Origin of the sequence: Microcoleus sp. B9-D4, assembly GCF_036705105.1 — a bacterium.
Classification (GTDB): domain Bacteria; phylum Cyanobacteriota; class Cyanobacteriia; order Cyanobacteriales; family Microcoleaceae; genus Microcoleus.
The window spans coordinates 1-57,671 of record NZ_JAUBTS010000003.1 but is presented as its reverse complement, the minus strand read 5'-3'; the positions used below and the strand labels follow the sequence as shown (position 1 = coordinate 57,671).

Genomic DNA, 57,671 nt, shown 5'->3' with positions numbered 1-57,671 from the left:
GAGGCAGGAGGCAGAAAGCAGGAGGCAAAAAGGAAGAAAGCTTGTACAGTAAGCTTTTTGAGCTGGTGTTATTTCCGCCGTGATGTACTAGCAAATTGTTTTTTGAATGAAAAATCTTGAAGAACTTGTTGAATTTGCGATCGAGTTAGTTGCTACAGAAACAGGGTTTTCTCTTAACTTTATTCAAAAGGTAATCTTGCGAGAATCTCTACTTGAATACAAAAAAACTTACGCTCAAATTGCTGAAGAAAATAATTATTCGGAAAGCTATATTAAGTTTTCAGTTGCCCCTAAACTATGGCAGTTGCTTTCACAAGCGATCGGTGAAAAAGTTAATAAAACGAATCTCCCGGCGCTGCTAGAACAGCATTTGGTAAATCAGAATAATCGTCAGGAGACTGATACAACAACAGCAATGTCTGGGGTGGGCTTGACTGCGGAACACTACGTTTTAGAATCTCCTGAAGGACAGGTTCCCCTCGCTTCGGGCCTGTACATTGAGCGATCGACCATTGAACAAACCTGTTATCAAGAAATTCTCCAACCCCGTGCATTCATTCGTATTAAAGCACCCCGAAAAATGGGGAAGACTTCCCTAATCGCACGCATTTTGGATTATGGGAGCAGTCAGAATTACCACACAGTAAGACTTAGCTTACATTGCGCTGGCACACAGGTGTTTGCTTCGAGCGATCGCTTCTTACGCTGGTTGTGTACCAATGTCACTCAGCAGTTGGGTTTGGTATCTAGATTAAATGACTACTGGGATGAGGATATGGGAGCCTTGATGAACAGCACGATTTATTTTCAAGGTTATATCCTCAAGGAAATCTCTCACCCTATTATTTTAGCACTAGATGGCATCGACCAATTATTTCAGTATCCAGAACTCGCTGGTGATTTTTTCGTTTTGTTGCGTTCCTGGTATGAGGAAACAAAGGATACTTCGGTTTGGCAGAAGTTACGAGTCGTGATGGCTCATTCCGTTGAAGTTTACATTCACTTACCCACTAATCGCTCTCCGTTTAATGTAGGATTGGCGATCGAACTGCCGACATTTAGCCCAGAACAGGTGCAGGATTTAGCCAAACGTCACGGATTTCAACTCACGAAACTTGAGCTCGATCGGTTAATGAAGCTGACTGGTGGCTTTCCGTATTTAATTCGTCTAGCGTTGAATCAAAGTAGCCGCTTGAATATTCCTATGAAAATGTTACTTCAAGATGCTACAAGTGATAGGGGAATTTATCAAAAACATCTTCAGTATCAGTTGGGTAATTTCCAGCAATATCCTAAATTAGCTGACGCTTTTGCTCCGGTTTTAACGGCTCCAGTTGAGTTAGAGAGAGAGGTGGCGTTTAAATTAAAAAGTTTAGGTTTGGTGCATATTACCGACAATCAATCAACTGTTAGCTGTGAGCTGTATCGAGACTACTTTTGCAATTATTTTTCTTAATTGTTGAATAGAGAAGTTGGGTTTTCTGAAAGCTATCGCACGATAGCATGAACTCTCTTGGCAAAGTAGTTCCTTGACATTGAAGCTACCCTACCTTTAAGGTATTTATTTGAAAATATAGCAGTCCTAAATCAGTCGCAAAATCGATCCCAATCAGAATCCTTGTAGTGCGAGCATCTTGCTCGCGTACTATTTTTAAAATCATTTAGGATTGCTATAGCGTTTTCTTAGCTGAGCAGGTACAACCAATCCTTATCCCTTAAGGGTTTTAGCTCTAAAAATGTACCTCACTTGACTGAGAAACGCTATAATCAAGTTTTTATGCCCCAAGATAGCTATCAACTCGGTGGCAGTTTAACCATTGATGCACCTAGTTACGTACAGCGCCAAGCCGACTCCCAACTGTATGAAGCCTTGAAGCAAGGAGAATTCTGCTATGTACTCAACTCCCGGCAAATGGGCAAATCCTCACTGCTGGTGCGAACCAAGCATCGCCTTCAAAAAGATGGCTTTCGCTGCGCCGCCGTCGATTTGAGTGTCGTGGGAAGCGAACAAATTACTCCAGTGCAATGGTACAAGGGATTCGTAGGTGACTTATGGCTACAGTTGGGGCTACTGGAAACCTTGAACCTGAAAACTTGGTGGCAAGAACGCAACGATCTCGGTTTACTGCAACGGCTGCGGTGGTTTATTGAGGAATTGCTACTGGTGCAGTTTCCCCAACAACGATTGTTTATATTTGTCGATGAAATCGACTCTCTGCTGGGGCTTAACTTTTCGATTGATGACTTTTTTGCCTTAATTCGCTTCTGCTATAACCAACGGGCAATCAACCCAGAATATCAACGTATTACCTTTGCCATTTTTGGGGTAGCAACTCCCTCGGATCTAATTCGAGACAGAACAAAGACACCGTTCAATATTGGCCAAGCTGTAGAACTAAAAGGGTTTGAGTGGGAGGAAGTGACTCCCTTAATTCAAGGTTTGGAAAAGACGGTGGAACAGTCTGCCTCGGTTGTGAAGGCAATTTTAGATTGGACGGCTGGACAACCGTTTTTGACTCAGAAGTTGTGTCATTTAGTCGTGCAATTGAGTCAGGGGACAATGGGGGACGGTGGCAAAATGAGTATTCCACTGGGTACGGAATCCTTCTGGATTGAGAACTTGGTCAAAACTCGCATCATTGAGCGTTGGGAATCGCAGGATGAACCGGAACACCTGAGAACTATTCGCGATCGCATTGAACGTAACGGTCAGCGGGCTGGTAGAATTCTAGGCATTTATCAAAAAGTTTTGCAAGGAATTGAAATAAAAAGTGATGATAGTCAAGAACAGATGGAATTGTTACTCAGTGGCTTGGTAGTTAGACACGAGGGAATATTAAATGTAAAAAATCGCATTTATCAACAATTATTTAATCTCCAATGGGTTGAAAAAAAATTAGTTGCATTGCGTCCTTACTCGCAGGCGTTTGATGCTTGGATAGCTTCAGGGGAGCAGGATAAATCTCGCCTCTTACGCGGACAAGCCTTAAAAGATGCTCAAACCTGGGCGCAGGGCAAAAGTTTAAGTGATTTGGACTATCAGTTTTTAGCTGCTAGCCAAGAAGTAGACAGACAAGAATTGCAATTATTTTTAGAAGCAGAACGTCTTAAAGAAGTAGAAGCTAGGCTGGCGCTAAAGAAAAAAAGTGCCAAACGCCAAACTTATTTGATTGCAGGACTTTCGTTCGCTTTAGCGATCGCGGTCGCAGCCGGAATATTCGCTTTCTTCCAGTACCAAAAAGCGAGCGTCAGCCAACGCAGTGAAGAAATTGAAAAAATTCAAGGAAGGGCCAGATATTCGGCAGCTCTCTTTGCCTTAGATCGAAGGTTAGATGCTTTAATTGAAGCGCTTAAGGCAAGAAGAGAACTAAAACATTTGGCATCAACCGACCAGCAGACAGAAACAATGGTGGAATTAGCTTTGCGGCGGTCAATTTATGGAGCCGTTGAATTTAACCGCTTTTCGGGTTTTGCTTCCGTAAATAGCAGATTAAACGTAAGTTCGGATGGCAAGATTATTGCTGTGGCAACAATCGGAGATGGCGTCCAAATTTGGCAGCGCGATGGCAGGTTGCTGGGCACCCTCAAAGGACATCAAGGCCCAGTTCTAGGAGTGAACATCAGCCCCAACGCTCAGCTCATTGCTTCAGCAAGCGGAGATACAACCGTCAAACTCTGGCGGCGTGACGGCATTCTGCTGAAAACGTTGAAAGGGTTTAAAGCTCCAGCTACCGACGTAAAGTTTAGTCCTGACGGAGAACTGATTGTTGCGGCCAGTGCGGACGGTACGCTGAAACTCTGGCGACAAGATGGCAGATTGCTAAAGACCTTGACAGGGCATGGCGCGATTGTTATGCAAGTAATTTTTAGCCCCGATGGAGAGCTGATTGCCTCGGCTTCTGACAATGGCACTGTCAAACTCTGGCATCGGGATGGCACATTGCTGAAAACACTTTCAGATATTCAATCTCCTGTTTTCTCAATTGCTTTTAGTCCTGACGGCAAAACCTTGGCAACAGGCAATGGAGACGGCAAGCTGCAACTGTGGCAGCGTGACGGCAGTTTGTTAAGGAGTTTTACCGCACACGATGCTGCAATTAACGCACTAGCTTTCAGCCGGAATGGGCAGACGATCGTCTCTGGCTCTGACGACAAGATGCTAAAATTCTGGAGTCTCGATGGTACTTCTTTGAATGCCGTTAAAGGCCATGACAGTACCATTAAAGATATTGCATTTAGCCCCAGCGGTGACACACTATTCTCTGCATCTTGGGATGGCACTGTAAAACTCTGGAAATTACGCAGTCCAATGCTTACAATTCTGCGGGGACATACGGCTGGAGTTTGGGGAGTCGCTTTGAGCAACGACGGACTGTTAGTGGCTTCATCAAGTCCGAAGGAGGTTATCCTCTGGCGCAAGGACGGGATTAGCAATAGGCGCTTAAAAGGGTCAAACGCTCAGTATAGCTCAGTTGCTATCAGTCCAGATGGTAAAACGATTGCTACTGTTGGTACAGACCAATCGGTCAAGCTGAGGAGTCCGAACGTTACATTGCTTCATAGTCTCAAAGGGCATCAGGGTAGTATTAGGAGAGTCGCTTTTAGCCCTGACAATAATATTGTTGCATCGAGCAGTAGCGATCGCACAGTCAGACTTTGGCGCGTTGATGGCAGCGAAATCGCTACTTTTAGAGGGCACAAGGCTGGGGTTTGGGGGCTGGCTTTTAGTCCCGATGGTTCGACACTTGCATCCAGCAGTGGCGACAAGACAGTAAAGCTTTGGCGTTTGGCTTCGGTTTTGAATAACAAAGGCGAGCTAGATTCTAAATCAGAGGTCAAAAGTGAGGACAGCTTATTCAAGACTCTTTCAGGTCATAATAGTTTAGTCACTGATGTAGCTTTCAGCCCTAATGGTGAATTGATTGCTTCAGTGAGTGAAGACAGGACGGCTAAACTTTGGAGTCGTGACGGTAAGTTACTGCATACTCTTCAGGGACATGATTCTGGGATTTGGAGTGTAGCGTTTAGCCCTGATAGTCAGACAATCGCTACAGGGAGTAATGATGGTACGATCAAACTCTGGAAGTCTGACGGTACATTGCTGACTAATCTAATTGGACATAATGCTGGGGTTAAGGGATTAGCTTTTGCTGCTGACGGCAAAACTCTGGCTTCGGCTTCTGAGGACAAGACGGTAATTTTGTGGAATTTAGAGCAGTCTGTAGAGCTAGATAAGGTAGTTGCAGTGGGTTGCGATTGGGTGCGAGATTATCTGCGGACAAATGCGGAACTGAAGGAAGAGGATAGATATTTGTGCGATCGATCTCCCCAATAAACATCAACAATATGAAGCTGGACGAACTTTAAGGTTAGAAGAGTAATATTCGTTCCCTCAAGGATTTTTGATGAATTAGAAAGGCTTTGGGAGTTTTTGGAGAGGTCTATTCATAAAAACCGTAAAGCTGACGGGGTGACAACCCCGTCAGCGATTGCACTCTTAGCGTGGTAGAAAAAAATTGGAAGCATATATTTGCCCTGGGGGGGTGACGACCCGCCCCAAACCCATAGTTAGTAAGGATTGAGCCAACTTGTGGTAAAAAAAGATAGGCAGCAGAATTATTACACGCTTGCCTATCCAAAAAATAATGATACTAAGATTCTACCAGAGTCCTGCGACAAAAATACCTGACGCCATCTCAGTTTTTGGTGATGACAGTTTTGCTATCCTTGATGCAGTCAGAAAAACAAGTGAGATTAGAGCGGCTATCCCGAGTATTTCCCTGTCTAATTACAGCCGAAAGTCGGCGACGTAAATTACAAAGATTTTTGGATTTACCGAACTTAACGATCGAATTAATTTGGTTCCCATTAATTACTTATTGGTTGACAACTTATTGCCGTGTTGGTACTCGCTTATCAATTGCAATCGATCGCAGCCAATGGGGCTGTATTAATTTGTTCATGGTTAGCTTAATCTGGGAGCGAAGAGCAATTCCATTATACTGGTCATTGTTACCCAAATTGGGCAGCAGCAACTTCGAGGAAAAAACGACAAATCTACAGCAAGTTTTACCGCTGTTTTCAGAATATAAAGTTATCGTTTTAGGAGACCGTGAATTTTGTTCGATCGACGCAAGGATTCTGGCTCAAGGAAAAGGGTGTGTCTTTTTGCTTAAGACTGAAGAAGAATCATCTTAATCGAAACAGAGGATTTAGTTTGGCAGCGATTAGATGAATTAGGAATAGTGCCGGGAACCTCTTTATATTTTCAAGGTAAAAGAGTGAGAAAAACTCAGCCTGCTACTGGATTTTATGTTGCTTGTAAGTGGAAAAGAAACTATGGGGCATGGAAGGTTGATGAAGCGTGGTTTATTCTCACAAATTTAGGTTCATTGCAGGCAGCGATCGATGCTTATAAGCAACGGATGGGTATCGAAGAAATGTTTCGAGATTGTAAAACAGGAGGCTACGATCTGGAAGGAACTAGCTTAAAAGGCAACCGACTGATTAACATAATTCTGCTGATGACACTCGCCTATAGTTTGGCAATATTTGAAGGTACTGAACTTCAGAAAAAGCAGGTAGTAAAATATGTATGTCGGCGTCAAGAACCTAAAAAAAGATATCGAAGACGGAGTACATTTGGTGTCGGCTTAGATGGAGAAAAGTGGGTTAATTATCTCGAACAATATTCTGATGAAGTGGAACAGTTAATGAAGTTAACTCGAAATAAACGTCGCTTTTATCAACAAGGTATGCGGGCTGCAACCCTGATTCGGTCTATCTCCTAGGCCTCTTTGTCACCCCCCCAGCGATATACCACCTTTTGTGTTTGAGTTCAAGGGGAAGGGTTGTCAAGTCAGTATATAGCAATCCGATCAGAGTCTCACACCACAACGCCCTCTTGTCTTCCTAGACTTCTTGTATAGCAAGACTTTCAGATTTTACAGATCTAGAAAATCACTTAGGATTGCTATAGTCTTGGGAGTACACAGGCAGTCTTTCGATAATTTGATTAAAATCAGCAAATTTCGTGCAGGAAAAATCAGCAAGTTTTCCTTCCTGGTTTAGAAAACCAACTTCATGCTCGATACCAAAATAAAACATAATTTAACCTTAAGTAAGAGAAGGGATTTGGGTAAAAATTCATTAACGCTCTTAATCGAGCCAAGCCTGTAGATAATTGTGGAATCGGAAAAACTTTTAGCCACTGTTGTATCAAGTTAAGGCTAATTAAAGATTGTAGTATTAATCTCAAGTTATTGAGATTGCTCTTCCAGCTTTTTTTTTCATCCCAGTCTTGATGTTGCTCAAAGCGGTGGAGAATTGGGCAGTTTTTTTCGGATGAAGTGCTGGGTGATGAAGTCCGGGAGTTGACGGCTGTATTAGACCTAGTATAGAGACCGATCATCAGGTAAGCACTACAAACGATTTCCCACCATTTTTCAATCTGTGAATATTGGGTGACTCGGAAATCTGCCCATCCTAATTCACTCTTACTTTGTCGAAAACCATATTCAATCCAAGTCCTATGTCCATACAAATTCCCAACTTCTTTAGCTAAGACTCCCGGCATTTGTGTCATCACATACCAGGTTTAATTTTCGGAAAGCATCTCTATATCCGTTGTGATCTCCCAGTAACGCAATGCTCTCTTCTTTCCATAAATAATTTCTCGAATATAGCGCTCTTGGAGGCTCCCATCGGAAAATATCCGCTCAAATTTACGCCATTTATTAGCTCTAACCCTTTGCTCTGAAGGCAACCGCACACTGTGGTTACTCCGAATGGCTACTGCGAATTGAAGGTTTAATCCTTGTAAACAGCGAATGAATGTACTCGTACTTTCTCCATACAAGCTATCAGCCATAACACAGTCTATTTCAAATCCCATTGCTTTAATTTCTCTAATCATTTGGCTGGCTATCTGGGGTTTGCTTCGGTAACTATCATTGAGTTTCAGTCGTTCTTTAGGTGTATAAATTTCAAACATTAATGGGAAAGTTAACCCATCTATTAGACCATAGCTCACTACAGCCACTATGCCATTGTCAACTTTTCCAAGTCGCCCTAAATATTGTCTAGCTACATAATCTGTGGCTTTTCCCTTCTTTGGATCTCCTGTGCAAGTCAATGATGATAACGATTTTTCGATCTTTAATAATTTTTTAAATTAATTATAGCCTTGTTTCTAGGGACTTTTTTTAGTAGAATGTCTAACAAATGCCTCTGCAATAATTTCTGACATGAGTTGTGCAAAGGGTATACCAGCAAGGTGCAAAATAGTGCCGATGGAACTTTGAGACTTTTCAAATAACGGAGAGAAAGGCTGAGAAGAGATACTACAATTTGCATTCACCTCAAGTACAAAAAGTTCTTGAGATGTTTTATCCATTCGTATATCCACTCTTCCATATCCATTACCACCTACCGCACAGTAAGCACGCTTACCTAGTTCCGAAACTTGGTCAGATAAGGAAGAAATAACTAGGTGACCAGACATATGGTCTTCCACTTCACTGCGAAATTTACGAGACTTAAATTTCTTGAATTCATTTAATTTGGATTGAAAGATAAATTCCAGAGATGGATAAGTTTTGAGGTGATCGGGCTGTTGAGCAGACCCTATGACCAGTACAGTAAATTCACGTCCATTGATAAAGCGTTCGATAAAAATATTGCCTAGCGTAAATTGAGCTGCTTGTTGTTCTTGTAGTAAGTATTGTATTTGTTGATATATTTCCTCATCACTGTGAACAATTGACCGCTCAGACATTCCTATTCCACCATAGTAATCAGATGGCTTAACAAACAAGGGAGGGTTAAGACGTTGGCAAATTCCCTGAATATCATTGAGATCCGAAATAACTTCATATGGCGCAGTCAATACACCTGATCTAAGGAAAGCATATTTCATTAAAATTTTGGATGAAGTGAGAGTATAAAAGTTATAATCTGCTCCCGTAAAAATAATACCTTTGGCTTCTAGCAGTTTGATAACTGAAACACCAGGGTAGCCATCTAGTTCATCACACCCATCACAGTAGTTCAATACCACTGGAACAAACTCATTACTATAATCAACTATCTCTTCTACAATTGAGTACATATTTGACAACGTGATCGGTTGCCACTTCCACGCTATATTCATCTCTTTAAAGACATCTGCTAGTTCCTGACGAATAGTAGGACTGTCGTAGTGTTCGCTTATTAATCCTTTCTCTGTCATCCGGTAGGGAATAAATATCCATACAAATAATTTGCTACTAGGTACAGGAAATTTCTGGAACATCATTGTTTTCGCTTTATATCACGTAATTAATACAATATTTTCAACTTCAGACTAGCTCTTATTAATCAAAATGATTCGTCTTTTGCTGATGAAGAGCGGGAAGGTACAGGTTGGCTAGTCGCTCCATCCAAGGAGATTGAAAGCGATAGGCAATATAAAGTGGCACTATTTCACAGCCGCGAGAGCGCTTAGCTTCGTGAGTACCTGAACCGTAGTCGATCTCTCGGACACCTAACTCTAAAGCTAACTCAATGAGCTTGTAGTATACCAAATTGAAGTAGACGTAGCTTAGACGGTTAGTCGGTGTATCATCAAAGCCGACATGCTTTAGATATAACACATCACCATAAACAAAGACGGTGGCGAAACCCACTAGGTTTCCGTCTAACCACGCGGTTAGATGGATAGCCCGATCCCCAAGGGATGTTAAAATACGTTGGTAGCGGTTGGCTAGTTCGGTATACGTTGGTTGGAGGTTATGTCGCTGTTGTAAGGCAATAGCTAGACTGATGGCTTGTTCTTCAATATCAGACCAACAGTCATGGTAGCGGATATGCCCACCTGCGTCTTGGAAGCACTTGATTTCACGCTTAATGTGCCAACGGTGCTTGGAACGAAAGCACGCAGCAAGGTAATCGTCGAAGGATGACCATTTGATTTGTAAACGAGCTGTCGCATCAATTCTAATGAGGTGGTAGTCCTTACGTTTCAAAGCTGATAGAAGTCGGTGCTGAGTAGCCTCAATCCAGAGGAATGCAGTACAACCCAGACCTTGGGTATGACTATATTGTTCGATGCTATTAAGAATTGTGTTTAGCACATCTTCTGGCTCTGGTTCATCAGGCCGTATTAGAGTTTCGCTAACGTAGGCGAATGGTGAGGTGAATACTAAATTAGGGAACAGAAAGGAATCAAGAAGGGGACGTAGACCTAAGATAGCTGTTTTAGCCATCCAAAAAGCAGTGTGTGGCTGCTGTGGAAACAAAAAACTAGTCACCTCTGCAAGCTGAGTAGGTTCCAACACTGCCTCACGAACGTTATGGTAGACGAATTCAGTTGGCTTGGACACCTTGAACGCAGGAATTACCCCTACTGGGATTCCTGACCTGTATGCGGTAAACAGTAGAACTTGTTCCCCTATGTCGGGTGCCACTGCTTGCAACCAGTCGCGTGTGTAGTAAAGTGAAGCATTGGCAGTCAGTTCCTGCCAATCAGTAGTGCTTAATGAGTCCAAAGACGATAGAACTCTTACCTCCATTGAACACTCTCCTATATAAAAAGAACAGACCTCTTGCAAAATAATTTTATGCTATAATGGAAAGTTTTGCTTTACTGGATTGAATCCCAACTCTTAACTTATTTTTACTCTTGCCTTGCTAGAAACAGGATAAGATACTAGAAACTTATATTGGTTGTTGCACAATCAGTAAATCATGAAAAATCAATCTTATCTAAATTTGACATCTCATCAATTTAAACGTAGATTTGGTGTCAAAATTGAAACTTTAAAAGTAATGGTTAAAGCCTTGGAAGAATTCAGGTCAGAAAATCATAAAGACAGAAGAGGGCGTGGGACCATCCTAACTCTTGAAGAACAGGTCTTAGTTGCATTGGAATATTGGCGAGAATATCGAACATATTTTCATATTGCGACAAATTGGGGAGTATCTGAATCAACCCAGCAGCCGAATTGTAATTGACATCGAATCAACTTTAATGAAAACGGGAAAATTCCGTCTTCCTGGGAAAAAAGCATTACTCAAAAACTCTGATTATCCAGCAGTCGTGGCGATCGATGTCACAGAAACAGCTATTGAACGACCCAAAAAAAAACAGAAAAAATATTATTCAGGCAAGAAGAAATGTCATACCCTCAAAACTCAATTGGTCATTAATCAAGAGACAGGAGCAATTATTTGCACTGCTTTTGGGCAAGGACATTGCCACGATTTTAGCTTATTTAAAAAAAGTAAAATCCATTTTCATCCCGAAACAGATAGCTTACAAGATAGTGGGTATCAAGGCATAAAAGATTATCATTCCAATAGTTATATTCCTAGAAAGAAACCTAAAAATGGGAAACTTTCTCTCTTAGAAAAAGACTACAATCGAGCTCTAGCACAAGAAAGAATTGTTATTGAACACGTTAACCGGAGTCTGAAAATTTTTAAAATCTTGTCGAGTCGTTATCGGAATCGTCGCCGCCGTTATGGTCTGCGTTGTAATTTGTTATCAGCAATTTATAATTATGAGTTAGCTCTAGGGGGATTAAATTGAAAACTTTCTATTATAGCATAGATTTTTTTTGCAAGAGGTCTAACCTTTCTCCTCAAAGTCTCTCCAGCTTTTGTTTTATATAATCACTTAGCTGATATGCTTGCAAAATAGCTGGGTGTAAATGTAATGCTCCCTGAATACGTCCCAAGCATTTCTGAGTTTTGCAGTCACAATCAAACGTTTGAGCCATACACCATTCAGTAGAAGGGTAGAAGAAGGTCATTTCTTCACCCACCTCTATCTGACTCAGACACCGAAGAACCCTATGTGTGGTGTCAAAAAACACATTTGGGTTGCAACTATGATTTATGTATTGCAAAAATTCTGGAGCGAGCATAATATGTTCCTGCTCATTCAATTGCACTGTCAAATAATTCGGCTCAGTCAATCTTTCTTTCGCTCTGAAAATGGAAATAATATCACCTGGAGCAAAAGAAACAGTTGCTTGAAGCGATTTATTACCTGTTGTGGGACACTCCCATACCTCTGCAAAAGATGAAACTTTGGTGACTTTATGTTGAATCTCAGTTAGCTTTTTCTGGTGTGAAAACACTATATGTGTCATGAAATCTTATCAAGTAAGTTTGACTTTTTTAAGTTCTGTTCGCGCACAGTTATAGAATTCAAAGGGATTCCGCGAATAATTTTTCGGCACTTAGGCGACTGACATTGGCACTGAAATTCCAACATATTTTCACTGTACATTGTGGAGTAATCAAAAGTCAGTTCCTCACCGACGGCAATATCCCGGATCGCATAAATATTGAGTCCTTGAAAAGCAGTGTTGGGGTCACAAGAGTGGTTGATCGGTGCCCATTCAGTTGGGTTGCTGTCCCACAACATAAAAATCTCTTCACTTAGAGGATAAGCGTAACGCTGAAAAACTTCTTGCTCCGTTGCACTCCAGTGAGATTGGACGTAAGAATGTGTCACAATCTTTATTGCTTTTTCCTCTTTTTGTAATACAATTTCGCTTTTTTTCAAATTCTTTGCCGCGTAGATCCCATAGCCATAAATTGGGCTTCCCAACATTTTATACTTCTTCTGTTTGCCTTGATATCGGGCAATTCCTTCAGTAATAATGTGTTTGAAAAATCCAGCGTGACCTCCATCATCAAACTTGAGAATATAGTCAACGGCATCTTCTGAACCTTCAGGGGAAAAAACCGAGCAGGGAAAGTTAATTTCTAAAAAGAATATCTCTCCTTTTTCGTTCACTCGGCAGTCAAGACGAGCATAACCAACCCTCTCAAATCCTAAGAAAAAATGTTTAGCAACATCTCTCAAATGTAAATTAAGCTGCTTGTCCGAACAGAGCATGTAGCGTCCTGAGTGATGTTGCCGTACCTTGAGGTCATAAGTTTTAAAGCGCTCTTCCTCAGAAAACACAAACTCAATCGGTCTATAGACTATAGGCGATCGCGCATCATCCGGGTTAGCTACCACAAGCACAGTGAACTCTCGCCCAGCCACGTACTCCTCAATCAGAGCTGAATCAAAGTTAGTGATGATGTCAGCCGCTTTACTCAAAAGCTCTTGTTTTGTCGTCACATAAGATTGCTTGTCAGTTAACAGATTGTCCCCTGTTGCAGTCGGTCGGACAAACAGGGGAAATCTTAAATCATCACAAGCCTTCTCCACATCAGCTAAAGTTTCGGCAATCACAAATGCTGGTGTGCGGACGCCTTGGCAATAGGCAACATATTTCATTAACTTCTTGGGAAGGTCGTACAGGGTTGATGTAGGACCTGTATACGGTAGGTTAAGTTCTTCCAAGGCTGTAGTCACATCATGAATAGAACTCACATCCCAGTCTCGATAGCCTTCACACAGGTTAACAAAGACATCGTAACGTTGTTTTTTTAACTCTTTTAGCTGACGATAAGTTGTGGCGTTTTTAAGAAATACATGGTCTATTTGGTCTGACGGTAATAGATGAGAGAGGTTACGAGGCGGAGCGTAGTTTCTGTAGTCTAGTGTCGATTGAGAATAATCAGGTTGTAGAACGCACACTTTCATATCGATTCCTTAGAGCATTGATAGAGAATTGATTCAGTTTATATTTTTTTTACTTTAGACTTGTTGGGTTATCAGCTCAAAAAATTTTGAACCCCAGTTATGGTAAGGCTTACGGGTATTTCTATTAAATGCTTTAAACCTAGTATAGGCAAGGGTCTCAGCCGTTTTTGTTTCTATTCTCCAACAGGTCTTTTAGAAATTCTGATGAATCGGGTTCCCAATTACGCAGCTTAGCAATATTGCTGGCACAACGTTCTAAATCGGCTAATTATACAAATCCACTTCCATCTAAATCGTATACCTGAAAATTTTTAGTGTGTTTTTTTTGCAATAGTTGACTTAACATTGATGATTTTTCTGCGATTAGTACATAACAGATTAAACTTTATCATAGTTTGAAAATAAAGCCACTTTTTTTGATAGGAACCATACTTTTCCTACTTTTCCGATTAATTGGGTTTGAGGGGAAGGGGGTGTGATCGCTCATAGCAGTAGATCGCGCCAACAGAGGTTAAACCGCTGCTGACGCGAGTATCTGTAATTTGTTATCGCGCCTCTTGGAACCAAACTGAGCTTCTAGTTGGAGAATTAATTGACCAATTTAGTATATTGACAAAAGCAACCAATTATGTAAGTTGCAGATCGCAGCAATATAACTTTACACAAACATACCAACTTTATCTATTGCTCCTTGAGCGAAAAAACCGAATAATACATTCAAATATTCAAATACAATTAATTTTGCCCCTTATGACCACTTTCCTCCCCCAAGAAAAGCTCCAGAACCTAAACAGCATTGCCCATGAAGGTAAAATAGTCGTCTTCGCTACCGATACCGATGGGAAGATTTTCTACACCGTCAAGCAGGATGGCTTTGAAGATAGTTATCTGAATACACCTGAAGCTCAGAGAACTGGGTGGGAAACCTGGCAAACATTGGAATTCCCCAATGAAGAGAAAAATGACGAGTCGGTAATCGCTCAAGAAACAGCCGAACTCACCTACCAGAACGACACCAGCAAATTTATTCTCAGGTCGCTCTACCAAACCCAGAATAAATCTGCTGCTGCTCCGGTGCAACTAATTTCTGCACTAGGACACATTTACGTTTTCCGCCAGTCTAAGTCCAATACTTTGTTGGTAGACCGCTTTGTTTTAGATGGGATGACCAATAAGCTGAACCGCAAGCTAGAAGTGCGGTTTAAGCGCAGCAAGCAGAAGCACACACCCACGAGAAACATGAACAAGGGTGACAATGGACTCACCAATATTGACACCTTGGACTTTCGAGATGTGGATGGTAACTTTTTCTACGAACCCACAACGGAATTGTGTATAGTAAGAAATCTGGACAGAGGCTGGTTTTCTGTTGTTTTAGTTCCCACCATCGAAAATGATGTCTATCGCTGGCACATTTTCGCCTACAACAATGATCCTTCAACCAAGAAAGTCGAATTAACGACAATTCGCGCCTCCGCCGAAGGGCTGTTTGATGTCAAAGATTACACAGTTTTTGATGAATCTAACGATACTCTCGTTCCCCGCCGCATTCCGGGGGTAATTAAACGGACTTTAGATATTAGGTGTGTAACTATCAACAATGATGTAACCGTCATAAATGGTTTATCCGCCACCAAATACGATTTACAACAGGAGCAGCAAACCCAATCAGGGGAAATGCAACTGATTAGAACGGCAACTCGGTTGATGTTAGCAGTTCCCACAAACCAAGGCACGGCTGCATTAAGTTTTGCCATTGCTGGAGATGGGACATTAGCACAAATCGACGAAACACCCGATAGTACAATCATCCGCAGTAAACAGCGAGAAGTGCTGTTACCGTTGAATACTTTAGATGAAATCAAAGTCTTTGGCGACAGAACCCCACCCCCCAAAGGACAAATTACTGGTTTAGAAGTCGGTACAGACGAGGAAGACGCCGAAGATTTGGTGAAAATATCGACTAATGGCAAAGCCTCTGAATTAAAAAATGGCGACCTCGTAAAAATCACTGACACCAAAGATTATCAGGGGCTTTATAGCATAACAAAGGTAGAAAAGGATACGTTTGAAATTGACCTGCCAGTTATTGACCTGCCAGGTGTTGACCTGCCAGTTGGCACATTAATTTTTGATGGCATGATTGCCACCTACAAACAAGACGATTACGGACAAGAGCAGGTAACTGTCACCTATAACAATCATGGGTTAGAGACTTGGGATGCTGTAGAGATTATTGGCGTAGTCGTGGACGATTATTACACCTACACCCGAGTAGATAAAATTAGCGATAGCCAGTTTACGGTTCGCTGCGATTTGAGAGAAGCCACCAGTGTGAGAATGGTATCCCGAAAGCGGCGAGGGATAGTATTTGATGGGGTGAATGATTATATTTCCCTACCAAATCTCAATTACGACTTCTCCCAAGGCTTCACTGTAGAAGCTTGGGTGTCGTATGACAGTTTTCAAGAGTTGTCAAACATTATTCAATTTACGGGGAAATTGGGATCTACGGAAATGGTAATTGCATTTGGCAAGATGCCAAAAACTAACAAGCTGACTTTATTTGTATCTAAGGATAGAACAGGAAAACCAACGAGCGGTTTTGCTTCTAATGATATCAAGCCCAAGCCAGGCGAGTGGATTCATCTAGCAGCAACATTTGATTCGTCTGGAAATATCCGACTATACAAACACGGCAGCACTTTGCTTATGCCTAACGCACAGTCCAACGAATCTCAATCCTTCGACAGTACCACGAACTATATCGGCAAAAGCAACTCGTTGTTTAAAGGTAAAATTAGCGATCTCCGTATCTGGAATGTAGTCCGCACTGAAGAAGACATCCGTAAGAATATGTATATGCAACTGACTGACCAAGAAGTCGGTTTAGTGGGTTACTGGCCTTTAGATGCTATTACCGAAGGCAAAGTTAGTGACTTATCGCTTAATCGCAAACATGGCACGGTCTTCGGGGATGCCTATGTGAGTGCGGCAACACCGGAGCGCAAACTACCAGTGGGTTCTTGGGAAAAGCAAGAACAAGAATCAGGCGGTTTAATTTTTGACGGGATGATTACCGCCTACGAAAAAAGAGCCAATGGGAAGTTAAAAGTGACTTGTCCAGATCATGGGTTAAACAATGGGGAGCAAGTACAGATTGTTGGCACAGAAGCTTATAACGACACTTACCCAGTCCAGAAAATTGACGATACCAACTTTGTCATTCAACGCAAGTGGGCAACTGGAGAAGCCCTCAAAGTGACAGGGGTAGACGAGAAGCGGCGAGGGATAGTATTGGATGGAGCCGGTGATTATATCTCCCTACCTGACATGAATCACGACTACTCCAAAGGATTCACTGTAGAAGCTTGGGTGTGGTATGACAGTTTTAACACAAACTCAACAATTCTCTTCTTTTCCGACGAGCATGATGATTATATCCATTTACGCAGTAACCTAAAGAAAGATCTGTTATTAGATGTAAGCGTCGACGCTCTCACTCAGGAAGGAGAGGTGAAACTGATACAAGCGGTTACTATACACGCACCACAAGTAAAACTAGAGACAAAACAGTGGATACACCTAGCAATAACAATGGATGTTTATCATTCAGGAAAAGATTCTTGCAAAGTGTATAAAAACGGCAGGCAGATTTATTCAGGTAATATAAAATGTCCCACTACCCTCAAACGTACCAAAAACTATATCGGCAAAAGCGACTTGCTTACGGACTACTTTAATGGCAAAATTAGCGATCTCCGAATCTGGACGCAAGCCCGCACCGTTGAAGACATCAAAAACAATATGTATCTGCAACTGACTGGCAAAGAAGTCGGTTTAGTGGGTTACTGGCGTTTGGGAGCAATTAGCGAAGGCAAAGTTATTGACTTTTCGGTTAATGGCAATAATGGCACTGTTTTTGGGGATGCCTATGTAAGTGCGGTAACACTAGACCGCAAACTAGCAGAAGGAACTGATGCAGTTCAGTATAGCAATCCTGAACTATTTGCTGTTAGTGAACGGGCTAATTATGAAGAAAGCTTTGAGTTTAAGGTTACTCCCTCAACTACCGTTAATCCTACCTATTTAAATAATGCTGATGGCAAGGGCAACAAGATATTTACCCTATCGTATTGGGGTAAAACCAGCCGTAGTGCTGAAGAGAAAACGATCATTGCCGCCGAACAGATTACACAGAAGGAATTTGAAGACTTGAAGAACGGCTGGTATCGAGCATCTTGCAACGTTACCATTCCTGAAAGGGTGAGTCTGTTGCGTTCCTTTGAGATTGCCAATATCAAAGGTAACTGGACAACCCTGGAAATTCGTAAACATCGAATTCGCTTGTTGTCTGACAGCATTACCGAGTGTAAGTACACCGACACGGTGACTTTGGCAACTTTGGCTGATCGTCAGGCAACACTGCCAGCAAAATTGCAACCATTGGAATTAAAAGAGAAGCTAGAATTAGTTCTGCTCAAACAAAAACAAGAGTTAGATATCAAAATTCATGCTTATGATACTCAAGCACCAACCACAATAAAGATTCAGGAATTAGACAAAAAAATTATAACACTGGAATCTGAAGAGAAACGGTTGTCAGATAAGTACAATGCAGAGAATAACAGCCCCTTTAATTACTATTGCCATCTTTCCGTTAAACATGAGGGAGATAACAAACGAGTTCAAGTTGTTAAGCGCAACAATATTTATGCTCTAGAACTTCACGTAGAAAACAATGTAGATTGGCAGAAATTTAAGTTTATTCCACTGGGAAGTAATTTCTATGCTATGTCCGTTAAACATGAGGGAGATAGCAAACGAGTTCAAATTGTTAATCGCAGCTATGCTTATACTTTAGAACTCCACGCAGTAAATAGTGAAGATTGGCAGAAATTCAAGGTTATTTCAACGGAAAGTGGTTTCTATGCTATGTCCGTTAAAGCTGAGGGAGATAGCAAACGAGTTCAAGTTGTTAATCGCCACAATATTTATGCTCTAGAACTTCACGTAGTAAATAATGTAGATTGGCAGAGATTCAAGATTATTCGAACGGTTGAACAAAGTAATAACATTATTACTACAGCCTATAAAGATTGGTCTGAAAAACTTCAGCAGCTTAACACAGCCAAAAAGGAAAGAGATGAGCTTAGGTTAGCATTGGCTGCAACTGCTGCTGATAAAACTAGGTGGGACAATGAACGAAGAGCAGTCATTAATAAAATCAATGATCTTCAATCTGAGATAACCAGTTTGAACAATGAATTCATCGGCGAAGTAAATAAGATCCAACAAACGCCGCAAACTATGCACCTCGTTTCTAAAAACGTCAAGGGACTGGTAACTCAAGGGGCTTTACTCGGCTTTGTGCAGCCCGCCAGCCGCTTGAATGCCATTGAAACCAGCGAAGGTAACGTGCAACTGAGCTACTTCGACACCGAAGGGCGGATGCGACAAACGAAATATGATGCTATTGCGGACGAAAACAATGCCGCCTATGAACAGTGGATTCCCGATGCTAACCGAGTCTGCTTAAAATTTAGCAACAGCGGTAACGTCGTTCTGTTAAAAAATGATCGGGATCAACCCAATCCCTGCTATCTAAACGAAGACTGGAGTATTGAAGCTTGGTTCGTCTATCCTTTACCACCAACAACAGAATGGAATACATTAACCAGAGGGGAAAATGGTGGACATCACATTCGGGTCAAAAATGGTAAAAATTTGGGTATTTATCTGGAAAATGTGCCGCCAGGACTGGAGCAAAATTTCTGCGATACCGGCTACAATCTGGAGGTATTAAGCCAAGGATGGCATCATCTTACTGCCGTAGGTCGAGGTGATACAACCCTGTTCTACATTGATGGTAAGAAGGTTGGCGATACTAAAGCTAAACCTCTAGCTGATGCCGACAAAGCCTTTGCTGATGCCGACAAAGCTTTGAAAGCTATCACTGATGGGCCTAACACCGAAAAATACAAACAAGCCAAGAAAACCGTTGACGATAGCAAGAAAAAGGTTGACGACATCAAAAAAGCAGTTCTGAAAGTCACCAGCGACGTTTACTCTATCGGTAACAATAAGAATGGTTCGGAGCAATTCGGGAAACTGGCAGAAGTCCGCATTTGGGGAGTTGCCCTGAGTGATGAAGAGATTGCGGTCAACAGTCAAACTCTACTGAGTGGCAATGAACCCGGTTTATTGGCTTACTATCCGATGAATGAAGCCACAGGAGTTAAAGTGCGCGATCATTCAGGGAATGGACATAATGGCAACGTGTCTGGTGCAATCTGGTGGGGTTGTAGTGCGCCCATTGGCAAACCTGAAAGTAACAATATCAGCGATGCCCTCATCTCTAACGAGTACAGCAGCGTTACCATCGAAAATAACCGCAAGGTTGCAATCATGCGACGGTTCTTTGCCTATCCGGATACCAAGGGGGCAAGGCTGCTGCCCGATAAGCGCGTTGAAGCCTTAGAACTCAAATGGATTGGTAATGCCCAGTTTGCTCCTACTCTGTTGGGTTACATTGAAGGAGCGCCTCCCGTACCCAGTGAAAACCTAACCTTGTCAGACGACTATAACAGTGCGACTTCTGTAGAATTAACCATGTCTGAAGATGTGGTCTTTAGCTGGAAACGAGTGCAAGATTCTGGTTTGGGTGCAAATGCAGATACATTTATCGGGTCTGATCTTGAAGCTGACGCAGGTTTTGGATTTACGACAAAGATAGCCAAAGTTAGAGCGGGATTCAAAGGTAGCTTTGAATCTAGCTACCAATTCCAGAATGATAGTAGCATTGGCTCCAGTTCATCCCTGAGCATGACGGATAAACTAGAACTGCGGGGTACTTCAGAAGAAACCGCGAAATTCCATCATCTCGGTACAAGATTTATTCCCAAAAACGTAGGCTATGCCTTGGTTATCTCGGCCTTAGCAGATGTGTTTGTTACCCGACTTGCCCGTAGCGGGAAAATGGTCGGCTACCAAGTCCAACCCGTTGACGGCATTCCCCCCGATGTCAACACTATTACCTTTTTGATCAATCCAACATATACCATGAACGGTAGTTTGGATGGGTTAACAGGTAGTATTCCGACGAGCGAGCGCTTCTTCAAGCACGTTCCCGAAATGCGATCGCAGTATGGTTCCCTCTATCCCGCTAGTTACTATCGCTTGCAAGAAGCTTATGACCTCAAAAAACAAATTGAAGCAGAGGATAAGCGACGGGAATCTTACTTTTCTAATTATGACGTGGGTACGGTCGATGAACTCTCTTTGGATCGGAATATAGACAGTGGTGATGCACCGACAACTATTGGGGTACTACCGGAAGAAAACAAACCCGACACCACCCCAATGACTGAAGAGGATAAGAAAAAAGCCGAAGAGGAAAAACTTAAAAAGGCTCAGGCGGATGCTTTGGCGACTGTCAATGAGAAAAACGCCGCCACAATGCAAAAACAAGCCGAAATCGACAGCAAAATTAGCGATATGGAGAAACGAGCGCAAGCCACTGACAGTTTTGCTGGTTGGCAAAAACGGATGGAAAGTTTGCAAATCCGGGCTGGTAAGCGCAACATCGTCAATACCTACGTCTGGGATGCTGATGGTGGACTACGAACCGAGGCACAAAGTTTTGCCAACACGGTAGAACATACCATTGGTGGCTCCTTTACGATGAATGCAGGTTTGGGTTTTGAAGGAAAATTTGCTGGAGGTGGTTTTGGGACAGAACTCACTACCCAAGCTACTGTCAACCTGACTCAAACCATGAGCAAAACCGAAAATCGCAGTAAAGGCTTCCAGTTGAACGTAGATTTGGGAGGTCTGGAACATAAAGGCATCACCGACCACAACGACAAACCGATTATGCCAGGGGAAAAAGTTGATCGCTATCGGTTTATGAGTTTCTACCTCGAAGGTAGCACGCAAAATTTCCACGACTTCTTTAACTATGTCGTTGACCCCGAATGGTTAGCTAGTAATGATGAAGAAGCGCGGGCTTTGCGAGAAACTCAAGCAGGTAAACCCAACAAAGCTTGGCGAGTGCTGCACCGTGTCACCTACGTGGAACGTCCGGCACTGATGGGCTTTGGTCGGGATGTCCGCAAATTGCGGGCTGCGGCTGTGGTTTCTGAAAATCAACAACTGCTAGATAAAATAGCCAACTTGGAGAAAAAGAACCAAAAACTAGAGGAGAAACTTGATAAAATCCTCGATTTGCTGAAAGCGCAGAAATAATTGATGATTCAGGGAGGGGCTATCTTCTCCCTGTTTTCCAGTTTTTGCGATCGCACTTCAGCATGATTGGATTCACGAATCAAGAGAGCGATCGTATTTGGATTGGGTTTGAGGGTGAGGGGTGCGATCGGGACTGTGTTTGATGATACGGCTGGAAAATCAAGGGAGCGAGCGCTTGTGCTTTTGCACGGATAGCGTCGCTATGTAGCTGGTCAACAGGCATTTGGCATAAGTCTTCATATACTTCCGCACTACGAGCCACAATGCGCTGATATGCTGAGTGCGATCGCCGCCGTCGCACCTCGCGGCCGATCACTTCCACAGCCATCTCGTCAAAAGATTCACTGCCTCCTCGAAACTGCCTTGCTTGCTCAAGGCGATCGGCCCGAATGCGGATAGTTACAGCTTCTCGCTTTTCTTGCTTTATCGTTGCAGCCTATGCAATCAAAAAATTATATCAGATGGGGAATTAGTTAACCAATTTAGATAATTGACTAAAGCAACTAATTGTGTATTGTGTGACTTACAGCAATATAACTATACACGAACATACCAACTTTATCTATTTCTATTGGAGCTAAAAAGCTGAACAATACATAAGTGAAAGCTAATAAGCTTATCTTGCCTACTAACTACTGAAAATTCAGAAAAATAAGCCAATGTGTACTAGAGTTGTTTATCTTGGACAAGAAGACACCATCATCACTGCACGCAGCATGGACTGGAAGAATGACATGGGGACAAACCTCTGGGCATTTCCACGAGGCATGAAGCGCGATGGAGCGGCTGGATCTAACTCCATTGAATGGACTTCTAAGTATGGCAGTGTTGTGGCGACTTGCTTCGATAATGGTTCAGCCGATGGCATGAATGAGGAAGGACTGGTCGCCAATATGCTCTATCTCACTGAGACAAAGTATCCGACCCCCACCGACAACGACCCGCGCAAACCCCTAGCTCTTTCTGCTTGGGTGCAATATGTGTTGGATAACTACGCCACCGTTGACGAGGCAGTTAAAGAATTAAAAAAAGAACCGTTCTACCCCATACCCAGCAGGTCACCCGACTATGAGGTGACGAAAGCGGAAGGAACTACCCATCTGTCGATTTCTGACCCTACAGGTGACTCCGCCATCTTCCAGTACATCGACGGCAAGTTGAACATTCACCACGATCGGGAGTATCAGGTAATGACCAACTCACCGACTTACGACCAGCAACTTGCGCTGAATCGTTATTGGGAGGAGATTGGGGGAACCACAATGCTACCTGGCACCAATCGAGCAGCCGATCGATTTGTTCGAGCTTCGTTCTACATCAAAGCGATTCCGCAAAAGTCTGAGATCAATGAAGCGATCGCCAGTGTATTTTCGGTTATTCGCAATGTGTCAGTACCTCTGGGCATAAGTACAAAAGACCAACCCAACATCTCCTCCACTCTTTGGCGCGTCGTAGCGGATCACAAGAACAAGCGTTATTACTATGAATCTACCCGCCAACCGAATGTATTCTGGGTCAACTTATCAGATATGAATTTCACAGCAGGAGAACCGACGAAAAAGCTGACGCTGACGGATAATACCGTTTTTGCTGGCAATGTGGCCGAGAAGTTTGTAGTCACCGAGCCGTTTTCGTTTGTTCCAAAAGTCGAGAGAGATTCCTGAAGCCATAATCAGGAGAGCGATTCCTTACGGGATAGCGAGAGCTTCACGAATTTTCGATGAAGCTAAAGAGCAATCCCGTATGAATTGGGTTTGAGGGTGAGAAGGTGCGATCTTAACAGCAGCAGCGCGAGGCTAAGGCATATTTCTGTAGGGGTATATTCCCCGTGTCACTTTATCCTTGGAAGCAAAGCTAGATTTTTTCCTCATAGGATTTATTAACCATATGGATGTAGTCAAGCGTCGTATCGGTCTTGAGCAAGAGTTTTTTCTGGTAGATGAGGCTGGTTATTTGAGCGATCGCGCTGATGAGTTTTTGCAGGGTTGTCACTTAATGGCGCAAGCGCAAGGCTTAAACCCCAATTACTTTGTGGCGGAGTTCGTCAAAAGTATAGTGGAGATTAACACACCACCTGCCTACACGGGTACAGAACTAGCCAGAAAATACCTCAACAATCTCAAATTGGCGCTGGCTGTGGCGCGACAGATGAATTTACGCCTCTATCCTCTGTCTAGCTATCCCTTGCATATTAGGCCAGTGATGCGCGATCGCCCCAATTACCATATCCAAGCCCGGACTGTCGGCTATGATAAATTTTTGCACGCCGGAAAATGTACGGGTACACATCTGCATTTGGAAGTCGCGCCTGGGGTAATTGACCCTCGTGTTGGAATCTCTTACAATTCCACATCAGCAGAGCGAAAAGAGCTACTAAATATCTACAATTTAGCTACTGCTTGCGACTCAGCACTTATTTCTCTGACACGGGCTTGCCCCTTTTATGAAGGACAAGCGATCGGACTTGCGGCCCACACAATTCGTTATCGAGGTAGCGAAACTTTTGGTTGGGAAGGCGTTTACACTAATTTACAGTCTGTGGGCGGACTCATGCCTTATGCCGAGACTGTCGAGGATTTAGTTGAACAGCAATTTGCTCGTTACTATGCTTGGTTGCAAGCGATGGAAAAAGCTGGAATTGAACCTCACCTGTTCAAAGAAGCCGGAGGAAGCTTACTCAAGTCAGCGTGGAATCCCATTCGACTCAACAATCACGGCACAGTAGAAATAAGATCTATAGATAGTAACTATCCCAGCGTAATTTTAGCTGTAATTATATTGCTAGAAAATTTGGCTAATCGAGTCAGACGCGAGAACTTAACAGTAAGACCAGCTAAAGGAATGCAGATATTTGAATTAGTAGGCGATCGCCTATATGTGCCAGATTTTACTTATCTCAATGGGGAATTACTCTATGCCTCAGCTACAGAGGGAGTCAAAAATCCGAAGGTTAAGGTTTACGTCGATTCAATTTTGCAATTTGCTATGGGAGAGGCTGGTGAAAAAGCAAATTTTCTGGCACAACTGAGCAAAGACATGGAGCACTATCAGACGATAGAAGCCGAAATATTGCAAGAATTTACCCCAACAAGCGATCGACTTCCATTAGATGCAGGTTTGCGTCTAGTGCGCCAGTGTTGTGACAAGTTAGAAGCCCAGGTGTCCTGGCTTGATGAGGTAAATCTGAGTGAGGCAAATCTAACGCCGTTGTGCCTAACTCTACCTCTATGTTAGGTACAACAGACGGGGGAACCTTGACGATTAGTGCCGATATTCAGGTGGCCGTATTTTGCGGAAGGGAAGCGATGGCAGACCATGAAGTGAAATAAATTAACTCAGATGCACTTAGTATTTTGTGTTTCCAATTTATTAAGTACATACAATCTTAAGAGGCGCACAATTTGAGTTTTAGGTGTGCCATTTTTCATTGCTAGTAGACTTCGGCACAAGTCTATCTGCGATTATATGCGACCATCCCAAATGTGCAAATTTAAAGAAGGGTGAGGAGAGTTTATATCTAAATGCTCCCCACTCCTGGATTCCGCCGCTCCCCCACAGACCGTATTTTTACAAAAACGTATTTCTGGGAACCAACGTTTAGCTATATAGCAATCCTCCCATCATTTGTGAATTTCTTACGGACTCTCAGCGGGTTCGGCGTGGGTTGGGGTGGGGTAAAAAATTTACGACTCCTGCAAGGATTGCTGTAGTTGGGCAATTAATTGACCAATTTAGGATATTGACAAAATCAACTACTTGTGCAGTAGGCGCCTCACAGCAATATAACTTTACACAAACATACCAACTTTATCTATTTCTCGTTGATCTAAAAAATTGAATAATAGAGGAGCTTTTTGGTGAATGCCCGCTTACAGTAATTGGGTTATTGTCCTTCTGCCCTCTTCCATGTGCATAAAAGCCTTCTTTTATTAACTACCTGTTTTGGGGCATAAGAATCCTTAGCGTTCCTTGCTGTGTGCATACTACTCAAATGGAGTCACTACATGAATGTTGACGAAGTTCTGGACACTGTAGAACAAAGTCTGCTCTCTAGGCAACTGAGTTCCCTTGAGCGCTTAATCTTGTGTCAGTCATGGCTGGGACGCGGTTATAGCGAGATGGCAGCCGATTGTGCCTATAGTATCGCTCACATCAAGGATATTGGCTCTCAGTTGTGGCAGGTTTTTTCAAAAACATTAGGGGAAAGGGTAACGAAAAAAAATCTGTTTTTAGTGCTGAAGCAATATCTGTTCTCCCGGATAGGTGAAACAGTCAATAGTGACGAGTTACCAGTGACCTTTTCGTTAGTAGAAGTAATAGACCCACCACTAACGCCTACCACTAATCAGTTACCAGTTACCACTGATTTTATGGAGGCTTCATACTCAGAGGATAGCGAGCAATTATCACGCTTGAGCGATCGCAACGAATTGGTAAATGAAGAAGATGAGTGGCTTTTTAGAGTGCAGCAGAAGTGCCAAACTTATACAGATAGTACAGAGGAAGAAAATAATTTAAAAGCCCCAGTCACACAGAGCGAACCAACAATTTCTAGGGGTTGTTTGCCGCTGGACTTTCCTCTCTACATTAATCGCCCTCCGATCGCAGAACTTACGTGCACTGAAATTAGTCAACCTGGATGCCCGAGCCGCATCAAAGCACCCAAACTGCCGCGAAAAAATTCCCTACTCTCCCGGATTCTGAATCGTGCCACGCATTGTGGATACAAGACTGTCTACTTGGACTTTCAGGAAGCAGACGTTACCGTTTCTGCCAAACTCAATCAATTTTTGGGCTGGTTGTGTGCTAATCTCAGCAGGCAGTTGAATTTCAATCTCATGCTGAACGAGTATCGGGAATATGGGTAGCTTTTGCAACTACAATATCTATTTTGAGATGGCTAATACACTATTTACCTACCGCCAACTGAATGAACGAACACATCAAGTGGCGCACTATCTGCGAGCATTGATGGTAAGATCGGAAAATACCATTTCTAACTCATAGATTAAGACAGAAAACAATGCAGAAGTTTCAAGACCTAACTCAACACGAAGTTGAAGCACTTAAGCAAAAGTATAACTATGCTGATGCCCATACTCATCAATCCCAATCTGATTCCCAACTGGAGATTGTTAAAAGGTTGCCTGAGTTATGGCTTGAAGCCGAAAAAACTCAGCAAGAAACCTTAAATAATAAGTTTATAGAAACCTTTTATAAAATGAGGGGCTTGTCAGCCGCCTTAAACCCCAACAATGTCATGCTTTATTATGCGGCTTCAATCGCAACCATTCATATAGCTAACTATCTTTTGAAAAAACGCTATAGCGTTAGTTTACTTGAGCCTTGTTTTGATAATCTCTATGAAATATTGATGCACATGGAAATCCCTCTTTCTCCTTTGAAAGAGGAATTATTACACGATGTCGATAAGATTTATGAAAATCTCAGAACTCATGTCAAGAGTGATGCGATATTTATTGTAGACCCCAATAACCCAACAGGATTCACTCTGTTGGGTCAGGAAAACAAAAAGGCTTTTGAACAGGTGGTTCAGTTTTGTAAAGACTATGACAAAATACTCATTGTGGATTATTGCTTTGCCAATTTTTTGATGAACGATGAGGAATTTGAACTCTATGATACCTATAAGGTATTAAAGGAATCAGGGATTAAATATATGGCTATTGAAGACACAGGAAAAACCTGGCCTATTCAAGATGCCAAAATAGCCATGCTGAAAGTCAGCGACAATCTCTATGAAGAGATGTACAGCATTTATACAGCCTATATTCTTAATGTATCTCCCTTCATTCTCAATTTCCTTACAGAATACTTACTAGATTCACAAAAATGCCAATTTGCTTCCACCCTAAGTATTTTAAATACAAACAGGGAGATTTTATCAGAAAAATTTCAGAATAGTATCTTGACACCGCTCAAACCAAAGGGTAAAGTAAGCGTAGCTTGGTGTGAAATTCTGGAGCCTAATCTCAAAGCGACTGAACTGCAAAAAATCTTATATAAAGAGGGGGTCTACGTTTTACCAGGAACGTACTTTTTCTGGCACAATCATAACCAAGGAGAGAAATACATCAGAATAGCTCTAGCGCGAGATACTGATAATTTTATTGAGGGTATGTCTTTAATTAAGGACATACTAGACAGGCTAGATAAAAACTTTTCTGCTCAAGTAGCCGCAGTGCCACAGCTTTCACCGTCAGGGGGGTAAACGCGAGAAAATTAATGGAAAGAAGATTTTTAGAGTGAAAACCCATTGCTACTAACAAACTGATGAGATACTAGGTAAGACAATGCAATGGAAGGGTGTAATGCCAGCTATCACGACGGAAACATTGATAGCTCCGCCGCACGTACAGGTGCTAGCCGCGCAACTGCGGGCAAGCTTGAAGCAAGCACAGGCGGATTCGGATTAGCTTCACAAAACCCATCGTGGAAAATTGTTCAAAATTTTAAGACTACCGAATTGAGGAAAAGAAAATGATGGATCGACAGACCCTTTTTTCCCGACTTAAAGCTGCTGGAGGAAAATTTGCTAAACATATCGGAGAATGGAAAGACGCACAAGCTACATTTACTGAAGAGAAACTGGAAATATTTGGCCGTCCCGTGATGGAAAAATGGGAAGATCCTTACATGAAAGAACTTGCCAATATTGTGACTTCTAATGGAGGGAAGATCCTTGAGGTTGGCTTTGGTATGGGAATCTCAGCCAGATACATACAGGAACATGAAATAGAGGAGCATATTATCATAGAAGGCAACGCTGACGTTTTTGTAAAACTTGAAGAGTTTGCACAACAAGCTAAACACAAAGTCACACCAATATTTGGACTTTGGCAAGATGTTGTAGATTCATTACCAAATGATAGCTTCGACGGAATTTTATTCGATACAGCCCCAATAACTGAAGATGATGCCACAGTGATGCCTAATTCATTTTTTGAACAGGCGTATCGTCTTCTCAAAAAAGGAGGTATTTTTTCTCGATTCATGTCCGAAATTGAAATAACACCTGATTACCGCCAACGCCTAAATAAGGCAGGGTTCTTTAACATTAGCAGTACTCTTTGCTCGGTCAACCCACCAAAGGATTGCCTCTATTGGGACAAGCCAGTGATGCTTGCCCCAATCATAATCAAATAAACCCAGTAATTTGAAGAACTAATTATGCAGATTAAGCCTGATATTGAGAACCTCGCTGTTAATGCAGGACACCCTCTAGACCCCGGCACTAATGGAGAGCGAAAAAAGCTCAGGGTTTCCCCCTAAGCCTTTCACAGCCCTATCTATCAATCAGTTTATTTTCCTCCATAGGGTGTCCTTAAAGTTTTGGACGATTAGCTAAGGCTGTTTTAATGATGTTGTGAGCTTCCTCCAGTTCAGAGCCAACGAGTTCTAATCGTGGGGGGCGTACAAGGGTATTCCCCCAACCAACGGACTCCTGAATCAGCTTAGTTGTCTGCACAAACTTATGTCCGACATTGAGTCCTGCTAAGATAAGAAACCACCGATAGAGATTAAATGCTTTCTCGTAGTCGCCATGCACAGCGTAATTATAAAGAGCTACAGATTCTTTTGGTAAAGCGTTGGCAAGTCCTGCCACCCAGCATATTGCTCCTGCTGCTATACCTTCAACCAGGAAACTATCTAAACCAACAGTAGGAGAAAGACGCTCTCCCAACAAAGCGCGAATGGCAGTGATTCGGCGTACATCACCAGTTGCTTCCTTAACAGTTTGAACATTAGAATGCTCGTTAGCGAGTTCGGCAATCTGCTCTGGCAGAAGATCGCTCTGGTAGCTAGAGGGGTCGTTGTATAACATACAGGGAAGTTTTGTTGCCTCAATCACAGCAACAAGATGTGTTTTCATCTCACGCCAATCTGGGCTGTATTGATAGGGAGGTAAAATCATTAAGCCACTACAGCCTACTTCCTCCGATCGTTTAGCAAAAGCTACCGCTTCGGCTGTATTAATACCTCCCGTTCCAGAAACGATAGATACGCGATCGCCTACTGCGGATACGCACGTTTGTATGTTCTGTATTTTTTCATCAAAACTTAAAGTGCTTGCTTCGCCAAGCGTACCATTAACAACAATACCCGTGCAACCATTATCCACCAACCAATAAGTATGTTTAGCCATAAATTCCCGATCTATGGATAAGTCTTTCCTAAAGCTAGTAGTAATTATTGGCATTACGCCTTTCCATTGCATTTTCATACTTAGTATTTCCCTCAGTTATCAGTTAGGTAGCAGATAGATTATAGCCAAACGTTACAAAGTTCCTTCCATGATTTTTACTTCTATTTCCCTACCGGATTTTCCTGTAACTTTTTGACTCGCTCAAAGTCGAAGGGAAAAGGCTTTTTAATGGGTTGGTAATCTTTTGGATGAGGGGTACCGTGACGGATAATGGCATTCAATACCAAGCAAGGTTCAGAACTAAAATTAATCAATGCGTGGGGGATGCCAGGAGGAATTTTGATAAGGAGCAGTTGGTGCTGATCTGACAAAATGTAATCATAATAACGGTTTTGTAAAAATACTAAGACCATGCTACCTCGCACAACTACTAACTGATCGGTCTGAAAGTGGTGGCAAAATAGTGCCTCATCAGCCGTTTGTGGAGGAATCTCAAATAGTACTGTCTCGTTGCTAACTAGAGGAGTGAAGAATTTTACGACATCCTCTTTGTCTTGTTCAAGTCGGATACATTCTACTTTATTAAGTATGCCCATTTAACTACCTAGACTTCCGAACAGCAATTGTTATTTGAGAAAATCAGAATATTTTTTTATACTCCAAGTTACTATGATATGGCAAAAATAGATTTTAGTAAGTTAATAAATTAAATTTAAACAAAAGTTAAAGTAGTGTTACAATTCTTTCTGGTAGTGAAGAACAAAAGTTAAAGTAGTGTTACAATTCTTTCTGGTAGTGAAGAAAGTAAAAGTAGAAATTTTTCCTGGAAAATCGAGCAAAGGATGGTAAAATTGGGTTTTGTGTTCCAAGGAAATCGGCTCTCCTGAGTTTTAGATTATAATAAAAATCAAACTTCCCGTGGTACAAGCCGGAAAGCCTGCGTAAGTGAGACGCTCACACTACCGTTTCCACCACAAATCCAGGAGATATAGAAAATCTAATTTCTTAGTGTCAACCTAGCAGGATTTTAAATATGTTAGGACTTACGCATTGACAGAATAACAAAATAGTGCATTGATAAATATGGGTCGTTTACTTTCTAGGTATCGGACAATCAGAGAAATTACTAAACCATCGACAGCACAATGCAATCTAGACCTCTACACCTTATTTTTGCTGTCAGAGCCAAAGTTTGGGGGGTGCAGTCGGCTAGCAGAGGTATTAGGAGATGTTTCACATTCAGGGCGTCAACCGTTTTTTATTGAGAGAGAGATACGAACCGAAAGATTTATTCAACATAATGCGTGAAAATCATTAACTTAGTAGGAGGGATACTAAGTGTAGACAATACAGTCATAGAAAAGATTTACAGCGATCCCAAAAATGCCGAATTAATCAGTTATTTTTGGTCAGGAAAAGCCCACAAAACTATTATTGGCTTGAATTTAATTACGCTATATTACAGCGACATTAATGGTAATTCAGTCCCAATAAATTACAGAATATATGACAAAAAGGAGGGGAAAACAAAAAACAATTATTTTAGAGAAATGGTGAGAGAAATAATAAACTGGGGAGTCAAGCCAAGAATAGTAACAGGAGATAGTTGGTATTCAGGAGTAGAAAACTTAAAGTTTCTAAAAAACCAGAAATTGGGTTTTTTATTTGGGATTGAAAAAAATAGAACCGTCTCAAATGAGCCACAGAAGTATTGTCAAGTAAGCACCCTGGCTATTCCCGAAGAAGGATTAAGAACTCATCTGAAAGAATTTGGATTTATAAAGTTGTAAAGGTGCGACTTTAAAAAACAAGACTCTAGACACTATATTTTATATCTGCCAGATGAGTCAAAAATCTCAGCGATCAGCAGAAGTGAATTTATCACAATTCATGATACCCATTGGGGCATTGAAACTTTTCATTTCCGCCATAAAACAAGTATGTGGAATTTGTCGGTTCATGGTTAGAGATACATTAGCAATCAAAACTCACATATTTTGTTCACTTCAAGCATTTGTGAGATTGGAGTTTATGCGCTCTGAAAAGATAATTAGCAATTGGTATGAAGTACAACGGAATATGTTCACGTTAGTTGTACGTGAGCATATTTTTGCCAACCTTAGCAGTGATATGTGATATCATTATCTAGAATTCATAGATGATGTTTTTTGTCAATGCGTAAGTCCTATATGTAACGATTCAAGTCTTGTGTCACGGTTACTTGAGGCTAGAGTCAAAGCATTGAGACATATTATGACTATATATCGAGATTGTTAGGCTCTGACTCTAGCCGAATTCGTTAAAAGTTACAATAAATTGTCCCCTATGAGTAAGTCTCAACATCTTTCGGGTAAAAGCAGTATGATTCAACAAGAAGCCTATTGGCTTAAGCAGTTAGGTACTGTTTTGCCGGTATTAGAAATTAGCTTCAAGCATTCAAAAGCATCGAAACAATTGTTCCTCCGAAAAAAGGAAACAATTAAGCTAAATGAAAAGCTAAGTTTAGAAATTGATAAGTTTTGCAAGAGCGAAAATATTACTTTATTCATCGCCCTGCTAACTACACTTAAAATTCTTTTGCTGCGTTACACAGAGCAAGAAGATATTATTGTTGGTTCCCTCTGTGCCGATAGTCGCCGAGAAGGAAAAGGAGCAAGTCAGCAGGAAACGTTTACCAATCCAATTGCATTGCGGACAAGTCTAGCAGGCGAACTAACGGCTAAAGAAGTTTTAAGGCGAGTTGCCGCAACAGTTGAAGAGGCAGTACAAAATAATGGTTACCCATTTGAGAAGCTAGTTGAGAATTTAGGAAAAAGTGAGGATTTAACTAGAGCGCCGATTTTTCAGGTGATGTTCGTCCTGTGCAACGTACCGTTTTGTATTTCAGAAACGTCGATAAAACAAGAGCATCTTGCGGATATTGAGGAACACATTGCTAAGTGCGATTTGGTTATTTTGGCAGCGGAGTCAGAGGGGAATTTAACAGTAAGCTGCTCATACAACCCAGAGTTGTTTGAGTCAGACTCAATTCAGCGGATCTTGGGGCATTTCCAGACTTTGCTTGTGGGTATCGTTGCCAATCTAGAGCAGGATATATCCACCTTACCCCTGTTGACTCAAGCGGAACGGCATCAGCTACTGGTCGAGTGGAACAACACCGATGCAGAGTACCCTCGTTCTAAGTGTAGCCATCAGTTGGTGGAAGACCAAGTAGAACGCACACCGGATGCGATAGCAGTGGAGTTTGAAGAAGAACAGCTAACCTACCGGGAACTGAATCGACGAGCGAATCAAGTGGCGCACTATCTGCGATCGCTCGGAGTAAAACCAGAAGTACCAGTTGGTTTCTGCGTAGAGCGCACCCTAGCCAGGGTAATCGGATTATTGGGCATTTTCAAGTCTAATGGCCTGTATGTTCCCTTAGACCCCACCTATCCCGAAGAGCGCCTAGCTTATATGCTGTCAGATTCACAGGCGCAAGTCTTGCTAACTACAGAAAAAACGCTAAGCAGCTTACCGCAGCTAGCGCTCTGTGCCCAAGGACGGCAGATAGTCTACCTGGATCGAGACTGGGAGGTTATCTCTCAGCAGAACTCCGAGAATCCACTCACTCAGGTTCAGCCTGACAACTTAGCCTATGTTATTTACACCTCCGGTTCTACAGGAAGACCCAAAGGGGTGGCGATGGAGCATCGTGCTTTCTGCAATTTCATCTGGTGGCAACTGCATTCCACAACCGTTTCCAACAGTGCCAAAACTCTGCAATTTGCTCCTCTCAGCTTCGATATTTCCTTACAGGAATCATTCACCACCTGGAGTTCTGGCGGAATACTGGTGCTGCTGTCAGAGGAAGTCCGACGCAATCCTATGGCTTTGGCCAGTTTCCTCGCTTCAAAAAGGATTGAAAGAGCATTTCTTCCCTGTGTGGCCTTACGGAATCTGGCAGAAGTGGTTAATAACGGCAGACCAGTTCTTACCACCTTGCGCGAAATCATGGTCACTGGCGAACAGTTGCAAATTACACCCGCTATTGCCAACTTATTCAAGCAAACAGATGGCATTCTCTACAATCAGTATGGGCTAACTGAGAATCCAACGATAACGCAGTTTACCCTCACTGGAGAAACGAGCAGTTGGTCAGCGCTGCCTTCTATCGGTTCTGCTACTACAAATGCCAAAGTTTATATACTAGATCGATGCCTTCAACCCGTTCCTATCGGCGTTCCCGGTGAGTTGTACGTTAGCGGTGAGTGGTTAGCCAGAGGCTATCTTAACCTGCCCGAGTTAACGTCAGAGAGATTCATTTCCAACCCTTTTGGTTCAGGTCGCCTCTTAAGAACTCGCGATATCGCCCGCTACTTATCGGATGGTAATATCGAGTATCTGAGTCGTGCAGATAATTGGGTAAAAATTCGCGGTTTCAGCATTGAACTCGGTGAGATTGAAACCGTGATAGTACAACATCCAGCAGTTGGGGAAAGTGTAGTTGTACCACAAGAAGGTATACTAGGTAACAAACGCTTAGTAGCCTATGTGGTGCCCCATGAACATGCTACCAGTATCTTAAATCTGGAAGCAGAGCTTGAGCAAGTTTCTCTAAAGGAACAGCTAGCTAAAAAGCTCGAACTGGCAGTGCGAACTTATTTACGAGAACGTTTGCCCGACTATATGGTGCCAGCAGTTTTTGTCACGCTTGAGAAAATGCCACTGACACCAAGCGGGAAGGTAAATCGTTTAGCACTGCCTGCCCCAAACAAGTCTCGTCCGGAATTGGCAACAACTCTTGTCATACCCAAATCCAAGGCGGAAAAACAGATTGCCCAAGTTTGGATTGAAGTGCTTGGATTAGATGTTGTGGGAATTCATGATAACTTTTTTGAGTTAGGCGGTTATTCCTTGCTCTTGCCTCAGATTCATAACAAACTAGCTGAAATTTTTGGGTCGGAACTATCAATTATGGCTCTGGTGCAATATCCGACCATACACGCTTTAGCCCAACACTTAAGCCAGATAGACAAAGAAGAATATGCTGTCAACGGACGCGAGCAAAACAGTAGACTTGCCCGGAAGTCTATAGCAGAGGAACAACGGCAACGCAGGCAAAAGAATCGCCCTACGAAATAGTACAAATATTCCATTATCCAGGTATTAACTATGACTATTAACAATTCAGACATAGCGATTATCGGTCTGTCAGGCCGGTTCCCAGGGGCAGATAACATTGATGCTTTTTGGCAAAATCTGCTCCAGGGGATAGAATCTATTTCCTTTTTTTCTGATGAGGAATTGGAGCTAGTCGAACGCTCTGTGCTGAGTCATCCCAACTACGTAAAAGCGGGCGCTGTTTTGCCCAACATCGATAAATTTGACGCTTCCTTCTTTGGGTACAGCAGCAAAGAAGCCGAACTAATCGACCCCCAACAGCGTATTTTTTTGGAATGCGCTTGGGAAGCTTTAGAAAGTGCTGGCTACGACCCAGGAATCTATAAGGGATTGGTGGGGGTTTATGCGGGTTCTGGCACGAACAGTTACCTAATCAACAATATCTATACCAACCAGCGCTTTGCTCCAAGTAGCATTTTCAAAGAACCAGCACTCGCTCTTGGGCTGAGCTTGGAGAATGAAAGAGATTATCTGCCCACACGCATTTCTTATAAATTGAATCTAACCGGACCTTCCATTAACATTCAAACCGCTTGTTCAACTTCACTGGTGGCGGTTCATATGGCTTGCCAGAGTTTGTTCAATGGTGAATGTGACATAGCACTTGCGGGAGGCGTTAGCATTTCGGTTCCCCAAAAGACGGGGTATTTTTACCAAGAAGACATGATGCTTTCTCCCGACGGACACTGTAGAGCCTTTGATGCACAAGCTAAGGGAACTCTATTCGGCAGTGGAGTTGGAATTGTTGTTCTCAAGTTGCTGCGAGAAGCAATTACCGATGGCGATAACATCTATGCTGTGATCAAAGGATCAGCGATTAATAACGATGGCGCTTTGAAACTGGGCTTTACGGCTCCCAGTATAGAGGGTCAGGCAGCAGTAATCTCCGACGCACTGGCGATCACAGAAATTGATGCGAGTACAGTAACCTATGTAGAAACCCACGGAACTGGAACGGCTCTAGGCGACCCCATTGAAATCACTGCGCTGACACAAGCCTTTCGCAGAAATACTGATGAAAAGGGCTTTTGTGCAATTGGTTCGGTTAAAACTAATTTAGGACATCTCGATGCAGCAGCGGGGATAGCGGGTCTGATTAAAACGGTACTGGCACTCAAACATAAATGTATACCACCCAGTTTGCATTTTAAACAACCCAATCCCAAGATTGATTTTGCCAACAGTCCTTTTTATGTCAATACAGCGCTATCAGAATGGAAAACCAATGGAACTCCTCGCCGCGCTGGGGTTAGTTCGTTTGGTATGGGAGGTACTAATTGCCATGTTGTTCTGGAAGAAGCACCTTCACTAGAGCCAGCCACCAATACCTTGGAGCAAGACTGGCATATTCTGTGCTTGTCGGCAAAAACCGAGAAGGCTTTGCAGGAACAGCAAGAGCGCTATGTAGCTTATCTGAAATCTCATCTAGACGCCAAGCTGGCAGATATTTGTTTCACCGCCAACACTGGGCGCAAGCATTTTAACCATCGTTCTTCATTTGTCGCGCAATCTGTCAAGCAGCTTCTGGAGCAATTGGAGACTGGTGCAACGGCATCGCGGGAAATAACCCCATCACCAGAGGCGATCGCTTTCCTGTTTACAGGTCAAGGGTCACAGTATGTCAATATGGGTCGCCAACTCTACGAACAAGCGCCGACGTTTCGGGAAACCCTGAATCGCTGCGATGAAATACTGCGTCCCTATCTAGAAAAGCCTTTGCTCTCAGTTCTGTATCCAGACCTTAACGCAGTAGGGGAGAATTATCAATCCAAAATCAACGAAACCGCATATACTCAACCTGCCTTATTTGCTCTGGAATATGCCTTGTTTGAGTTATGGAAATCTTGGGGCATAGAACCTGATGTAGTCATGGGTCATAGTATCGGGGAATATGTCGCTGCCTGTGTCGCTGGAGTCTTCAGCTTGGAAGATGGCTTGAAACTGATTGCTTCTAGGGGTAAATTAATGCAAGCCTTGCCCCAAGATGGGGAGATGGTAGCTTTGTTGGCGAGTGAGTCACAAGCACTCGTTGCGATCGCACCCTACAGCACATATGTTTCAATTGCAGCCATTAATGCTCCCAACAGTGTCGTTATTTCCGGTCAGCGCAAGGCGATAAACGCCATTTGTGCCACTTTAGAAGCTTCGGGAATTAAAACTAAAAAACTAAATGTCTCCCACGCCTTCCATTCACCCTTAATGGAACCCATGTTAGGAGAATTTGAACGAGTTGCCCGACAAGTCAACTTTTCTTCGCCAAAAATTAAGCTGATTTCTAATGTTACTGGTACTTTGGCGACTCTTGAGATAACAACCCCAGAATATTGGTGCCGTCACATCAGGCAGCCCGTCAGATTTGCGCGTTGTATAGAAAGCCTAGAAGAGCAAGAAATAAATGTGTTTGTAGAGATGGGTGCCAAGCCTATCCTATTGGGAATGGCTCGTCAGTGCCTACCCGAACATTTGGGGCTATGGCTACCTAGCTTGCATCCCGACCAAGAAGATTGGCAGGAACTATTAAGCAGTTTGGCACAGCTATATGTGCATGGAGTGCCAATCGATTGGGTGGGATTCAATCTCGACTATACTCGTCGCCGCGTTCCTCTGCCAACTTATCCCTTCCAGCGACAGCGCTATTGGGTAGAAGCGCCCAACGACAAGGAAACTCAGGCGCTTGCCCTCACCAACAATCTGACAAGTTCTAGACAGCATCCTCTACTCGGACAAAAGTTATGCTTGCTGGGAACTAAGCAAATTCGTTTCCAGAGTCAAATCAGCAAAAACTTCCCAAATTGGCTTCAGGACCATCGCGTTTTTGAAACGACAATCGTTCCGGGGACGGCTTACATAGAAATGGCTTTAGCTGCTGGGGTGGCAGTGGGGAAGACGGAAAATATCACCGTAGAGAATGTCATCATTCAAAAAGCACTAATTTTACCCGATGATGGCTCTGATAAGATAATTCAGTTGGTGTTAACTCCCCAACTAAATTTGTCTTATACTTTCGAGATTTTTAGCCTTGAAACGACCCCGAATGAAGATAACGAGGAGCCTCAAGGGATACTTCATGCTTCGGGAAATTTGTTAGTTAAAGATAATCAGTACCAAGTAGAAACGATAGATTTGGCAACCTTAAAAAGCCAATGTAAAGAAGAAGTTTCTACCGAAGCATTATACCAGCGCCACCGAGAGCAAAACATTAATTACGGTGAAAGTTTCCGGGCACTCGCTCAAGTTTGGAGACAGGGAACAGTAGCTTTAGGTAAAATCTGTTTAGCGGAAAAGTTGAGAGCGGAAGTAGAAGACTACCAGCTACATCCAGTCTTGTTGGATGCTTCCTTGCAGGTTTTAGACGCCACTTTTTTGGAGGATAATTATCAAAATACTTATGTGCCGATCGGTGTTGAGCGATTGCTTTTCTACTCTCGTCCTAGCGCTGACATTTGGTGCTGTGCTCAGTTGCGCCAAGGAAAAGATAGAAGCCAAAAAACTATCAGCGCGGATTTTCGGCTGTTTGCTGATGATGGAGAATTAATTGCGCTCGTAGAAGGGTTCCAACTGAAACACGCTCCTCGTGATGCGATGTTAGGCACGAAAGAAAAGTCTTGGCAAGATTGGCTATATGAGGTGGAGTGGCGACCCCAAGCACGTTATGGTCTTTTCCCAAACTATCTTCCTAATTCAGCAGAAGTTGGTTTGCGTCTCCAGTTCAGATTAACCCAGTTGAGGGCTCACCCAAGCTTGACAGCCTATGGTCAAGCTTATGCTCACCTGGAAGCTTTCTGTGTCACTTATATTGTGGCAACCTTACAGGAAATGGGGTGGGAGTTCCAGCAAGGAGCTACTTTTTCCACAGAGCAAATAGTAGAAAGCTTGGGTATTGTCACTCAGCACAAACGATTATTAAATCGGTTACTAGAAATTCTAGTGGAAGTTGGAATACTGCAACGATTTGAAGAAGGATGGGAAGTAGTTTCGTCTCCGGAAATTCATGATTCAATAGCTAAGATTGATTCCTTGTCTTACCCAGAAGCCGAAGCAGAAATAACGTTGCTCGATCGCTGTGTCTCCAATCTAGCTCAGGTACTCACAGGAAAGTGCGATCCTTTGCAGCTACTATTTCCCAATGGTGATACGACGGCTTTGATTAAGCTGTATCAGGATTCTCCAATTATGCAGGTGACGAATACTCTGGTGAAAGAAGCCGTGTTATCTGCTCTCGAACGTTTGCCTCAAGGACGAGGCTTAAGGATTTTAGAGATTGGAGCTGGTACTGGCAGTACAACTAATTACCTTCTGCCCCACCTTTTTACCTATCAAACAGAATACCTTTTTACTGACATCGGAGCGTTTTTTATTGCCAAAGCGCAGGAGAGGTTTAAAGATTACCCATTTGTCAGCTATCAAGTTTTAGACATTGAAAAAGACCCACAATCTCAAGGATTTGAACCATCACACTTTGATTTAATTGTCGCCGTCAATGTGTTGCACGCTACCAGCAATTTGCGCTCTTCATTGCGGCACGTTAAGCAATTGTTGGCTCCAGGAGGAATGCTGGTACTGATGGAGGATACTGCCCCCCAGCGTTGGATGGATTTAACATTTGGGTTAACAGAAGGGTGGTGGAAATTTAGCGATCGCGATTTGCGACCCAACTACCTGTTACTCCCACCGCAAAAGTGGCGGGAACTGTTACGAGAAACAGGATTTTCACAAGTTGAAACCATTTCGACCAATCAAGAAGCAAGCGAGCCAGCAATTTTACTGCCACAAGAAACGGTGATTGTGGCACGCGCTGAAGCTGAATCTCAGATAAGCACGCCAAGGAACTGGCTGATTCTAGCTGATACTCAAGGCACTGGTCAGCAGTTGGGTGAAATAATGCGCTCTTGGGGAGAGGTTTGTACTTTAGTTTTTCAAAGCGAAGAATACGAGCAGATAGCCTCAGGAGAGTTCAGAATAAATCCAGCTAATCCCAGCCATTTTCAGCAGTTGTTGCAGGCTATACCGACTGTAGCCGGAGTGGTACATCTGTGGAGTTTAGATGCGCCCGAAATCCTAAGTGTGACTGACTTAGAGGAGACCTCCAAAACTTGCTGTGGCAGTACGTTGCACTTAGTGCAAGCGCTTGTTAATAACTATACTAAGACTCCTCGCCTATGGTTGGTAACGCGAGGGGCGCAAGCAGTGAACGGGCACCATGTTGAACAGGTGGCTCAATCTCCCTTATGGGGGATGGGGAAAGTTATCGCCGTGGAACACCCTGAATTGAAGTGTGTACGGGTGGATTTAGACCCAATAGCGACAGGAAATGACGCGCAAATCCTATTTGAGGAAATTATTTCTTCCCTGTCAGCAGAAGGCACTGAAGACCAAATAGCTTTCCGCGGTCGCGATCGTTATGTACCCAGACTGGTAAACCATCGCCAAAGCCAAAAAACTTTAGGTCAAATGTCTTTACATAGCGATGGCACTTATCTGATTACTGGCGGTTTAGGAGGACTGGGATTACTGGTAGCGCAGTGGCTAGTTGAACGGGGGGCAAAACACTTAGTTTTGCTCAGTCGTAGTGGGTTCAATCCGAGTGCGAGCGAGCGATTGGAAAAATTGGAGCAAGCTGGTGCTTGTGTCAAGATAGTCCAGGCAGATGTGTCTGACAACAAACAACTGGATCGAGTCTGGAGTGAAATTGAGCTATTTTCACCGCCTTTGCGCGGAATTATCCACGCTGCCGGGGTTTTAGATGACGGCGTACTCCTACAACAGAATTGGCAGCGTTTTGATCGGGTTTTAGCACCCAAAGTACAAGGAGCGTGGAATTTACATACCTTAACCCAGAATCGGCCTTTAGACTTCTTTGTGTTGTTCTCCTCTGCCACGTCCTTGCTAGGTAACGCAGGTCAAGCGAATCACGCGGCGGCAAACGCTTTTCTGGATGCACTAGCCTCTTATCGTCGGATGCTAGGACTGCCGGGTTTGAGTATCAATTGGGGGACTTGGGCAGAAGTAGGAGCAGCGGCGAGAATGGGGCTAGTGGAGCAGTTAAGCCTCAAAGGAGAGGAAAGTATCGCTCCACAACAGGGATTGCAGGTTTTGGAGCAGTTGTTGCTAAATCCACCCGTTCAAGTGGGAGTCATGCCTATTAACTGGTCGAGATTTTTGCAACAGCGAAAGTCGTTGTCGCCGTTTTTCACCGATTTAGCAGCAGAAATTCAGCAATTGGGTTTCCGGTCTACATCTGTGACACCACAGGAGGGAGATTCCCTGAAGAAGGCTATCTGGTCTGGAATACCAGCGGAACGCCAGCAGTTGTTGGAATCTGGCATTACAGAACAAGTAGCGAGAGTATTAGGGTTTTCTACTACTAAGTTCGATAGGCAAGAATCGCTGATCAATCTGGGACTTGACTCTTTAATGGCGATCGAGTTGAGAAATAGGCTCAATAATGAGATGGGGGTGAACTTGTCTGTTATGAAAATCATGGAGGGTGTGAGCATTTCCTCTCTAGCAGAGGTAATGCTAGAGCAATGGGCATTGACTCAGATCCAGTCAGCGTCTCCATCCACTGAACTTGATGACACTATGGAGGAAATCGCTCTATGAATCTTAAGGAATTTGTAGCTGAACTCGCCCTAGCTGGTGTGAAGTTGTGGGTCGAAGGCGACCAGTTGCGCGTGCGTGCGCCAAAGGAGGTACTGACACCAGAGGTACGTAATTTACTGGCATTGTATAAGGCAGAGCTTGTAAAGTTGTTGCAAAAAAAGAGCAACGCAAGCGATACTTCCATACCCCAGATACCTGTTTCGCTCCGGAGGAATTTGCCTCTCTCTTTTGCTCAGGAAGGACTGTGGTTCTTGAGCCAGTTGGAGCCAACTAACCCCTTCTACAACGTACCACTAGCTCTGCGACTTCAGGGTTCTCTGAACGTTGTCGCTTTAGAGAAAAGCCTTAACAAGATTATTCAACGTCACGAAGCCTTACGTACCAACTTCACAACAGTTGAGGGGCAACCCGTTCAGATTATTGCTGAAAGCTTGACCTTGAGTGTGCAAGTTTTAGATTTGAGTGAGCTACCTTATCGTGAGAGAGAAATTGCTTGGGGGCTAAAAGCAAGAGCACAAGTCCAGCAACCCTTTGATCTCAGTAGCTCTGGGTTAATTAAAGCTTCTGTGCTGAAGCTAACACAGACAGAACATATCTTACTACTAACAATACACCACATTGTCTGGGATGCTCCTTCAGAGGGCGTATTGGTTAGGGAGTTAGCAGCCTTCTACACAGCCTACTGCAATGACTTGTCTTTAGAGCTACCAGAGCTACCGATTCAGTATGCAGACTTTGCTGTTTGGCAGCGCCAGTGGTTACAGAGAGATGTACTAGAATCTCAACTCGCTTATTGGAAGCAAAAACTTGCGGGTGCGCCATTCGTATTGGAACTGCCAACTGACCGAGTGCGAAAAGCAACTCAAACGTTCCGGGGGGCGTGTTACCGACAAGCACTCTCAAAAGAACTAACAGAGGCTTTGATGATTTTAAGTCAGCGCAAAGGAGTTACTCTGTTTATGACGCTGTTGGCGGCGCAGCAAACATTGCTTTACCTTTATACAGGGCAGACCGATATTTGCGTAGGCACGCCTTACGCAGGCCGCGATCGCGCTGAAATTGAGGGATTGATTGGATTGTTTGTCAATACGCTGGTGCTGCGGACTGATATATCGGGTAATCCGAGTTTTGAGGAGCTACTTTTGAGAGTCCGGGAAGTGGCGTTGGGAGCATACGCTCATCATGACCTACCGTTTGAAAAGTTAGTAGAACAATTGCAGTCAGCGCGTAACTTAAGCTACACACCGCTGTACCAAGTGAGGTTTGCGCTTCACCCACCGATGCAGATAGACCTGGAAGACTTAACGGTGAGTCCAGTAGCGGTAGAAACAGGTACGGCGAAGTTGGATTTGTTTGTAGCTTTCGTCAACACCGACTCTGGACTAATTGGGACGTGGGAATACAATACTGACCTGTTTGATGCCAATAGGATCGCACGAATGACCCAACATTTCCAGACCTTACTGGAGGGAATCGTAACTAATTCTCAACAGCGAGTTTCAGAATTGCCCCTGCTAACAGAGCGAGAGCGACACCAGCTATTAGTAGAGTGGAACAACACCACAAAAGAGTACCCTCAAGATAAGTGTATCCACCAGTTGTTTGAAGAACAGGTCTTGCGATCGCCTGATGCTATTGCGGTGGTTTTTGAAGGGGAGCAACTGACCTACAAAGATCTGAACCAACGGGCGAACAGAATAGGACATCACTTGAAAACTCTAGGCGTGGAGGCAGAAGTGCTGGTAGGCATCTGCGTGGAGCGCTCCTTAGAGATGGTAGTGAGCCTGCTTGGCATCCTCAAAGCTGGAGGGGCTTATGTGCCTTTAGACCCATCGTATCCCAAAGAGCGCTTAGCGTTCATGTTGCAAAACTCACAGCCAAAGGTGTTGTTGACTCAGGAGTGCTTGATAATAGAACTACCTGAACATACGGCACAAGTTGTTTGCTTAGATACAGATAGGCATCTCATTGCTCAACACTCAGAAGAAAACTTAAACCAAACAGCAACAGTTGATAATTTAGCCTATGTCATTTATACCTCTGGCTCAACCGGAAAGCCAAAGGGAGTCCAGGTGACACACGCTAATTTGTGTCACTACGCCCAAGCAATGAGTCAAGCACTAGATATCACAGCAGAAGATGTATATTTGCACACCGCATCGATTGCTTTCTCATCTTCTGTCAGACAGTTGATCGTGCCTCTGGCTAGTGGCGCTACTGTCAAAATTGCAACTTCTGAACAGAGAAAAGACCCGATGTCACTATTTGCGACAATTAAACAACATAGTGTGACAGTTATTGATATTGTCCCCTCTTATTGGCGTAACTGCATTCATACACTTGCTAGCTTAGAACCTGGTACGAAACAAGCACTGTTAGATAACAAACTGCGTTTAATTGTGTCGGCGAGCGAACCACTGCTGTCCGATCTTCCTACTCAGTGGACGTTTGGTTTTCAGCACAAAGCACGATTAATCAATATGTTTGGTCAAACTGAGACCTGTGGAATTGTTGCCACTTATCCAATACCGGCACAACAGGATGAGCCAATCAAAATTGTCCCTATCGGTCGCCAGATCGCCAACACACAAATTTATCTGCTCGACTGCCATATGCAACCAGTCCCTGTTGGTGTACCTGGGGAAGTGCATATTGGTGGTTTTGGACTGGCGCGAGGCTACCTCAACAGCCCAGAATTGACAAAAGAAAAGTTCATCCCCAACCCCTTTAGCGAAGAAGAAGGATCACGCCTCTACAAAACCGGGGACAATGCCCGCTACCTTCCAGACGGTAACATTGAGTTCCTTGGTCGGCTGGATCGTCAGGTGAAGATTCGCGGTTTCCGCATTGAACTCGGAGAAATCGAAGCAGCGCTAGCTCAACACCCAGAGGTACGGGAGACAGTAGTTTTAGCAAGGGATGACCAACCAGATAACAAACGACTGGTAGCTTATGTTGTTCCCAACCATGAAGCTCCTGCCACCAGTGAACTGCGGCACTTCCTCCAACAAAAGCTCCCCGATTACATGGTGCCAGTCGCCTTTGTGATGCTATCAACGCTACCTCTGTCCCCCAATGGTAAGGTAGATCGTCGCGCCCTCACGGCACCAGATGCGGAACTAAGTAACTCAATTGGCTTTGTCCCTCCTCGTGACACAGTTGAACAACAACTACAGCAAATTTGGTCAGAGGTTTTGAAGCTTCCCACTGTTGGAGTGAAGGATAACTTCTTTACCTTCGGAGGTCATTCTCTTTTAGCTGTACTCTTAATGGCTCAAATTTCGCGGCACTTTGGGAAAAATCTGCCCATAGCAACACTTTTCTCTAGCCCAACTATCGAACAGCTAGCTAGTTGTCTTCGATCCGAAACTCATTCCTTGCCTTGGTCTCCTTTGGTAGCAATTCAGTCTGGCAGCGAGAAGCGACCTTTCTTCTTTGTGCCTGGAGTTGGGGGAAATGTGATTTACTTATATGAGCTAGCGCGTCATCTTGGATCTGAGCAACCCTTCTACGGTTTGCAAGCACGGGGACTTGATGGGGAATCAGAGCCTTTTACACACTTGGAAGAGATAGCCACCTACTATATTGAAGCAATACAGAGAGTTCAGCCCTCTGGTCCGTACCTTCTGGGAGGGCATTCGTTTGGAGGTGTAGTTGCCTGTGAGATGGCAACTCAGTTGCTCAAACAGGGGCATGAGGTCGCTCTACTTGCGATTATCGACGTTGTTGCGCCAATTGTTGGTAATAAGCCGAATTGTTCTGATGAAGATGAGGCGGCATATCTTTTTGATTTTGCCAGCTACATTGAATATATGTTCTCCTTAAACTTGGAGGTATCTAAAGAAACTCTCGCTTCCCAATCTCAGGAGGAGCAATTGAACTATCTCAAAGAACGGTTGATACGGGTCAACTTGTTACCCCCTGATGCGGGAATAAGGTTAGTACGGGGGCTAGTGCAAGTATACATTGCGTCCCTGAAAGCTCATCGTGCTTATTTGCCTTCGGGGCTGCAACAGATTCCAATTACTCTTTTCCGTTCTAGCGAGGTTGATGTATTTGAGGGTGATACAGAAGAGTTGACACAAAGGCGAAAAGAACCTGCCTTGGGCTGGAACGAGTTTTCTTCTACTATACACATTCATGTTGTTCCAGGGAACCATAGCACGATGATGCAACAGCCGCACGTACAGGTGTTAGCCACACAACTGCTCTCTTACCTTGAGCAAGCACAGGCTCCATTGGCTTAGTAATTGGTCTGTTAAGTAGAAACATCTTGAGATAATTAACAAGCTCCTTCATTTGACTAAAGAAGCTCAATCATTATGAAAATAGGAATTTTAGACTCGAATCACAATCTACCCTTGCTAGTAGAACCTGAAACAGAACGCGAATCGTCTAATCTTGACTATCTTCTTTCATGGTACAGAGATAGTGAACTTTTAGAAGACAAATTTCTTAAACACGGAGCGATTATTTTTCGAGGCTTTGGTGTCAACACAATCTTGGCTTTTGGAAAATTTGTCAAATCTGTTTCAGGTAATTTAATGGATTATGTTGATGGAAATTCTCCCCGAACCCAACTAGCTAGTGGGATTTATACTTCAACCGAATATCCATCTGAATACTCCATTAGTTTGCATAATGAGTTATCCTACTCTAGCCAATGGCCAGACCAACTCTATTTTTGCTGTATTACTGCGCCTAAAGATGGCGGAGAAACACCGATTGCTGATAGTCGTCAAATCCTAAAAAGTCTTAACCCAAAGATTGTGGAAAAATTCACACTTAAACAAGTGAAGTATATCCGCAATTTACCTAGTAGTAATGGCATGGGAGTTTCATGGCAAGATTCTTTTAAAACTTCAGATAAGTCCCTAGTAGAAGAGCATAATAGAAAAGCTGGCATGGAATTTGAGTGGAAGAAGGATGGTGGATTGCGATTAAGCCAGATTCGCCCTGCTATTGCAACTCATCCTCATACAGATGAACAAGTTTGGTTTAATCAAGCCGAGCTATTTCATCCATCTACTCTTCCTAAAAATATATACGAAGCTATGATGTTTTATTTTGAGGGGAAGGAAGAGGAACTCCCTCACTATGCTTGCTTTGGCGACAATACTCCAATTGATGTTTCAATGCTAGATGAGATTAGAGAAACTATTGGTAAACAAACTGTTCTTTTTCCTTGGCAGGAGGGTGACGTTCTAGTCATAGATAATATGTTGGTTTGTCATGGACGAAGACCGTTTTTTGGTTCGAGGAAAATTTTGGTTTCTCTGTCAAATTTCTGATAACTTTAGCTGTAAGTGTAAGTAAATGTATCAATTCCAAGAGTCTCTTCCCAAACTGCCCTTGCCAAAACTCTCAGACACCTGCGATCGTTATATCGAGATGGTGACACCGCTGTTGAGTGAAACAGAATTAGAGCGAACCAAGGCAGCCGTAAGGGAATTTCAACAAGGGAGCGGAGTCGAACTACAGCAACAGTTGGAAATGGTTGATCGCTCAACTACTACTAACTATTTACAACAATTTAAAGAGGAAACCTATTTAGAAATGCGGTCCTCACAACTAAATATGAGAACCACAGGGGTGGCTTCGCCTGTCTTGACAACCTCGAAATATCCCTTCACCCAGATTGTCGCCATCATAATTTTTAAGACCCTCCAATTCCACCTGAAAATCAAATATCGGGAACTAGAGCCAGATCGGGATGTCTTTCGAGGAAACAAACCGCCCCTTTGTATGGCTCAGTATGACAATTTGTTTGGCACTGCGCGAATTCCTGGAATCAGGTGCGACAGCTTTCAAAGGGCGAAAAATTCCGAGCATATTGTGGTCATGCGACGGGATACATTTTACACCTTAAAGTTGCTCCCAGGAGATAAGTTGCCGACGGTGGAAGCTCTAGCACAGCAAATTGATTGGATTGTAGAAAATACTCATAAAGGGGAACCACCTGTGGGAGTGCTGACAGCCCTCCCCAGAGAGCGGTGGGTAACAGTTCGCTCCTACCTCATGAACCTAGATGCCCAGAACGCTCACTCTCTAGAACTATTGGATAGCGCTCTATTTGTTGTCTGTTTGGACGAAATAACACCTCCCGATTTGGAAACGCTAGCAAGAACTGCCTTCACTGGAGATGGTGGGCGAAACCGCTGGTTCGATAAACCAATCCGACTCGTTTTCAACTCTGAGGGTCAGTTCGCTGTAACAATTGAACACAGTAATGTCGATGGCTATCCGGTAGCGCGGTTGATAAACGAGGTCAACCGGGAGCTTGAATCTCTTGAACAATCCCTAACAACCTCCAGTTCAATCGAACTTGAACCCCCACAGCAACTGTGGTGGAAATTAGACCAAACACTCTTAGAAGAAGTAGCGCAGGCATTAACAGATGCAGAGAGTCTGAGCGAACAAATTCAGATGGGGATAGGAATTTTCAACGAATTTGGGTCAGACTTTATTCATCAGCATGGTTTAAGTGCTGATGCTGTGTTTCTCCTGTCGCTACAGATTGCTTACACTCGCCTGCATAGTAAGATTCCTACTGGCGCTTGGCAAGCTGTACACAACAGAGGCTTCCGGTGCGGGCGGCACGACTATGCATTGGTAGTTACACCCGAATCTGTAGAACTAATTCAAGCCTTTACTGAGGGAGCTTCAGACGAAGTGCGATATGAGTCCCTAAAACGTGCTGTTAACGCTCGTTTCTCGCGAGTGTTTGACGCTAAAAACGGGCAGGGAGTGGTCATGCACCTTTATGCACTTTATAGCTTAGCTTGCCATAAAGGTAGCGGTGTTCCCGATATTTTTCAAGATAAAACCTTTGAAGAATTTATCTTAGACCCAAGCTTCTCCGCTTCTACTCTAAGTAATAAAATGGGCGTAGAGATACTCTGCCCCAGTCCATGTCGCGACTATGGAATCGGCTATGTAATCGATCAAAACAAGATTGCCTTTGCTGTAACGAGTAAACATCTACAGCCGGAAAAATTTATTTTCCTTCTGAAGCAGTGTCTTTTGGAAGTAGGTGAACTTATTAGATGTACAGCGAAGAGCAAGTGAAAATCAATTATTCAAAACTGGAGATTTTATGTCTAACACAGAAAATTACATTGAATGGGATGATTATACGGAACTATATCAAGCTTACTTGGATGACCCGTCCGAGAAAGTTTTGTCTACAACTGTTTTCCCAAGAATTTTACAAATACTAGGTAAAGTATCGGGGAAAACAGTGCTAGATTTCGGTTGTTCTATGGGTCGATTCTCAAGAATAATGCACGATATGGGAGCAATGGTGACTGGTTATGATTTATCGCCTAAAGCGCTGGAGATTGCCAAGTCTCAGGATAGTAAGAGGAATATAGAATACTTGAGTAGACAAGAAGAATTACAAGAGAATTACTATGACATTGTTATTTGTATCATGGTCTTACTGTGTAATCCAAAAGCTCAAGCCTTTCAACTTGTAAACGATATTTACGCCTATACAAAGCCAGGTGGGATTGTTTGCTTTGTTAACACCAATGTAGCGACACTAGGACGTAGTTACCAAAGTTTTTTCCGCCAATTACCACAGGAGCAGAAGGAAGGAAGTCCATACCAAAATAGAATTTTCACACCAAAAGGATATCTAGTTATAACCGATTATTTTTACAGTCCGGAACATCTCAAACAAATGTTCGAGAATAACAAATTTAGGTTCTTCCTTACTTGGTATGCTAAACTAACAATTAAAATGCCAAGTAAGCAAACATCTATTTTTGTAATTTTCAAAATTTCTAAACCCATACGCCGAACGTTTTATTAACTTAAGCTTGTTATTTACACCCTCAACAACACCACTTGTTGTCCTATTATCAAAGTAAGCAATTATCTCATCAAGCCAATTGGTAATAGTATTTACAGTGGCACTAAAATATTGTTTTGCTCTTTGCTGCCAGATCCCAATTCTCAACAATCCCCTCAACCAATTCGTTTTTCTGTTTTCAAATATTTCTCGGAATTGTTCTTTTAATTTATGCATTATTGCGAGCCGAGGACACACTTTTTTAACTGACATTAATTTGCTCTTTTGCTTTTCGTTTAAACTCTCTTCATTCTTTAGTAACGCATACTTACTGTCATTTATTCCCTCTAATATTTCTTGGTATTCTGCTATTTTTTGAGGCGATTTAGTTTTTTTACTTAAATCTATTACTAGCCTAATTTCACGCTTTCTTTGTATGTCTAACTCCTTGTTAACTTGTACCATTACATGAAATCTGTCCGCTACTACTTGAACATTTGGCATAAGTTTTTTTACTAGAGTTTTGTAACCTTTCCACAAATCTATACTTACTTCTTCTATTTCTTCTAAAACCTCTGAACCCCATGAATTAAGGACTGGCTCGATTTCTGCTTGTGTTCTTCCTTTGACAATTGTAATTAATTTAGATTTTTCTAAATCTATTAATACGGCACAGTAATTTCCTTGACCTTTAATTAACGCTATTTCATCAATTCCTAGTTTTTTTAATCCTGATGGTTTTGACGATAATTCTCGTGACGCATCTGACAACATTCTTTCTATTTCTTCTGTTGTTACTACTCCTTGTTTTGCTACACTCTGGATATCACTTGATAAGACCGATTTGATAATTGTATTTCCTAGTCGTTTTGTATAAGTTCTTCGGTTGTTTACAAATTCCAATTTTTCGCTAAATGGTTTGCCACATTTTTTACATTTAAACTGTCGTCTGTTTATTTCTAAGAAGACTGGCTTTTCTCCCCATGATAAATCTTTTACTACGTATCGATGGTTTTGATGTAATTTATTACTTTTTGTCCCGCAATGATGACAATGACTTTCTTTATGAATTGACTCAACCTGTAATATTATTCCAATTCCCGGTACTTGACTCATTTGAGTTACTTTAATTCCTTGTATATTCAGAAGCTCTGTTAGAACTTTAGTACCCTTTTTTGTGTTCATGACTATAATTCGCTCCCCAAAACTAAGAGTGACTATTTATAGTTAACAATCAAACTAGCTTAAATGTCAAGCCTGACAAGGACTTGATTTGCATTTTGACATATTTGTTCAATTGATTTTACTGATTTAGCTATTGATTTAGCATAGTAAGTAAGGAAGAACCCAAATTTCAACTACAAGGGGAAGAAATAATAGCAGAGCGATCTATCCTCCATATCTTAAAGAAAAATTTAGAGTAGTAGCGCATAGTAATGATTTGGTAGTTTTGCTTATTGCTCTATTTTGAGTGTCGTTAAAATTTGTCGTCTGAGTAAAATTGAGCCAGGGTAGAAAGATTCGTGACTAAAAAAGTGATAGCAATAGCTGGCGAAAGAAGTATGAGGCAGCTTAGCCATAACTCGATTTAGGCTAAATTTTCGCTTCGAGATGCCAAATTTTTCTTCAATAGCATTGCGAATTTTCTCGTCTTCAAACAGCGGTTTATCGAGCGCACAATCTGAGTCTACGAATGACACAGTGACCCTGGGTGGTCGTGGGTCTGTCATCCCCATCCTTCCTTGCTTGCAAGATATAGTCTTTAGACTTGCCTTCTCGAAACATTTTGAGAGCAGCATGAGGTTTTTCTCCATAAATTTTGATGAGATGCTCAATGCAAATTTTGGGTTTTGAATTTGTCATTTTTTGACTTGGGTCACAAGTAACGAACGTGTTATGAAACCTTAAATATATCGTGCTTCATAAGCGTGATGGCTCGCACTTGCGTTGAGTCTTAATTTGTCGGGAAATTAGGGGTGCGATAGCTTCGCGAGTTAGAGCTTTCAGCAGCTCGCGCTCAATTGTTCCTATTGCCCCTTTGGCAAACTGCTCTCAACTTAACTTGTCAATAATATATTTCTCCTACTTTTCCTACTTTCCTAATTAAAAATCCAAGTTATTATAATAAGAAACAGCAATGGGAATAAATTCCATTGAGTCGCGGGCCCTAAAGGGACAGAGTTTTCAATCTCCCACATTTATCCTATAAAGCCTGCTCGATCGCCCGCCGCGCCAATTCCACCTGTTCCACAGCATCCAGATAAGCTAGCGCTGCTGCATCCCAAACCACTTTTCTCTGCATCCTGTTCAAGACGATTTTCCCAAACTCGTACACCGTGCCGAAGCTTTGCAGCCTGAGAATTCGCTCAGCTATTGAGCAAAAACTCGGCGTTGGGTTCAATATCGCCACCACATCTGATTGAAGGAGCGACACCACCTCTGAACCCATATCGACTTTCAAAGTCGCTCCAACTTCCACAATCCGGCCCCAAAATCCATTCCACTTCCTTTCCGCTATTTTTTCTTTAGGAATAAAAGGGATTTTGACAATAACCCATGCCCCCGCGCTGTCTGGACCAAAGGGCGTTTTGACTCCCTCACCCGTAATTGGTTCGCAAGGAGTGCAAGTTTTACATTCTCCACCGCAATCGCTTTCTTGAACCGGCTCGCTACTACTGCGGCCCTCGGTTTTCTTCGAGGCGGAAGATTTTCTCAAAGCAGCCTTAATCAGAGCTTTAGCTTGTTTGGGGGTTTTCGCTGCTCCCGACGAGATCGCAGCCAACGCCACTACTCGCTTGTCCTCCTGCATCTTCGCAAGTTGATACCCTACATCTATGCTGTGGTCATTAATAATGTCCAACCACTTTGCAGCCAATTCGGGGCGATCTTTCTTGAGCTCGTCGGCAGCTTTGATGGCAATGCGCCCTTTCCTGTAGTTCCTGCCGCACCCCAAGCCGACTATAGCCGCCACAATATTTTCCGTCAGTTCCATTTCCCTTGGAGTCAGACCTAAGTCGATCGGGTTCAATGGAAAATTTTCCATCAGCGGTTGCTGGTTGTCCGACGGCGGCTCTGCTGAGTCAGCAGCTTGCTGGCAAGCTTTCTTGGTAGCGTGTCTGTTCCTCAGCTCTCTAGCTATAGGCTCCACAACAATTCCTTCCCGAATTCTCTGTACTGGACTTTGGTGGCGGTGGCGGTTTTCTGCCACCAAGACGAAGAGCTCGTCATCTTCAGTCGGGAAGTGGCAGACAATAACTGGGACCAACTTCCAACCCAGCGCTGCTAGCGCCCTCCACCGCCGATGGCCGCTAACGATCGTGCCATCTGTTTTGACGGTCAGCGGTTGGACGTAGCCTTTGAGTTGGATCAACTCTACCAGGTCAGCAATACTTTCGGTGCTTCCGTAAATTTCCTCATTTCGAGGGTGAGGCTTGAGTTGGTCAAGACCAATATGCTGAATCGCGTCGCTGACTGAGAGCGACACAGTTTCATTTTTATTCATTTGGATAGCCCTGGTTGTTTATTTGGGGATTGGGGCTTTGTACCTTTGCCTGCTAAACCCAATAAGGTTTCCTAACAGAAAGCTGGGGTTATTCTCTGTCGGGCGGCGCGGGCTGTATCGGCAGGTCGCCTTCACTGTCAAAAGGTTCGCTGTCTTTACATTCTTAGAATAGCATATTTCTTCAACTAGCAACGCGCTACACTATGGTATAATAAAAGACTATTATGTTTAAAAAATTTTAACTAATTATTAATTATTATGATAGCGTTTATGATTAAAAGTGGAGAAGTAATTAAAATTAATTATAACAGAGCCTTTATCACCTTGTATTTCAAAATCACCCTTACTACAAACATAATGTCTGTTGGAGACTTTAGCCCATTTGTTACGAATCTTTCCAGATTTCTGGCATCTCTGTGAGGGTTTTATTTTTTGAGTAGCAAGCATTAACATTGGAGTGGCTTTGGTTTAATTAATAAGTTTTATAATGTGTTTTGCTAAAAAAAAATCCCGGTTTAACTATTCGAGGGGGTCTGGGGGAGCAATAAGTCCCACACCATAATTTTCGATTTGGTGTTGGGATACATGGACGCCCCCAGACCAATTTTATCCGGTCAATCAGGCGTAAAATCGGTAGCAGGTATAGGTTTATAGATTTGCAATTCTGTGTTAGACTTGATTGCATGACTCTGATCATGAACTACTGCTACCGAATTTATCCCGACGCCAGCCAAGAAGAAACGATGCTTCATTGGTTGGAAATTTCTCGCAAGGTTTATAACTACGCCTTGCGAGAAATCAAAGATTGGGTCAATTCGCGTAAATGTAGTTTAGATTATTGTTCGCTGGAGAGAGAATACATCGTTCCAGCCGACAAGCCATTCCCTACCTATTACGTTCAACAGAACGAACTTCCCAAAGCGAAGAAAAAGTTCCCGTTGTTGGGCGAAGCCCCTTCTCAAGTTCTGCAAACTACCATTCGCAGATTGCATGACGCTTGGAATTATTTTCAGTCGCGGGGGTTTGGCTTTCCTCGCTTCAAGAAGTTTGGAAAAATCAAGTCCATGCTGTTTCCTCAATTCAAAATCAACCCCATTACGGGATGGCAAATAAGCTTGCCCAAAGTTGGGAAGATGCCTATCAACTTGCATCGACCTATCCCAGAGGGGTTTGTGGTTAAACAAGCACGGGTGTTGAGGAAAGCTGATAGGTGGTTCGTTGTAGTGACAATTGAGTCTGATGTGTCGATACCCGAGGCTCAACCGCATGGAGATGCGCTGGGTATCGATTTGGGACTGTCCAAATATTTGACAACCTCGGATAAAGAGTTTATTGCTAGACCTCGATTCCTGACATCCTTGTACCGCAAGCTGGAATTGCTGCAACGTAAGTATGCCAGAACGAAAAAGGGTTCTAAGAACCGTGAGAAAGCTCGAATCAAGGTTGCCAGATTCCACAACCACATTGCGCTAGTTCGGAAGGATTGGCAATTCAAACTGGCTAACCATCTGTGTACCAAGGAAGGTATTGGGATGGTATTCGTTGAGGACTTGAACCTGAAGGCAATGTCCAGGGGGATGTTGAGAAAACATACCCTGGATGCCGCTTTTGGTCAATTTCTCAATCTGCTGGAGTGGGTGGCTAAAAAGCATCAAATCTACTTCCTCCGGGTCAATCCAGATGGAACATCTCAAACTTGCCCGTATTGCAACACGCATACGGGTAAAAAAGAGCTTTCCGAACGAGTTCATAGATGTGGTGAGTGCGGATACGAAACAGATAGAGATCATGCAGCATCAGAAGTCATTAGGTTGCGTGGTTTGGAACTCATCAGTACGCAAGGACTTTGCGGAATAGAAAACGCCTATGCAGTCGGTCTGCCGGGGATTGATGAAAGTCAGTCTAGGTCAGAGGCGAAATCCCGCAAGGGAAAAACTAGGAAAATCCAGCAGTGATGTTGAGAAGCCCACACCATAATCTTTGATTTGGTGTGAGAGGATGTCACCTTCTTGCATTAGTTAAACGAGGGGAATGAACACTCGCGCTCGCCCCTATATCGCCCCTACATCGCCCCTATATCGCCCCTATATCGCCCCTATATCGCCCCTACATCGCCCCTACATCGCTTCTACTTCGCGTTTCCTTGCTTTCTTAGAAGGAAACAGTTGGGCGATCGCCAGAATTGCAGGCAACATGGAATCCCCTTTACGCCCAAGCTTCAGCGAACCCTCTAAGTCAAGCAGCAGGGACACCGCAGACGAAAGGGATGTTAGAGAAGCAGCAGCTACTTCTTTTCTCAGAAAGTACACTCGCTTCGGGTTGGCAATTTGACAAATCCGGGCAATTTCAGCGTCTTGCTTAACTCCTCCAACTATCGCCGCTTTCACCCACAACCAAGTTCTAAATTGAGCAATCAGCGTCGCACAAATCGCCAGCGGGAAAGTTTCTATTGCCAAAAGTTCAAGTAGCAAACAAACTGCTCTCTTAGAGTTATTTTCCCTCAGCGCTTCGGCAAGCTGGAGGCTATTTTGAGTAGTTGAAGGAACCAGCGCTCTCACTTCCTTTAAAGTGAGGTTCGCACCCCTGCTGTAAGTTGCCAGCTTGTGTAATTCTGATTCAGCGCGAGCCGGATTGTTGCCGATCGCAATCGCCAAGTAATCAATAGCATTTGAGTTCAGCGACAGCCCTATTGCCAAAGCTTGAGTTCGGATCGATCGGGCAATGAGATCCGTTCGCCAGGGGGGAATAAGGTCGAACTCGAACAGCTTAGCTTGAGAAAGCAAGAATTTTGCCACCTTCAGGCGTTTGTCAATGGAAGGCGCTACAAAAACCAGGTGCGTCTTTTCCGGCACCTGCGGGAGCACCTGAAGAACCTCCAGCGCCTCTTCAGTAAACTGTTTGAAATTACACCCTTCTACCACCACTAACTTTGCTTTTTCCGTTGCCAAGGCGGGAGTCAGGGCGCAGTCAACCGCCTCATTCAATGCCGAAGCATCAAAGCGGTGATAATTGAAACTCATCCAAGCAGGATCGAGGTTCTTTTTAAAGGCAGAAAGCTTTTTGTGAATCGCGTGGAGGTCATCCCCTATCAGCAAGCTAATCATGGGTTCTTCTCCTCGAACAACACTTGATAGCGGACGCCCGTTGCAGCCAGAAATATCTTCTGCACCTTAGCCGCGTTCCGGTTGAACTTGTCCAGATATTGGGCGGGCACAGCCAGCACCGCTTTCTTTTCCGTCAGTGCTACCAGGGAAGCAGCACAGAGTAAAGCGCGGTTCTTCTCAGAAGTTGCTGAGAGCACTTTTTCCCAAATGGCTCGCTCTTTGGAACGAGGCGATCGCAACTTGGAGGTACTGGGCAGCTTCTGGGTGCGGTCGGGCTGCCAGGGGTTAGCAAGAGCGTTCTCTGCGGCGTAGGGTTTTAATTGTGGTATCCTCGCCAATCCCAGCAAGCAGAGTTCCAGCCACAGCGTTGGGTGAGCGCTCTTGCTGAGCTGCCATTCCGAAGCCCGCAACTGTTCGAGGCCAGCAGCGATCGCATTGCAGTCCCAAGCAGACGCAATTTCCATCAGCGCCGAGTGCGAAATGCCGCTAACTAGCATCAGCGAACAGTCTGGCACGCTCGTTGCAAGCAACAAGTCCCGGTAGCAGGCTAGCAGCGACGCCAGCAGCATTTTAGGGCTTTTCCCGCTGTCAATGAGTTCGCGGGACAGTTGCAGCAGCTTCAGCGCGTTGCCGGTGCGGGCCGATTTCAAAATTGCAACTAAATCAGACTCCGGTATCCGCCCCGACAGCTCCAATACGTGAGAGCTGGTAATTTCCTCTCCTAATAAGCTCAACTGGTCGAGCAACTGCAAGGCGTCCCTCATCCCGCCATTCGCGGCGCGGGCGATCGCAATTTTAGCTGCTTCGGCAATTGCAATTGACTCTTTCTCAGCTACCATTGTTAGCTGTTTGACAATGGCTGGGATTGGCAGCGATCGAAACAGAAACGTTTGGCAGCGGCTGTTAATTGTTGGCAGCACTTTGTGTTGCTCTGTTGTACACAAGATGAACACTACATGATGCGGAGGTTCTTCCAAACATTTTAGAAGAGCGTTAAAAGCTTGGGAACTCAGGCAGTGAACTTCATCTAAAATAAACACTCGGTAGCGGCTGATAACTGGTGCGAAGTGCGATCGCTCGATCAGGGCGCGAGCGTCATCCACGCCGTTGTGGGAAGCCGCGTCAATTTCAGCAACGTCTAAGCTGCTGCCTTTTTCAATCGAGCGGCAGGATTGGCACTTGCCGCACGGCTTTACTGTTGGTTTGTCTGCACTGGTGCAGTTGAGAGATTTAGCTAAAATGCGGGCCGTTGAAGTTTTGCCCGTTCCCCGTTCGCCGGCGAACAAGTAAGCCGGAGCAATTTTATTAGTTTTGACCGCATTGGAAAGTGTCCTTTGGATGTACTCCTGTCCGGCCAGTTCAGACAAGCTACGAGGGCGGTATTTTTGAGGTAATGCTGCGTACATGATTGAATGGTTAGGTGTAGTGCGATTCGTTGAAACGTGAATCACGGTAATCAGTCCGTACATAACGTTTCCAGCCACAAGGCTGAACTCTCGGTC

The 57,671-nt window shown here is 43.4% G+C and carries 31 protein-coding genes and 2 pseudogenes; 20 read left to right on the top strand and 13 right to left on the bottom strand.

Features of this window, described 5'->3' with window-relative positions:
* Positions 1-106: 106 nt before the first annotated feature.
* From QUB24_RS02605 to QUB24_RS02590, 4 genes are all read left to right on the top strand, one after another.
* Positions 107-1,456, top strand: a complete 1,350-nt coding sequence (locus QUB24_RS02605) for an AAA-like domain-containing protein (RefSeq protein WP_333150348.1) — start codon at positions 107-109, stop codon at positions 1,454-1,456.
* 291 nt (positions 1,457-1,747) lie between these two features.
* Positions 1,748-5,335, top strand: a complete 3,588-nt coding sequence (locus QUB24_RS02600; protein WP_333150347.1) for a WD40 domain-containing protein — start codon at positions 1,748-1,750, stop codon at positions 5,333-5,335.
* A 374-nt stretch (positions 5,336-5,709) separates the two neighbouring features.
* Positions 5,710-6,198 (top strand): hypothetical protein, encoded by a 489-nt coding sequence (locus QUB24_RS02595; protein ID WP_333150345.1) that lies wholly within the window; start codon positions 5,710-5,712, stop codon positions 6,196-6,198.
* A 47-nt stretch (positions 6,199-6,245) separates the two neighbouring features.
* Positions 6,246-6,791 carry a hypothetical protein gene (locus QUB24_RS02590; RefSeq protein ID WP_333150343.1) on the top strand — a complete coding sequence of 182 codons (546 nt, stop codon included), beginning with the start codon at positions 6,246-6,248 and terminating at the stop codon, positions 6,789-6,791.
* An 806-nt stretch (positions 6,792-7,597) separates the two neighbouring features.
* Here the strand turns inward: QUB24_RS02590 and QUB24_RS02585 are convergent.
* Genes QUB24_RS02585 through QUB24_RS02575 form a run of 3 tightly spaced genes read right to left on the bottom strand, consistent with a single transcriptional unit; the run spans position 7,598 to position 10,550 of the window.
* Entirely contained in the window at positions 7,598-8,134 is a 537-nt protein-coding gene (locus tag QUB24_RS02585; protein WP_333150341.1) for a transposase, read from the bottom strand.
* Between the two features lie 57 nt (positions 8,135-8,191).
* A complete protein-coding gene (locus QUB24_RS02580) occupies positions 8,192-9,295 on the bottom strand; it encodes an ATP-binding protein (RefSeq protein WP_333150339.1) in 1,104 nt (367 codons plus the stop codon).
* A 58-nt stretch (positions 9,296-9,353) separates the two neighbouring features.
* Positions 9,354-10,550, bottom strand: a complete 1,197-nt coding sequence (locus QUB24_RS02575; protein WP_333150337.1) for a GNAT family N-acetyltransferase — start codon at positions 10,548-10,550, stop codon at positions 9,354-9,356.
* Between the two features lie 175 nt (positions 10,551-10,725).
* On the opposite strand from QUB24_RS02575, the gene QUB24_RS02570 reads away from it, so the two are divergent.
* Positions 10,726-11,569 (top strand): IS5 family transposase gene (locus tag QUB24_RS02570; RefSeq protein WP_333150334.1). Its coding sequence is split into 2 segments (ribosomal slippage): positions 10,726-10,971 and positions 10,973-11,569, totalling 843 coding nucleotides; the frame shifts between segments, so codons are not numbered across the junction.
* 52 nt (positions 11,570-11,621) lie between these two features.
* Here QUB24_RS02570 and QUB24_RS02565 read toward each other — a convergent pair.
* Positions 11,622-12,134 carry an SET domain-containing protein-lysine N-methyltransferase gene (locus tag QUB24_RS02565; RefSeq protein ID WP_333150332.1) on the bottom strand — a complete coding sequence of 171 codons (513 nt, stop codon included), beginning with the start codon at positions 12,132-12,134 and terminating at the stop codon, positions 11,622-11,624.
* Positions 12,131-13,588, bottom strand: coding sequence for an SET domain-containing protein-lysine N-methyltransferase (locus QUB24_RS02560; RefSeq protein ID WP_333150330.1), 1,458 nt, complete (start codon positions 13,586-13,588; stop codon positions 12,131-12,133). The genes QUB24_RS02565 and QUB24_RS02560 overlap by 4 nt, the downstream gene beginning before the upstream one ends.
* A gap of 750 nt (positions 13,589-14,338) precedes the next feature.
* Between QUB24_RS02560 and QUB24_RS02555 the strand changes: the two genes are divergently transcribed.
* Complete coding sequence (locus QUB24_RS02555; protein WP_333150328.1) at positions 14,339-21,835, top strand: LamG domain-containing protein; 7,497 nt, start codon at positions 14,339-14,341, stop codon at positions 21,833-21,835.
* Between the two features lie 79 nt (positions 21,836-21,914).
* Here QUB24_RS02555 and QUB24_RS02550 read toward each other — a convergent pair whose 3' ends face one another.
* Positions 21,915-22,163 carry a hypothetical protein gene (locus QUB24_RS02550; protein ID WP_333150326.1) on the bottom strand — a complete coding sequence of 83 codons (249 nt, stop codon included), beginning with the start codon at positions 22,161-22,163 and terminating at the stop codon, positions 21,915-21,917.
* A gap of 331 nt (positions 22,164-22,494) precedes the next feature.
* On the opposite strand from QUB24_RS02550, the gene QUB24_RS02545 reads away from it, so the two are divergent.
* The 6 genes from QUB24_RS02545 (at position 22,495) to QUB24_RS02520 (ending at position 29,002) form a co-directional block, all read left to right on the top strand.
* Complete coding sequence (locus QUB24_RS02545; RefSeq protein ID WP_333150324.1) at positions 22,495-23,499, top strand: linear amide C-N hydrolase; 1,005 nt, start codon at positions 22,495-22,497, stop codon at positions 23,497-23,499.
* A gap of 223 nt (positions 23,500-23,722) precedes the next feature.
* Positions 23,723-25,069, top strand: a complete 1,347-nt coding sequence (locus QUB24_RS02540) for a glutamate-cysteine ligase family protein (RefSeq protein ID WP_333150322.1) — start codon at positions 23,723-23,725, stop codon at positions 25,067-25,069.
* A gap of 770 nt (positions 25,070-25,839) precedes the next feature.
* Entirely contained in the window at positions 25,840-26,703 is an 864-nt protein-coding gene (locus QUB24_RS02535) for an AAA-like domain-containing protein (protein WP_333150319.1), read from the top strand.
* A gap of 155 nt (positions 26,704-26,858) precedes the next feature.
* A complete protein-coding gene (locus QUB24_RS02530; RefSeq protein WP_333150317.1) occupies positions 26,859-28,067 on the top strand; it encodes a pyridoxal phosphate-dependent aminotransferase in 1,209 nt (402 codons plus the stop codon).
* An 82-nt stretch (positions 28,068-28,149) separates the two neighbouring features.
* Entirely contained in the window at positions 28,150-28,272 is a 123-nt protein-coding gene (locus QUB24_RS02525) for a hypothetical protein (RefSeq protein WP_333150315.1), read from the top strand.
* A 64-nt stretch (positions 28,273-28,336) separates the two neighbouring features.
* A complete protein-coding gene (locus QUB24_RS02520) occupies positions 28,337-29,002 on the top strand; it encodes a class I SAM-dependent methyltransferase (RefSeq protein WP_333150313.1) in 666 nt (221 codons plus the stop codon).
* Positions 29,003-29,180: 178 nt separating this feature from the next.
* Here the strand turns inward: QUB24_RS02520 and QUB24_RS02515 are convergent, their stop codons facing one another.
* Both QUB24_RS02515 and QUB24_RS02510 read right to left on the bottom strand, forming a co-directional pair.
* Positions 29,181-30,080 carry a dihydrodipicolinate synthase family protein gene (locus QUB24_RS02515; RefSeq protein ID WP_333150311.1) on the bottom strand — a complete coding sequence of 300 codons (900 nt, stop codon included), beginning with the start codon at positions 30,078-30,080 and terminating at the stop codon, positions 29,181-29,183.
* 83 nt (positions 30,081-30,163) lie between these two features.
* On the bottom strand, positions 30,164-30,598 hold the full coding sequence (locus tag QUB24_RS02510) for a dTDP-4-dehydrorhamnose 3,5-epimerase (protein ID WP_333150309.1): 435 nt from the start codon (positions 30,596-30,598) through the stop codon (positions 30,164-30,166).
* 517 nt (positions 30,599-31,115) lie between these two features.
* On the opposite strand from QUB24_RS02510, the pseudogene QUB24_RS02505 reads away from it, so the two are divergent.
* The 7 genes and pseudogenes from QUB24_RS02505 to QUB24_RS02475 all read left to right on the top strand — a co-directional run bounded on the left by QUB24_RS02505 (position 31,116) and on the right by QUB24_RS02475 (position 49,584).
* Positions 31,116-32,138: pseudogene (locus QUB24_RS02505) on the top strand (IS701 family transposase).
* Positions 32,139-32,327: 189 nt separating this feature from the next.
* On the top strand, positions 32,328-35,126 hold the full coding sequence (locus QUB24_RS02500) for an amino acid adenylation domain-containing protein (protein WP_333150306.1): 2,799 nt from the start codon (positions 32,328-32,330) through the stop codon (positions 35,124-35,126).
* 30 nt (positions 35,127-35,156) lie between these two features.
* Positions 35,157-41,768 (top strand): type I polyketide synthase, encoded by a 6,612-nt coding sequence (locus tag QUB24_RS02495; protein WP_333150304.1) that lies wholly within the window; start codon positions 35,157-35,159, stop codon positions 41,766-41,768.
* Complete coding sequence (locus QUB24_RS02490) at positions 41,765-46,015, top strand: amino acid adenylation domain-containing protein (RefSeq protein ID WP_333150302.1); 4,251 nt, start codon at positions 41,765-41,767, stop codon at positions 46,013-46,015. Before QUB24_RS02495 ends, QUB24_RS02490 begins: the two co-directional genes overlap by 4 nt.
* A 75-nt stretch (positions 46,016-46,090) precedes the next feature.
* Positions 46,091-47,059, top strand: a complete 969-nt coding sequence (locus tag QUB24_RS02485; protein ID WP_333150300.1) for a TauD/TfdA family dioxygenase — start codon at positions 46,091-46,093, stop codon at positions 47,057-47,059.
* A gap of 25 nt (positions 47,060-47,084) precedes the next feature.
* Positions 47,085-48,836, top strand: coding sequence for a choline/carnitine O-acyltransferase (locus QUB24_RS02480; RefSeq protein ID WP_333150298.1), 1,752 nt, complete (start codon positions 47,085-47,087; stop codon positions 48,834-48,836).
* A 28-nt stretch (positions 48,837-48,864) separates the two neighbouring features.
* Positions 48,865-49,584: a class I SAM-dependent methyltransferase gene (locus tag QUB24_RS02475; protein WP_333150296.1), complete on the top strand. Its 720-nt coding sequence runs from the start codon at positions 48,865-48,867 to the stop codon at positions 49,582-49,584.
* On the opposite strand, the gene QUB24_RS02470 is transcribed toward QUB24_RS02475, so the two are convergent.
* The 3 genes and pseudogenes from QUB24_RS02470 to QUB24_RS02460 form a co-directional block, all read right to left on the bottom strand.
* Positions 49,501-50,748: an ISL3 family transposase gene (locus tag QUB24_RS02470; RefSeq protein ID WP_333150294.1), complete on the bottom strand. Its 1,248-nt coding sequence runs from the start codon at positions 50,746-50,748 to the stop codon at positions 49,501-49,503. The two genes, QUB24_RS02475 and QUB24_RS02470, sit on opposite strands and share 84 nt — an antisense overlap.
* Before the next feature lie 292 nt (positions 50,749-51,040).
* Positions 51,041-51,218: pseudogene (locus QUB24_RS02465) on the bottom strand (transposase); the annotation flags it as partial.
* A gap of 548 nt (positions 51,219-51,766) precedes the next feature.
* On the bottom strand, positions 51,767-53,065 hold the full coding sequence (locus QUB24_RS02460; RefSeq protein ID WP_333150292.1) for a ParB/RepB/Spo0J family partition protein: 1,299 nt from the start codon (positions 53,063-53,065) through the stop codon (positions 51,767-51,769).
* A 695-nt stretch (positions 53,066-53,760) separates the two neighbouring features.
* Here QUB24_RS02460 and QUB24_RS02455 point away from each other — a divergent pair.
* Positions 53,761-55,020 (top strand): transposase, encoded by a 1,260-nt coding sequence (locus QUB24_RS02455; RefSeq protein ID WP_333150290.1) that lies wholly within the window; start codon positions 53,761-53,763, stop codon positions 55,018-55,020.
* Positions 55,021-55,182: 162 nt separating this feature from the next.
* Here QUB24_RS02455 and holA read toward each other — a convergent pair whose 3' ends face one another.
* Together holA and dnaX are read right to left on the bottom strand one after the other, a co-directional pair.
* Positions 55,183-56,169, bottom strand: a complete 987-nt coding sequence (gene holA / locus QUB24_RS02450) for a DNA polymerase III subunit delta (RefSeq protein WP_333150288.1) — start codon at positions 56,167-56,169, stop codon at positions 55,183-55,185.
* The coding region (gene dnaX, locus QUB24_RS02445; protein WP_333150286.1) for a DNA polymerase III subunit gamma/tau at positions 56,166-57,671 on the bottom strand (1,506 nt) is incomplete at its 5' end. The genes dnaX and holA, both read right to left, overlap by 4 nt.

What these genes read in the sequence shown, in the direction of transcription:
- QUB24_RS02480 (WP_333150298.1), top strand. Translation starts at nt 47,085, where the DNA reads ATGTATCAATTCCAAGAGTCTCTTCCCAAACTGCCCTTGCCAAAACTC.
- QUB24_RS02530 (WP_333150317.1), top strand. Translation starts at nt 26,859, where the DNA reads ATGCAGAAGTTTCAAGACCTAACTCAACACGAAGTTGAAGCACTTAAG.
- QUB24_RS02475 (WP_333150296.1), top strand. Translation starts at nt 48,865, where the DNA reads ATGTCTAACACAGAAAATTACATTGAATGGGATGATTATACGGAACTA.
- QUB24_RS02525 (WP_333150315.1), top strand. Translation starts at nt 28,150, where the DNA reads ATGCAATGGAAGGGTGTAATGCCAGCTATCACGACGGAAACATTGATA.
- QUB24_RS02490 (WP_333150302.1), top strand. Translation starts at nt 41,765, where the DNA reads ATGAATCTTAAGGAATTTGTAGCTGAACTCGCCCTAGCTGGTGTGAAG.
- QUB24_RS02540 (WP_333150322.1), top strand. Translation starts at nt 23,723, where the DNA reads ATGGATGTAGTCAAGCGTCGTATCGGTCTTGAGCAAGAGTTTTTTCTG.
- QUB24_RS02550 (WP_333150326.1), bottom strand. Translation starts at nt 22,163, where the DNA reads ATGGCTGTGGAAGTGATCGGCCGCGAGGTGCGACGGCGGCGATCGCAC.
- QUB24_RS02515 (WP_333150311.1), bottom strand. Translation starts at nt 30,080, where the DNA reads ATGAAAATGCAATGGAAAGGCGTAATGCCAATAATTACTACTAGCTTT.
- QUB24_RS02535 (WP_333150319.1), top strand. Translation starts at nt 25,840, where the DNA reads ATGAATGTTGACGAAGTTCTGGACACTGTAGAACAAAGTCTGCTCTCT.
- holA (WP_333150288.1), bottom strand. Translation starts at nt 56,169, where the DNA reads ATGATTAGCTTGCTGATAGGGGATGACCTCCACGCGATTCACAAAAAG.
- QUB24_RS02460 (WP_333150292.1), bottom strand. Translation starts at nt 53,065, where the DNA reads ATGAATAAAAATGAAACTGTGTCGCTCTCAGTCAGCGACGCGATTCAG.
- QUB24_RS02565 (WP_333150332.1), bottom strand. Translation starts at nt 12,134, where the DNA reads ATGACACATATAGTGTTTTCACACCAGAAAAAGCTAACTGAGATTCAA.
- QUB24_RS02495 (WP_333150304.1), top strand. Translation starts at nt 35,157, where the DNA reads ATGACTATTAACAATTCAGACATAGCGATTATCGGTCTGTCAGGCCGG.
- QUB24_RS02580 (WP_333150339.1), bottom strand. Translation starts at nt 9,295, where the DNA reads ATGATGTTCCAGAAATTTCCTGTACCTAGTAGCAAATTATTTGTATGG.
- QUB24_RS02545 (WP_333150324.1), top strand. Translation starts at nt 22,495, where the DNA reads ATGTGTACTAGAGTTGTTTATCTTGGACAAGAAGACACCATCATCACT.
- QUB24_RS02510 (WP_333150309.1), bottom strand. Translation starts at nt 30,598, where the DNA reads ATGGGCATACTTAATAAAGTAGAATGTATCCGACTTGAACAAGACAAA.
- QUB24_RS02500 (WP_333150306.1), top strand. Translation starts at nt 32,328, where the DNA reads ATGAGTAAGTCTCAACATCTTTCGGGTAAAAGCAGTATGATTCAACAA.
- QUB24_RS02560 (WP_333150330.1), bottom strand. Translation starts at nt 13,588, where the DNA reads ATGAAAGTGTGCGTTCTACAACCTGATTATTCTCAATCGACACTAGAC.
- QUB24_RS02555 (WP_333150328.1), top strand. Translation starts at nt 14,339, where the DNA reads ATGACCACTTTCCTCCCCCAAGAAAAGCTCCAGAACCTAAACAGCATT.
- QUB24_RS02470 (WP_333150294.1), bottom strand. Translation starts at nt 50,748, where the DNA reads ATGAACACAAAAAAGGGTACTAAAGTTCTAACAGAGCTTCTGAATATA.
- QUB24_RS02605 (WP_333150348.1), top strand. Translation starts at nt 107, where the DNA reads ATGAAAAATCTTGAAGAACTTGTTGAATTTGCGATCGAGTTAGTTGCT.
- QUB24_RS02485 (WP_333150300.1), top strand. Translation starts at nt 46,091, where the DNA reads ATGAAAATAGGAATTTTAGACTCGAATCACAATCTACCCTTGCTAGTA.
- QUB24_RS02455 (WP_333150290.1), top strand. Translation starts at nt 53,761, where the DNA reads ATGAACTACTGCTACCGAATTTATCCCGACGCCAGCCAAGAAGAAACG.
- QUB24_RS02595 (WP_333150345.1), top strand. Translation starts at nt 5,710, where the DNA reads ATGACAGTTTTGCTATCCTTGATGCAGTCAGAAAAACAAGTGAGATTA.
- QUB24_RS02520 (WP_333150313.1), top strand. Translation starts at nt 28,337, where the DNA reads ATGATGGATCGACAGACCCTTTTTTCCCGACTTAAAGCTGCTGGAGGA.
- QUB24_RS02575 (WP_333150337.1), bottom strand. Translation starts at nt 10,550, where the DNA reads ATGGAGGTAAGAGTTCTATCGTCTTTGGACTCATTAAGCACTACTGAT.